This is a genomic window from Paenibacillus baimaensis (assembly GCF_025567575.1).
This window is the reverse complement of record NZ_JAOQIO010000094.1, coordinates 1-57,671: the sequence shown is the minus strand read 5'-3', so window position 1 is coordinate 57,671 and position 57,671 is coordinate 1. Positions and strand designations below refer to the sequence as shown.

General features: G+C 39.5%; 60 protein-coding genes and 1 tRNA gene (1 of these 61 running past the window's edge). 18 read left to right on the top strand and 43 right to left on the bottom strand.

Translation table 11 applies throughout. The features are described from left to right. From OB236_RS23900 to OB236_RS23875, 6 genes are all read right to left on the bottom strand, one after another. A protein-coding gene (locus OB236_RS23900; RefSeq protein ID WP_262686235.1) for an SDR family NAD(P)-dependent oxidoreductase crosses the window boundary here: on the bottom strand, positions 1-754 show its 5' portion. It extends 14 nt beyond the left edge of the window; 754 of the gene's 768 nt are visible here — the first part of the coding sequence; the start codon lies at positions 752-754; its stop codon lies beyond the left edge, outside the window. 40 nt (positions 755-794) lie between these two features. Then, on the bottom strand, positions 795-2,648 hold the full coding sequence (locus OB236_RS23895; protein ID WP_317259373.1) for a cache domain-containing sensor histidine kinase: 1,854 nt from the start codon (positions 2,646-2,648) through the stop codon (positions 795-797). Next, positions 2,645-3,682, bottom strand: coding sequence for a response regulator transcription factor (locus tag OB236_RS23890; protein ID WP_076235962.1), 1,038 nt, complete (start codon positions 3,680-3,682; stop codon positions 2,645-2,647). The genes OB236_RS23895 and OB236_RS23890 overlap by 4 nt, the downstream gene beginning before the upstream one ends. A gap of 151 nt (positions 3,683-3,833) precedes the next feature. Then, entirely contained in the window at positions 3,834-5,402 is a 1,569-nt protein-coding gene (locus OB236_RS23885) for an extracellular solute-binding protein (protein ID WP_262686234.1), read from the bottom strand. A 166-nt stretch (positions 5,403-5,568) separates the two neighbouring features. Continuing rightward, entirely contained in the window at positions 5,569-6,447 is an 879-nt protein-coding gene (locus OB236_RS23880; protein ID WP_076235960.1) for a carbohydrate ABC transporter permease, read from the bottom strand. A gap of 22 nt (positions 6,448-6,469) precedes the next feature. Next, on the bottom strand, positions 6,470-7,426 hold the full coding sequence (locus tag OB236_RS23875) for an ABC transporter permease (RefSeq protein WP_076235959.1): 957 nt from the start codon (positions 7,424-7,426) through the stop codon (positions 6,470-6,472). 254 nt (positions 7,427-7,680) lie between these two features. Here OB236_RS23875 and OB236_RS23870 point away from each other — a divergent pair, with 254 nt between their 5' ends. The 3 genes from OB236_RS23870 (at position 7,681) to OB236_RS23860 (ending at position 10,317) form a co-directional block, all read left to right on the top strand. Then, positions 7,681-8,316: a DUF1054 domain-containing protein gene (locus OB236_RS23870; protein WP_262686233.1), complete on the top strand. Its 636-nt coding sequence runs from the start codon at positions 7,681-7,683 to the stop codon at positions 8,314-8,316. A gap of 111 nt (positions 8,317-8,427) precedes the next feature. Beyond that, positions 8,428-9,192, top strand: a complete 765-nt coding sequence (locus OB236_RS23865; RefSeq protein ID WP_262686232.1) for a hypothetical protein — start codon at positions 8,428-8,430, stop codon at positions 9,190-9,192. A gap of 201 nt (positions 9,193-9,393) precedes the next feature. Beyond that, positions 9,394-10,317: an S-layer homology domain-containing protein gene (locus OB236_RS23860; protein ID WP_262686231.1), complete on the top strand. Its 924-nt coding sequence runs from the start codon at positions 9,394-9,396 to the stop codon at positions 10,315-10,317. Positions 10,318-10,417: 100 nt separating this feature from the next. Here OB236_RS23860 and OB236_RS23855 read toward each other — a convergent pair whose 3' ends face one another. Next, positions 10,418-11,596, bottom strand: coding sequence for an MFS transporter (locus OB236_RS23855; protein ID WP_262686230.1), 1,179 nt, complete (start codon positions 11,594-11,596; stop codon positions 10,418-10,420). Positions 11,597-11,873: 277 nt separating this feature from the next. Here OB236_RS23855 and OB236_RS23850 point away from each other — a divergent pair, with 277 nt between their 5' ends. Further along, positions 11,874-13,343: an aminotransferase class I/II-fold pyridoxal phosphate-dependent enzyme gene (locus tag OB236_RS23850; protein WP_456299784.1), complete on the top strand. Its 1,470-nt coding sequence runs from the start codon at positions 11,874-11,876 to the stop codon at positions 13,341-13,343. Positions 13,344-13,460: 117 nt separating this feature from the next. On the opposite strand, the gene OB236_RS23845 is transcribed toward OB236_RS23850, so the two are convergent. Continuing rightward, positions 13,461-14,285, bottom strand: a complete 825-nt coding sequence (locus OB236_RS23845) for a Cof-type HAD-IIB family hydrolase (protein WP_262686228.1) — start codon at positions 14,283-14,285, stop codon at positions 13,461-13,463. 117 nt (positions 14,286-14,402) lie between these two features. On the opposite strand from OB236_RS23845, the gene OB236_RS23840 reads away from it, so the two are divergent. Continuing rightward, the gene (locus tag OB236_RS23840) at positions 14,403-14,822 is read left to right on the top strand and encodes a DUF1885 family protein (protein ID WP_076235953.1); all 420 of its coding nucleotides are present in this window, start codon (positions 14,403-14,405) and stop codon (positions 14,820-14,822) included. Positions 14,823-14,944: 122 nt separating this feature from the next. Here the strand turns inward: OB236_RS23840 and OB236_RS23835 are convergent, their stop codons facing one another. Together OB236_RS23835 and OB236_RS23830 are read right to left on the bottom strand one after the other, a co-directional pair. Then, the gene (locus tag OB236_RS23835; protein WP_076235952.1) at positions 14,945-15,241 is read right to left on the bottom strand and encodes a DUF1292 domain-containing protein; all 297 of its coding nucleotides are present in this window, start codon (positions 15,239-15,241) and stop codon (positions 14,945-14,947) included. A gap of 96 nt (positions 15,242-15,337) precedes the next feature. Next, the gene (locus OB236_RS23830; RefSeq protein WP_076235951.1) at positions 15,338-15,955 is read right to left on the bottom strand and encodes a stalk domain-containing protein; all 618 of its coding nucleotides are present in this window, start codon (positions 15,953-15,955) and stop codon (positions 15,338-15,340) included. A gap of 402 nt (positions 15,956-16,357) precedes the next feature. Here OB236_RS23830 and OB236_RS23825 point away from each other — a divergent pair, with 402 nt between their 5' ends. After that, entirely contained in the window at positions 16,358-17,101 is a 744-nt protein-coding gene (locus OB236_RS23825; RefSeq protein WP_262686227.1) for an MBL fold metallo-hydrolase, read from the top strand. Positions 17,102-17,293: 192 nt separating this feature from the next. Beyond that, the gene (locus tag OB236_RS23820; protein ID WP_262686226.1) at positions 17,294-18,910 is read left to right on the top strand and encodes an ATP-binding protein; all 1,617 of its coding nucleotides are present in this window, start codon (positions 17,294-17,296) and stop codon (positions 18,908-18,910) included. 53 nt (positions 18,911-18,963) lie between these two features. On the opposite strand, the gene OB236_RS23815 is transcribed toward OB236_RS23820, so the two are convergent. From OB236_RS23815 to OB236_RS23800, 4 genes are all read right to left on the bottom strand, one after another. Further along, complete coding sequence (locus tag OB236_RS23815) at positions 18,964-20,442, bottom strand: copper amine oxidase N-terminal domain-containing protein (protein ID WP_262686225.1); 1,479 nt, start codon at positions 20,440-20,442, stop codon at positions 18,964-18,966. Positions 20,443-20,537: 95 nt separating this feature from the next. Continuing rightward, positions 20,538-21,449, bottom strand: coding sequence for a sugar phosphate isomerase/epimerase family protein (locus tag OB236_RS23810; RefSeq protein ID WP_262686224.1), 912 nt, complete (start codon positions 21,447-21,449; stop codon positions 20,538-20,540). Between the two features lie 22 nt (positions 21,450-21,471). Then, positions 21,472-21,792: a YfhH family protein gene (locus OB236_RS23805; RefSeq protein ID WP_262686223.1), complete on the bottom strand. Its 321-nt coding sequence runs from the start codon at positions 21,790-21,792 to the stop codon at positions 21,472-21,474. Continuing rightward, positions 21,776-22,807: a phosphotransferase gene (locus OB236_RS23800; protein WP_262686222.1), complete on the bottom strand. Its 1,032-nt coding sequence runs from the start codon at positions 22,805-22,807 to the stop codon at positions 21,776-21,778. The genes OB236_RS23805 and OB236_RS23800 overlap by 17 nt, the downstream gene beginning before the upstream one ends. A 100-nt stretch (positions 22,808-22,907) precedes the next feature. Between OB236_RS23800 and OB236_RS23795 the strand changes: the two genes are divergently transcribed. Next, on the top strand, positions 22,908-23,135 hold the full coding sequence (locus OB236_RS23795) for a hypothetical protein (protein WP_076235946.1): 228 nt from the start codon (positions 22,908-22,910) through the stop codon (positions 23,133-23,135). 18 nt (positions 23,136-23,153) lie between these two features. Here OB236_RS23795 and OB236_RS23790 read toward each other — a convergent pair whose 3' ends face one another. Next, positions 23,154-24,089 carry a hypothetical protein gene (locus tag OB236_RS23790; protein WP_262686221.1) on the bottom strand — a complete coding sequence of 312 codons (936 nt, stop codon included), beginning with the start codon at positions 24,087-24,089 and terminating at the stop codon, positions 23,154-23,156. A 198-nt stretch (positions 24,090-24,287) separates the two neighbouring features. Here OB236_RS23790 and OB236_RS23785 point away from each other — a divergent pair. Then, positions 24,288-24,360: transfer RNA gene (locus OB236_RS23785), tRNA-Val, on the top strand. Between the two features lie 20 nt (positions 24,361-24,380). Here the strand turns inward: OB236_RS23785 and OB236_RS23780 are convergent. From OB236_RS23780 to OB236_RS23755, 6 genes are all read right to left on the bottom strand, one after another. Beyond that, positions 24,381-24,761, bottom strand: coding sequence for a hypothetical protein (locus tag OB236_RS23780; RefSeq protein WP_262686220.1), 381 nt, complete (start codon positions 24,759-24,761; stop codon positions 24,381-24,383). A gap of 8 nt (positions 24,762-24,769) precedes the next feature. Beyond that, positions 24,770-25,885 carry a tyrosine-type recombinase/integrase gene (locus tag OB236_RS23775; RefSeq protein WP_262686219.1) on the bottom strand — a complete coding sequence of 372 codons (1,116 nt, stop codon included), beginning with the start codon at positions 25,883-25,885 and terminating at the stop codon, positions 24,770-24,772. Between the two features lie 3 nt (positions 25,886-25,888). Beyond that, on the bottom strand, positions 25,889-26,089 hold the full coding sequence (locus OB236_RS23770) for a helix-turn-helix domain-containing protein (protein ID WP_262686218.1): 201 nt from the start codon (positions 26,087-26,089) through the stop codon (positions 25,889-25,891). Further along, positions 26,090-26,545 carry a hypothetical protein gene (locus OB236_RS23765; protein ID WP_262686217.1) on the bottom strand — a complete coding sequence of 152 codons (456 nt, stop codon included), beginning with the start codon at positions 26,543-26,545 and terminating at the stop codon, positions 26,090-26,092. A 37-nt stretch (positions 26,546-26,582) separates the two neighbouring features. Beyond that, a complete protein-coding gene (locus tag OB236_RS23760) occupies positions 26,583-27,671 on the bottom strand; it encodes a replication initiation factor domain-containing protein (RefSeq protein ID WP_262686216.1) in 1,089 nt (362 codons plus the stop codon). 178 nt (positions 27,672-27,849) lie between these two features. Continuing rightward, complete coding sequence (locus OB236_RS23755) at positions 27,850-28,041, bottom strand: hypothetical protein (RefSeq protein WP_262686215.1); 192 nt, start codon at positions 28,039-28,041, stop codon at positions 27,850-27,852. 189 nt (positions 28,042-28,230) lie between these two features. On the opposite strand from OB236_RS23755, the gene OB236_RS23750 reads away from it, so the two are divergent. Further along, positions 28,231-28,701: a helix-turn-helix domain-containing protein gene (locus OB236_RS23750; protein WP_262686214.1), complete on the top strand. Its 471-nt coding sequence runs from the start codon at positions 28,231-28,233 to the stop codon at positions 28,699-28,701. A gap of 76 nt (positions 28,702-28,777) precedes the next feature. Here OB236_RS23750 and OB236_RS23745 read toward each other — a convergent pair whose 3' ends face one another. Continuing rightward, positions 28,778-31,996 carry a KAP family P-loop NTPase fold protein gene (locus tag OB236_RS23745; RefSeq protein ID WP_262686212.1) on the bottom strand — a complete coding sequence of 1,073 codons (3,219 nt, stop codon included), beginning with the start codon at positions 31,994-31,996 and terminating at the stop codon, positions 28,778-28,780. Positions 31,997-32,136: 140 nt separating this feature from the next. Here OB236_RS23745 and OB236_RS23740 point away from each other — a divergent pair, with 140 nt between their 5' ends. Continuing rightward, positions 32,137-32,847: a nuclease-related domain-containing protein gene (locus OB236_RS23740; RefSeq protein WP_317259384.1), complete on the top strand. Its 711-nt coding sequence runs from the start codon at positions 32,137-32,139 to the stop codon at positions 32,845-32,847. A 348-nt stretch (positions 32,848-33,195) separates the two neighbouring features. Here the strand turns inward: OB236_RS23740 and OB236_RS23735 are convergent, their stop codons facing one another. The 9 genes from OB236_RS23735 to OB236_RS23695 all read right to left on the bottom strand — a co-directional run bounded on the left by OB236_RS23735 (position 33,196) and on the right by OB236_RS23695 (position 39,973). After that, complete coding sequence (locus OB236_RS23735) at positions 33,196-33,429, bottom strand: hypothetical protein (RefSeq protein ID WP_262686211.1); 234 nt, start codon at positions 33,427-33,429, stop codon at positions 33,196-33,198. Between the two features lie 5 nt (positions 33,430-33,434). After that, positions 33,435-33,953: a sigma factor-like helix-turn-helix DNA-binding protein gene (locus OB236_RS23730; RefSeq protein WP_262686210.1), complete on the bottom strand. Its 519-nt coding sequence runs from the start codon at positions 33,951-33,953 to the stop codon at positions 33,435-33,437. A gap of 671 nt (positions 33,954-34,624) precedes the next feature. Further along, on the bottom strand, positions 34,625-35,386 hold the full coding sequence (locus OB236_RS23725; RefSeq protein ID WP_262686209.1) for a hypothetical protein: 762 nt from the start codon (positions 35,384-35,386) through the stop codon (positions 34,625-34,627). 317 nt (positions 35,387-35,703) lie between these two features. After that, positions 35,704-36,099, bottom strand: a complete 396-nt coding sequence (locus OB236_RS23720; protein WP_262686208.1) for a hypothetical protein — start codon at positions 36,097-36,099, stop codon at positions 35,704-35,706. A gap of 183 nt (positions 36,100-36,282) precedes the next feature. Continuing rightward, complete coding sequence (locus OB236_RS23715; RefSeq protein ID WP_262686207.1) at positions 36,283-36,942, bottom strand: hypothetical protein; 660 nt, start codon at positions 36,940-36,942, stop codon at positions 36,283-36,285. A gap of 283 nt (positions 36,943-37,225) precedes the next feature. Beyond that, a complete protein-coding gene (locus tag OB236_RS23710) occupies positions 37,226-37,834 on the bottom strand; it encodes a hypothetical protein (RefSeq protein WP_262686206.1) in 609 nt (202 codons plus the stop codon). Positions 37,835-37,892: 58 nt separating this feature from the next. Then, positions 37,893-38,207, bottom strand: a complete 315-nt coding sequence (locus tag OB236_RS23705) for a hypothetical protein (protein ID WP_262686205.1) — start codon at positions 38,205-38,207, stop codon at positions 37,893-37,895. Between the two features lie 510 nt (positions 38,208-38,717). Continuing rightward, positions 38,718-38,912, bottom strand: a complete 195-nt coding sequence (locus OB236_RS23700) for a hypothetical protein (protein ID WP_262686204.1) — start codon at positions 38,910-38,912, stop codon at positions 38,718-38,720. A gap of 23 nt (positions 38,913-38,935) precedes the next feature. Continuing rightward, positions 38,936-39,973 carry a RelA/SpoT domain-containing protein gene (locus OB236_RS23695; RefSeq protein WP_262686203.1) on the bottom strand — a complete coding sequence of 346 codons (1,038 nt, stop codon included), beginning with the start codon at positions 39,971-39,973 and terminating at the stop codon, positions 38,936-38,938. Positions 39,974-40,181: 208 nt separating this feature from the next. Between OB236_RS23695 and OB236_RS23690 the strand changes: the two genes are divergently transcribed. Together OB236_RS23690 and OB236_RS23685 are read left to right on the top strand one after the other, a co-directional pair. Continuing rightward, complete coding sequence (locus OB236_RS23690) at positions 40,182-40,505, top strand: hypothetical protein (RefSeq protein ID WP_262686202.1); 324 nt, start codon at positions 40,182-40,184, stop codon at positions 40,503-40,505. 41 nt (positions 40,506-40,546) lie between these two features. Beyond that, a complete protein-coding gene (locus OB236_RS23685) occupies positions 40,547-40,993 on the top strand; it encodes a hypothetical protein (protein WP_262686201.1) in 447 nt (148 codons plus the stop codon). Positions 40,994-41,614: 621 nt separating this feature from the next. On the opposite strand, the gene OB236_RS23680 is transcribed toward OB236_RS23685, so the two are convergent. From OB236_RS23680 to OB236_RS23670, 3 genes are all read right to left on the bottom strand, one after another. Then, the gene (locus OB236_RS23680) at positions 41,615-42,088 is read right to left on the bottom strand and encodes a ribonuclease H family protein (RefSeq protein WP_262686200.1); all 474 of its coding nucleotides are present in this window, start codon (positions 42,086-42,088) and stop codon (positions 41,615-41,617) included. Between the two features lie 269 nt (positions 42,089-42,357). Next, the gene (locus tag OB236_RS23675; RefSeq protein WP_262686199.1) at positions 42,358-44,037 is read right to left on the bottom strand and encodes a discoidin domain-containing protein; all 1,680 of its coding nucleotides are present in this window, start codon (positions 44,035-44,037) and stop codon (positions 42,358-42,360) included. Positions 44,038-44,227: 190 nt separating this feature from the next. Next, positions 44,228-45,286, bottom strand: coding sequence for a fibronectin type III domain-containing protein (locus tag OB236_RS23670; RefSeq protein WP_262686198.1), 1,059 nt, complete (start codon positions 45,284-45,286; stop codon positions 44,228-44,230). A gap of 278 nt (positions 45,287-45,564) precedes the next feature. Between OB236_RS23670 and OB236_RS23665 the strand changes: the two genes are divergently transcribed. The 3 genes from OB236_RS23665 to OB236_RS23655 all read left to right on the top strand — a co-directional run bounded on the left by OB236_RS23665 (position 45,565) and on the right by OB236_RS23655 (position 47,131). Continuing rightward, entirely contained in the window at positions 45,565-46,128 is a 564-nt protein-coding gene (locus OB236_RS23665) for a DUF3862 domain-containing protein (protein ID WP_262686197.1), read from the top strand. A gap of 34 nt (positions 46,129-46,162) precedes the next feature. Beyond that, positions 46,163-46,351, top strand: coding sequence for a hypothetical protein (locus OB236_RS23660; RefSeq protein ID WP_262686196.1), 189 nt, complete (start codon positions 46,163-46,165; stop codon positions 46,349-46,351). Between the two features lie 63 nt (positions 46,352-46,414). Further along, on the top strand, positions 46,415-47,131 hold the full coding sequence (locus OB236_RS23655) for a hypothetical protein (protein ID WP_262686195.1): 717 nt from the start codon (positions 46,415-46,417) through the stop codon (positions 47,129-47,131). 113 nt (positions 47,132-47,244) lie between these two features. Here OB236_RS23655 and OB236_RS23650 read toward each other — a convergent pair whose 3' ends face one another. From OB236_RS23650 to OB236_RS39845, 7 genes are all read right to left on the bottom strand, one after another. Next, positions 47,245-47,517 carry a YolD-like family protein gene (locus tag OB236_RS23650; protein WP_262686194.1) on the bottom strand — a complete coding sequence of 91 codons (273 nt, stop codon included), beginning with the start codon at positions 47,515-47,517 and terminating at the stop codon, positions 47,245-47,247. A 5-nt stretch (positions 47,518-47,522) separates the two neighbouring features. Further along, positions 47,523-47,918 carry a hypothetical protein gene (locus OB236_RS23645; RefSeq protein WP_262686193.1) on the bottom strand — a complete coding sequence of 132 codons (396 nt, stop codon included), beginning with the start codon at positions 47,916-47,918 and terminating at the stop codon, positions 47,523-47,525. Continuing rightward, on the bottom strand, positions 47,915-48,124 hold the full coding sequence (locus OB236_RS23640; protein WP_262686192.1) for a hypothetical protein: 210 nt from the start codon (positions 48,122-48,124) through the stop codon (positions 47,915-47,917). The genes OB236_RS23645 and OB236_RS23640 overlap by 4 nt, the downstream gene beginning before the upstream one ends. Before the next feature lie 137 nt (positions 48,125-48,261). After that, positions 48,262-49,041: a discoidin domain-containing protein gene (locus OB236_RS23635; protein WP_262686191.1), complete on the bottom strand. Its 780-nt coding sequence runs from the start codon at positions 49,039-49,041 to the stop codon at positions 48,262-48,264. Positions 49,042-49,104: 63 nt separating this feature from the next. Then, positions 49,105-50,244, bottom strand: coding sequence for a hypothetical protein (locus OB236_RS23630; protein WP_262686190.1), 1,140 nt, complete (start codon positions 50,242-50,244; stop codon positions 49,105-49,107). Between the two features lie 223 nt (positions 50,245-50,467). Next, entirely contained in the window at positions 50,468-52,384 is a 1,917-nt protein-coding gene (locus OB236_RS23625; protein ID WP_262686188.1) for a fibronectin type III domain-containing protein, read from the bottom strand. Between the two features lie 242 nt (positions 52,385-52,626). Further along, entirely contained in the window at positions 52,627-53,637 is a 1,011-nt protein-coding gene (locus tag OB236_RS39845; protein WP_317259372.1) for a fibronectin type III domain-containing protein, read from the bottom strand. 357 nt (positions 53,638-53,994) lie between these two features. On the opposite strand from OB236_RS39845, the gene OB236_RS23615 reads away from it, so the two are divergent. Then, entirely contained in the window at positions 53,995-56,739 is a 2,745-nt protein-coding gene (locus OB236_RS23615; RefSeq protein WP_262686186.1) for an Ig-like domain-containing protein, read from the top strand. 208 nt (positions 56,740-56,947) lie between these two features. On the opposite strand, the gene OB236_RS23610 is transcribed toward OB236_RS23615, so the two are convergent. Further along, the gene (locus OB236_RS23610) at positions 56,948-57,169 is read right to left on the bottom strand and encodes a hypothetical protein (protein WP_262686185.1); all 222 of its coding nucleotides are present in this window, start codon (positions 57,167-57,169) and stop codon (positions 56,948-56,950) included. 124 nt (positions 57,170-57,293) lie between these two features. Here OB236_RS23610 and OB236_RS23605 point away from each other — a divergent pair, with 124 nt between their 5' ends. After that, positions 57,294-57,425, top strand: coding sequence for a YjcZ family sporulation protein (locus OB236_RS23605; RefSeq protein ID WP_262686184.1), 132 nt, complete (start codon positions 57,294-57,296; stop codon positions 57,423-57,425). A gap of 97 nt (positions 57,426-57,522) precedes the next feature. Here the strand turns inward: OB236_RS23605 and OB236_RS23600 are convergent. Further along, positions 57,523-57,671: IS3 family transposase (locus OB236_RS23600; protein WP_262686604.1), on the bottom strand; the 149-nt coding region annotated here is incomplete at its 5' end.

Here is a 57,671-nt window from a genome sequence, read left to right as displayed (position 1 = left end):
TCCCGCCGTTGACTTCAATCGTCTCACCCGTCAAATAGGCACCCAGCTCCGAGGTCAAATACAAGACAGCACCTGCTACATCCTCTGGAGTTCCCTCTCGCTTTAACGGGATGCCGCCAATTGTAGCCTGACGTGCTGCATCGGTCGTAAATGTCGAATGAAACGCGGTTTGCCCAATGAAGCCTGGGGATACGATATTTACAGTAACTCCATCACCTGCGACCTCTTTAGCCAAGCCCTTGGAGTAGGCCGATATAGCCGCTTTACTCGCTGCATATATACTTGCTCCGGGTCCGCCTCCGTTATGTCCTGCAACTGAAGCCATGTTCACGATTCGCCCTGCACCTTTGGCTTTCATGCCCGGAATGACGCGTTTGCACATAAATACAGTGCTTTTCAGATTGACATTCATGATCTTGTCATACATCTCTTCCGTCATATCAACATTCGGTACACGCTGCACCATGTGACCTGCATTGTTAACCAGAATATCAATCGTTCCGCCGAATGCACTTTCCACACCGCTTACCAAGCTTTCGATCTGTGCAGCGTCAGTCACGTCTGCTTGAAACAGCTCAGCCTGTCCGCCCGCTTGGCGAATAATCGCTACCGTTTCTTCGCCCTGCTCTTTATTGTTCAAATAGCTAACGCCAACCTTGGCTCCGTTTGCTGCCAATAAAACAGCGGTTGCGCGTCCAATCCCTGCATTAGATCCGGTAACCAAAGCGATTTTCCCATTTAATTGTGTGTTCATTATGTGTTTCCTCCTAAGATTAGTAACGGTTCATCCCGTATTATATTTTGATAGGTTTAGGTATATCAGGCATGGATAAAATAATTCGGCTTCCTTGTTCCCGTTCACTTTCAATCTGCATTCCATACTGCTCACCAAATACCATTTGAATCCGTCGATGCACATTCATTAGCCCGATGCCGCCGCGGCGATAATAACCTGATTCCGTCTGCTGCTCCGCTAATCGGTTCAGCTTTAATTGCTCTTGCAGCTCCCGAAGTCTTTCGGGCGGGATGCCAATCCCATTATCCTCAACAATAACTTGAAATAGCCCCTGCTGCTTTCGGGCATCAATCGATATTCGGTGATGAGCCTCAATCCCATTTGGAAAAGCATGCTGGAAGCAGTTTTCGATAACCGGCTGAAGGGTTAAGCGAACCATTTTTTCCAACAGCAGCGAAGGTGGGATGATCACATCAATTTCAAACTCACGATCAATCCGGTGCTGCAGAATGATCAAGTAATTGCGCACATGATTCAATTCGTTAGCTACCGTGATCTCTTCCAGATTCGTCTGGATCGAATACCTCAGCATAAACGCCATAGCTTCGACCATTTCGGTAATCTCATGCGAATCCTGAACAATGGCATAGCAATTAATCGTTTCTAATGTGTTGTATAAAAAATGCGGGTTGATCTGCAGCTGCAGAGTTTGAAATTCGGCTCGATGCCGCTCAATTTCCGTCTCCTGTATCTGCAGAGCATCCTTCTGCTGCTGCAGCTCAGCTGCATACACTTTGTTGATCATTTCGGACAAGCGAGTAACCATCAGATTGTAGCTATGAACGAGGCCTCCAATTTCATCTGTCCGCTCGATCTCGTCAATGTGCTGAAAATTTCCTTTTTCCGTTTCACGCATGCTGTCCTTAAGCTCTCGAATCGGTGCCAGCAGCGATCGCCCAAACCGCCAAGCTAGCCACAATGCCACAATCAGGGTCAGCAAACCAACTACGATTGTTGTTGTTCGTATTGTCGAAATCGGTTTGCGCAGTTCACTAACCGGTACAGAGGCAAGAAGCCGCCAGTTCGAATAATCGGATTTACGCGCCACAAACATCCGGTTTTTGCCCAAGTATTCCGCTTGAAACACCTTGTTATTGCTATCTGTCAAATGAGCGGCAATATCCTTGAATACCTGCTCATCAGGCTGTGCGAAGGGCGGATGATAAATTGACTTTCCCGTCTCATCCACAATAAAAAAATACCCTTCCTTCCCGATGTTGACCCGATCCCAAATCTTGGCCAGCTCCTGCAGCTTGAACTCAATCGCCACAATTCCTTTAAAATCCGTGTAAGCAGCCCCACGCACTTGACGTGCCATCGTAACTACCGTACCTTGGTCACTCGGGCGAAAGCTCGTGTTCAAAAGAACGATTGAGCCATCCTCAGGTATAGCTTTCATCAGCCAATCATATCTTTCAGGGCTAAGTCCAGCTTCACTGAACAGAAAATTCTGATTATCGTACACAACGGATCTGCCCTGCCGTCCAACGATATAAATGACATTCAGTTGTTTGTAAATTGTTTGAATCGACTGCACGGACCGGGAGGCAAAATTTTTAATTTCGTTCGAATAATAATAATATTCGTAGGAATCATTCGGTCCGATCTCGAAAAAATTTCTTACATCCGTATTGGATGAAAAGGTGTTGCTCAAGAGCTCGTACGTTTGCAAATAAATATCCGTTTGATAAGCAACATTCTCAATCATTTGCTCCATATACTGCTCAACCTGCGTATCCAAAGCTCGGGAAGCCTGAAAATACGACACAAACCCGACAGAAGCCAGCGATATGACAATGACAATCGCAAAATAAAAATAAACTTGTCCGGAAAGCGTGCGCATTTTCATCATTCGATTCCCAGCTTGTTCCTGAATTCAGATGGCAATAAGCCTGTATGCTTTTTAAAGGTTTTGGTGAAATGCGGATGGTCGGCATAGCCCACTTCTCCGGAAATGTCCGTGATCCGGTAATGCGGCTGGGCTAACAGCTTCTTAGCCTTCTCCATCCGCCTGCGCGTACGGTATTGCACAAAGGTTTCCTGAGTCGATTGCTTAAAGAGCTGACTGAAGTAGGAAGCATTAAGCCCGATACGACCCGCAACCTCCTCCAGCGATACCTCTTCAGCTAAATGCGTCTCAATATATTGCTTGGCTTCTTCAACAGGGTCCTTCAGCTTGCCTCTACGCTTTACTTTCAATTCTGCAAATAACTGCTCAAGACTTGCTGCAAACCGAGACCATACCTCATCTTCATTCTTGACGCCAGTCAAATCCAGCTTTTCTATGAAGGAAAATACATCTCTGCCAAGCAACCGCTTATACAACAGTGCCGAAAATTCGCCCAGCACATCAATCCATTGATTCAGGCGCAGCCGCTGAACTTGAAGCTCCAATTGAACCTTATTCAGCGTACTGCATAATCCTTTATGATCCAGAGACCATATCGCATCCTCCATAGCACCAACCCATTCCTCAAGCCTTTGCACGGAGACGAAGGTTTGCGATTGCTGCAGCGTATGCAGATGTGTCAGCTTGATCAAAGCGGCTTCGACTGTTTTCTTGCTAATCGGCTTTAATACATATTCCTTTACACCATAGGACAAGCACTTTTGAGCATATTCAAAATCACTGTACCCGGACACAACCACAATGTGAATGCTGGGGTCCAATTCTGACACGTGTCTGCATAGCTCAAGCCCGTCCAGCTTTGGCATCCGAATATCCGTAAACAGGAAATCAGGACGCTCCTCACGAATCTGCTGCAGCGCATCCTCGCCATTTTCCGCTAATCGTAAGCTTGATACAGGCTGACCTGATTGTTGAATCAGCTTTTGCAATCCTTTACGGATCATCGGCTCGTCATCCGCAATCATTATGCTGTACATGAGGTCGCCTCCTTTGCTGAATTAAACATCTATGCTTGTAGTATACACGATGCCAGATGTGAAATCCTTTCATACACAAGCCTTCTAAGCCATGACCTGAATAAAACGCACTCCCCATGTCATCAGACATGAGGAGCTCAATGTAAAACAATTATCGACGCGGCATGCTGATCGTCACACTTGGATCTTGTTTATTAAATTTCTCAGTCGCTTCTTTGATGACGTCATTTCCGCCTTTGGACTTATACTCTTCAATAACCTTAGGCCAGTCGGAAATCGGCTCTTTACCATAAACCATTTTGACCATGTGCTGCAAAATGAGCGGTGCGGCATAGTCGGATTCCGGTGAAATGTCCGGATTTTTGATCAATGCGTCAAGGCGCGGTTCGAATTGAACACCATCACGGCCTTCTTTGGCAAGCATGTTATCGTACGTACTCATCAGTTTCTTACCATCTTCTGTCAAGCTGAGTGTACCTTTGTTGTAGGTAGTGTCTTGAACCATCCAAAGGAATGCCTGACGGTAACGCTCTTCGTCTACAGCCTGAGGCTCAGTAGGAGCTTTGTATTCAATTTTGCCATCAACTGTCTTGAACGTCTCGCCCTCTACTCCGAAGGTGAAGAATTTCTCTGCTTCGTCAGACAGCATCCAATCGAAGAACTTGATGATTGCTTCCGGATTTTTTACATTTTTGTTAATAAACCAAGCCCGGGTAACGGAGTTATACAGGTACGCTCCACCTTTGCCGTCAGGTCCTGTAGGTGCCGCAATCAGCTCCACCTTGGCAGTTGGCACGTTCGCTTTGAGCTGTTGTTCCCATTGCAGTACTTCATTCGCATTCATCGACCAAATGCCGGATTTACCTGCAAGAATCGAGTTTTTGTACACTGTAGGGTTGATTGTTGCGAATTCTTTGTTGATCAAGCCCTCATCGAACATCGTTTTATACGTTTGCAGCGCTTTCGTCATATTCTCCACATTGAAAAATTTAGGTACAATCTGATCTCCCTGCTTCATAAACATCGACATGTAAGGGTATGCATCAAAAGCACCGAAGAATGAATCCGCATATTTGAAATTTTCGCGGCCTTGGTAAGGGTTCTCTACGCCCATTTCTTTAAACTTGCGCATGACTGTCAAATATTCATCTACCGTCTTCGGAATTGGCAGCCCCGCTTTATCCAGCAGATCCTTACGTATCGCTACAGCTCGCCGGGAAGGATTGGATAGGAACTCAGGAATTGCATAAATTTTACCTTTGTAGGTTTCTTTTTGCCATGCATCCTTAGGAATTTTCTTCAACAGATTTTGTCCGTATTTTTGCAGCAAATCGTCAAGTGGCATGAACACACCAGCTTGCACGGAGCCCGCCATTTCTTTACCGGATACCCCACCGGAGCCGCCCACAACGTCAGGGATATCATTGGTGGCAAACATTTGCACCATCTTTTGTTCATATTCCTTATGAGGCACCAAAACGATATTCAGATCGGTATTGGTCAAATCCTCCAGTCTTTTTACCCATTTGTCTTCGTTAATGTTCGGTGATTTTTCTACGTGGTTAAATGCAAGTGTTCGCATCGAGATAGAGAACTTGGCTTTTTCTGCAGGCTTGCTGCCTCCAGCGGCATTATTTGCTTCAGGTGGTTTCGAAGAACATGCAGTCAAAGTCGTGACTGCCATTACGGAGGCCAAACTAACCTTCATCCATTTTTTCATGTATTACCCCTCTTTTCTGATAACTGATCATATTTAATGATGATGTTGTGTAGCGCTTTCATGATAGCTTCATTGTAGATTTACCTAACCATTGCCACAATGGACTTTCATTGGGTACAGTAGGCTTTTTTTTAGAATATATGAAATGAATGGGGTGATACGATTATTAGGATTTCACCGAACCGATCATCATACCCTTAACAAAATGCTTTTGCAGGAACGGATAAATCAGCACAATTGGAATGGTAGCAATAATAATCGTCGCCATCTTGATGCCTTCCGGATTCATATGGGCAAGTGAGCTGAACTGGGTAGCCGAAGGATCGATATTGATATCATCCGACATAATCAGCTGACGCAATTTCACCTGAAGCGGCCATAAGTTCGGATTGTTCAAATAGTATAGGGCATTCATGTACGTATTCCAATGACCTACCGCGTAAAATATCCCCAGTGATGCCATAACCGGCTTGGACAACGGCAGTACGATACTCCAGATCATCCGTGTTTCGCTGCAGCCATCAATACGGCCGGAGTCAATAATTTCCGGAGGAATTTGCATAAAGAAAGCCCGCATTACGAAGAAGTTAAAGGCGCTTATGGCTCCTGGTAAAATCAAGGCCCACAAAGAATTAGTCAGATTCAAACCCTTCATTAATATAAAGTTAGGGATCAATGGAGCGCTGAATACCATCGTGATCAAGACGAAAAATACGATATATTTACGACCCATATACTCCTGTCTGGAAACCGGATAAGCGAGCGAGGCTGTCGCCAACAGGTTGATAATCGTACCCACAACTGTAATGTACACGGTAATCCCGAACGATCTCCATAATGAAGCATCACTGAATACATATTGATAATTAATCATAGTAAATTCGACGGGCCAAAACACGACTTTACCGTTTATTATAGCCTCTGATGAACTGAGTGATTCCGCCAGAACGTTCAAAAAAGGTAGAAACATCAGCAACCCGAGAATAGTCAAAAAGACGATGTTGAATCCATTAAATACTTGCTGACCTGTACTTACTTTTCTCATACCGCTTCCTCCTTTCCCTGGTTTAGTACAAGCTTTCGCCCGTTGTTTTTTTACTGAATACATTTCCGATCACGATTAAGACGAGACCAACAATCGATTTGAACAAACCAATAGCTGTGGTGTAGCTGTACTGCTGTGACTGCAAGCCTGATTTATAAATATACGTATCGAGAATTTCACCATTATGACTATTAAGCGGATTGAGGAATACATACACACGCTCGAATCCAAAATCAAGAAATTTACCGATATGCAGAAGGAATAAAATCATAATCGTCGGCAGCAGCGAAGGAAGTGTAATCGAAATCGTTTGACGCCAGCGGCTCGCTCCATCCACCTCAGCAGCTTCATACAAATCAGGATTAATACCTGCCAGTGCCGCCAAATAGATAATCGTGCCATAGCCCGAATCCCGCCAAATCCCTGAACCGATCAATACGGAGCGGATATAAGAATCTTCACCTAGAAAATAGATAGGCTGGAATCCCAGATAGCTGATCAATTGATTAAGAATCCCTGTAGATGGTGAGAGAATCCCGATTGCGATTCCACTGACGATTACCCATGACAAGAAGTGTGGCATATAAACGAGTGTTTGCAAAAATCTTTTGTATACGACAACACGTAATTCATTTAAGAGCAATGCCAGAATAATAGGAGCGGGAAAACCAAGTACCAAATCATAAAGACCAATCAACAGTGTGTTGTTTAAAATAATCAGGAAATCATAATGGGCAAACATTCTTTTAAAATGCTCCAGACCTACCCATTCACTTCCCATGATCCCTCCGAACAAATTGTACTCTTGAAACGCGATGATCGAGCCGAACAACGGAATGTACTTGAAAATAAAGAAATAAATAATGCCTGGCAGTGAAATCAGATAAAGCGCTTTATATTTCCACATAAAGCTGAATAGGCTTCTTTGGGTTGTTGCGCGATAGCTGACCTGCTCTGCTGATTGAACCTTGCTAGCCATATGGCCGCCCCCTTTTGTCATGAATCTGTACATGCTTGATTGATATACCCTTATCCTACTTGCATTGCAGACATTGAACAATGGAATCCCTTTTATCCCACTTGTGTTTTTTTTAGGTTTGTCACAAAGACTTGCGCTGCTTATATGGTTCGGCCTATGATCCTATGATATAGTAAGGCTATCTATCAAACCGAAGCTGACTTACGGAAACTTATGTATTCAGTTTTCTCCAACAAATTAAAGGAGGTTCCCCTATGACATTTACCGGATTTACACAAAATGATTTTGATGTATTCTCTATACCTGGCCTCGAAGGTCGGATGGAAGGGATTCAAACCCGGATTCAGCCTAAATTTAAAGCACTCGGAGAGCCTCTTCGTGACGAACTATCCCTACTTACCGGAAATCCTATGTATTTGCATATAGCGAAGCATGCCCGCCGCAAGGTTAACGCACCTGTTGATACGTGGATGGCAATCGGTCATGATAAACGCGGCTACAAGCAGCACCCGCATTTTCAGGTTGGACTGTTTGACGACCGGGTATTTATTTGGCTTGCACTGATCTACGAGCTCCCTAACAAAAAGGCGATAGCCGAAAGCTATCTGAGCCATTTAAAGAAAATACGTCGCATCATTCCCAAGGAATACGTGTTATCCGCTGATCATATGAAGAAAGACAACATTTCGTTCAAGAGTCTCAAAGAGCAGGAATTGCAAACCGCGTTCGAGAGATTTCGCGATATTAAGAAGGAAGAGCTGCTCATCGGACACAACATCGCTTATGACAATCCTATCCTTGCCGATGGTCAAGCACTGGCCGAATTCATCAAACAAACCTTCGAGACCTTAATGCCCCTGTACCATATGGCCCGTCAAGCGTCGTCCTGAAATTAATCTTAAATTAAGCTTAGCTTCAAGTTAGCTTAAGACTGCTTGTGTAAGTTTGAGATAGATAGAACCAAACCCATTTGATTTTCCACTGGAAAGGTGGCTTCGTACATGATGAACCGTTTTCAACCCAAACAAGTCATTGTCACGAGCTTAACATTAGCTCTGCTGCTTGGTGGAACTGCTCTCTATACAACGAAACAGCGAGCTTATGCCGAAACACTGGACCAAGCTGTTAAACCATACACTTCCTCTGAGCATAAAAATGAACATAAAAAAGCCAATTCTGGCAAAGTAACAAAGGAACATACCGCGCAGCGTGATTTTGTAAAAGGCAAAATGCCAATTCTTGACGAGGCTTCTACCATTCTGGGTATAGATAAAGCAGCGCTTAGCGCTTCACTGAAGGACAAAAACCTTGTCGAGATTGCCAAGGATAAAGGTATTTCTGAAGCGGATTTAATTGCTAAGCTGCAGACAGAACGTGCCCAAAAGATCGACGAAGCGGTTCTAGCAGGCAAAATTAAAGCCGAGAATGCGGATAAGCTCAAAGCGAATATGGCTGATCATTTGAAATTTATGGTCAATCATAACGGCGAATTCAATAAGCACAGTGCTGGCAAAGCTGATAAAAAACAGCATAAGAGCGCGCTGCCTGCTCCTGATAAATTGGCTGCTATTTTGGGAATAACTGCGGATGAGCTTAATTCGGAAACGAAAGCTGGCAAATCCTTAACCGAAATCGCGGAATCCAAAGGAATATCCAAGGAACAGCTGATCCATCAGATAACAGAACAGATTACACCCTGGGTTGAGAAAAAGGTTGACCATAAGCGGGGCCAAACTCCCATAAAACAGCAGCCAGCAGTTAATTAACGGATTACTTTGATTACTCATACCTAAGCTTTATCAAGCATTACAAATAGGCCCCGATACCCACGGTAATATAGTGGGAATTGAGGCTTGTTTTGTTATATCCTGTCCTGAATTTGTCCTAAATAATTGTTATTTTTCACACTTACGTCACATGATTCGTTTATAATGAACAATAAGGTCTGATTATGGAGGTGTCTCGTTTTGAAATTATTCAACCCCAACCGTTTTCGTATCCCCCTGCTTATACTCGGCACCTCTCTCATTGCCGGTGTTCTGTGGGTACAGGATGAACTCCGTTCAACCAGCACCCTGCAAGCGGCCTCACTCCCTCCGGCAGCCAGTGTCCCAGCTAATAATGGACTGCTCGTTTATGAGCAGAATTGTATAGCCTGTCATGCCGTTGAAGGCAAAGGTCTTGACCGTTACCCACCGCTTGTCAGTGATCGGGTAAAGAAGAAATACGGCACATACGATCAGGCTTACGAATTCATTAGCCACAGCATGCCGCAAAACTCGCCGGGATCGCTCAGCGAGGAGGATTACAAGAATGTAACCCGATACGTCCTCTCTCTTAATGGAATCCCAACCGAATTCAATGATATTAGCAGCCACTGGGCCAACAAAGAAATCAAAGAGCTGCTGGACAAGCAGTTCATCGATGGCTATGTAAATAAGGAAAACGGAACTCTTTCTTTTAAACCGGAGCAAAATATTACCCGAGCCGAATTTGTGCGTTATTTGGTAAAAGCGAAGCAAATGTTTTTATCGAACAGTACGACATCCGAATTCACAGACATCAACACCGACAAGGAAAACAGACCCTATATTATTACAGCAGTTGAATATGGATTAATTGACGGCTATGCAGACCATACCTTTCGTCCTGACAACCAAATTTCACGTGCTGAAATCGCAGCCATCCTGTCACGGAGTGAAATGCTTAAAGGCGAACCGGGCAAGGGCTTCAAAGATGTAGCCGACAGCTATTGGGCCAAGGACAATATTCTTGCGGTTCAGCAGGCAAAGCTGTTTGATGGTTATGAGGATGGTACCTTCCGCCCTCTTAAAGAAATGAAGCGCGGCGAGGCCGTTGCCGTCATATACAGGCTGCTCAATCCCTCCTGAGTCTTAATCGCTATGTATGGCAAAGAACCGCCGGGGCTTATTTGTTCTCAAGCCCGGCGGTTCTTGTTAATTACGGTTATATGTAATTGTTCAGACGTTATTATAGCTGACGCAGTTCACCTGCTGCTTGGCTGCGATCGAGCACCATAAAACGATAAAGCAGATAAAGTGCCGCCAACGAAAGAACCGCACCCATATAAAAGGGAAGCTGATGACTGTATTGGTAAATCCCTGCGCCGAGCAGTGGTCCTGTAATGCGTCCAAGGCTATCCATGGATGAGCTGAGTCCTGAAGCTACACCTTGTCCAGCTTTTGTTCTTTGAGAAATCAAGGAAGTCACACAAGGGCGTATCAGGGCATTGCCTGCTGCGAATACGGATAAGTAGATCGACGCTGTGACCAAGCTTGAGGAAAACAAAATCAGTACGAAGCCGATAGCGGACAGTACCAACCCAATGCCAATGACTCTGGCTTCATCACCTCGCTTAATGAACCTGCGTACGACGCCCCCTTGAATCAAGGCACCTACAACACCACTCACAGCAAACATAATGCCCAGTTGGAGGGAGGTCGCACCAATTTGATCCTTTTCAAACAGCAGTAACGTAGCTTCCAAGCCTGCCAAGGTAAAAGAAACAAAAAACGACAGCACATACAAATATTTAACCGTGCCTATGAATGCTGTCCACCGGGAAACCTTGGCCCCCTGTGGCTTGTGACGCTTCTCTTTAGTTAAAGATTCTGGCAGCATCACCAGGGCAAACAAGAATGTTACGAAGGCAAGTCCGGATGCTGTATAGAAGGGAATTTGATAGCCCCACTGGCTAAGAATGCCTCCAACTGCAGGACCGAATATAAACCCGAGACCGATTGACATCCCGACAAGTCCCATACCCTTTGTCCTGTTGTCCTCTGTTGTAATATCCGCAACATAGGCCACAGCGCAAGTCGTAGCTGCCCCGGAGAATAACCCACCCAATATTCTGGAAACATACATCAGGGTCAAATTATCACCAGCAATACCAAATATAAAAAAGCTGACGCTAAAACCGATGGTTCCAAGAATAATTAATGGCCGTCGACCTATTCTGTCAGACAAGCTTCCCCAAATAGGCGCCATCAAAAACGAAGCCAATGAGTAAATGGACAACAGCATTCCCAAGTGAAAGCTGCTAGCTCCCGACCCCTCTATCGCATCAGGTAACACAGGGATAATGATGCCGAAGCCGATAAATATCGTCATCAGCAGTACCATGATAATGGCCAGCTGTTTGTTCATGATCGTGTTATATGCCTCCTACAAACTTTCGACAAATAATGACATCGAAAGCATTTGCTTATTAGATTGTAGACCTATCGTATCACAACTTATTTATACAGGGAAACCTTCGCCCCTGAAGATTAACAAATTGGACAAAACATTCAAAGAAATTACGAATTTTTCTTGCAAAAGTTAACAAACTATTAACACAAATGGCTTGCATCCTTGGCTGATTATAGTTTAGTATCTAAAAGAGTTTGTATTAATGCTAACACCGTGAAAGGTAGGGATGACTGTGGACCACAAGCGTACTCCTCTATTCTCTGCGTTGAAAGAACACGCAGAACGCAATCCAATTCAATTTCATATTCCAGGCCATAAGAAAGGAGTTGGAATGGATCCGGAATATCGCGCATTTATCGGTGATAACGCCCTATCTATCGACCTTATAAATATAGCTCCTCTGGATGACCTGCACCAACCGACAGGTGTGATCGAAGAAGCTCAGCATTTGGCCGCGGATGCTTTTGGTGCGGATCACACATTCTTCTCTGTTCAAGGAACCAGCGGCGCGATCATGACGATGATTTTGACCGTTTGCTCACAGGGTGATAAAATTATCGTTCCCCGAAATGTGCATAAATCTGTCATGTCGGCCATTATTTTTGCAGGAGCCAAGCCGGTCTTTGTTTCACCGGTCCGTGATAAGAACCTCGGGATTGATCATGGCATTACGACACGCTCTGTCAAACGCGCTCTGGAAAGACATCCGGATGCCAAAGCTGTTCTGGTTATCAATCCGACTTATTATGGGGTTTGTGCCGATCTTAAGGAAATCGTTGACCTCGTGCATAGCTATAATATACCTGTGCTGGTTGATGAAGCTCATGGCGTGCTGATCCATTTTAGCAGCAAGCTGCCCATATCTGCTATGGAAGCCGGCGCTGATATGGCGGCAACCAGCGTTCATAAGCTTGGCGGCTCCATGACACAAAGCTCCGTATTAAATATTAAGGAAGGGCGCATCAATCCGAGCCGCGTCAAAACGATCCTTAGTATGCTGACCACAACGTCCACTTCCTACATCCTGCTTGCTTCTCTGGATACCGCGCGCCGCCATTTGGCATTAAACGGAGAGGAATTGGCTGACAAAGCGATTGAACTGGCCCAATTTGCTCGTCATGGCATCAATGAAATTCCCGGTCTAAGCTGCTTTGGTGAAGATATTCTTGGTACTGAAGCTACCTTCAATTATGATCCAACCAAGATCAATATTCATGTCCGCCACTTGGGCATCACCGGATACGATGCAGAAAACTGGCTGCGTGATCATTACAATATTGAGGTTGAGCTCAGCGATATGTATAACATCCTGTGCCTGATTACTCCAGGGGATACTCACGAGAACATCGATACGCTACTCAATGCCCTGCGTGAGCTTTCCAGCCAAAATTATAACATCCGTCCAGCCACAGATTTAATTATTAAGGTTCCGAGTATTCCACAGCTCACATTGACACCTCGCGATGCCTTTTATGGCGATACCGAAGTGGTCCCTTTCAAGGAATCGGCTGACCGAATCATTGCCGAATTTATTTATGTGTATCCTCCAGGAATTCCGATTCTACTGCCCGGTGAGGTCATTTCACAGGATTTGATCGATTATATTGTCGAGCATGTTGAAGTCGGTCTCCCTGTTAAAGGACCTGAGGATCGCAGTATTCAGAATGTAAAAGTTATCGTCGAAACGAACGCAATCTTCTAATTTTCTCCATCTAGTAGAAGTCTCGTGAGTAAAGTCCGCTATTTTCCATGCTGTAAGAGCAAGTCGAAACCGACTTGTTCTTTGTGCTTTTCCCCGTAGTCAGTATCAAGTATCCTCTTATTTGCTAACAACTTCCCGATCTAGCCAAGCTATTACATCAGCCACTGCATGTTCTTCATGATGGCAGCAGGATCGATCAGAAGCGCTCAGCAGTATTTCATGAGCATTAGCTACAGCAACCCCGACACCAGCCCTTCGGATCATTTCAAGGTCATTCAAATTATCGCCCATTGCAATACATTTGGACATCTCAATGCCCATTAGCTGTACCAAGTGCTCCAAAGCATGTCCTTTCGTTGCACCCGACGGCAGCAGTTCCAAATATTTTTCATCAGAACGTACCCAAATGACATCTTTATCCTCGGTTTCTGCGGTGAAACGTTCAACCTCGTCCAATCGCTCAGGTGTCCAGGCCAACAGTACCTTAAACCATGGATCCTTCAATGACTCGAAGCTTTCAAGTACGGGTCTCGTGAATTTTTCCATACGACGATGGTAATCGGTTGTCTCATTTTCACGAATGAAATATGGCTCGCTGCCGCAATATATTTCCACACCCACCTCGGGAAACCGTTCCATGACCCGACTCAGAACCGCCCCAGCTGAAGGTACCAACGTACGTTGCCAAATATCGACCCCTTTAGCAAAATCATGGATTACAGCACCGTTATATAAGACCGCTGGCGCATTAAGCGGCAGTTGATCGGCAAACCGTTGTACCGATGACGTTATGCGTCCAGTCGCCAAAGTGAACAAGCCGCCTTGCTCCACAAACATTTCTATGGCTTGTTGATTTTCAGGACTGATGATTTTACCTCTGTTTAATAATGTGCCGTCCATATCTGTGACCAGCAAGTAACCATCAAATCGTTGCTTATTCATTGTGTACGCTCCTCTGTCTATCCATATTGTCAAAACGCTTTCTAAAATGCTATGATGTTCATGGTATCCGATCAGATGTAACCCTTCTCAGTCCAATTATAGGCAGGTGTATCGATCATGGCTCAAAGCGCGTATATTAAATTCGTAGAAGGCTCTACCATTCCTTCCCTTTCCTTAGAACAATTAAAAGAACAACTTATGCATTACAAGGAACAACTTAACCTCACTGGCCAGCAATTAGGCTGGGAATATGGCGATGCCGGTTTCCCTTACACCATAGAAACAAAGCCAGAGGCTGCAGATCAGTGGTTTTACCTGAAAGGTAAAGATCCTTTATATCATTACATAGTGATGGGGACTGGTTCCACTCAGGATGGTGACACTAGCAGGCATTTTGTACAGATCGTATTACCTGATGGATCAACCCACGGCGACAAGGCCAAGGGCAACGAATTCTGCAAGTATTTGGGCAGACTGTGGAAAGCCGAGCTTCACTTGTTCAATGGACGTATTATGTATTTCAATCCTCGTAAATAACAGCGGTGCTGCAGACCCTTCCCTTTTAAAGCGGAAAGGTCTATTTGCCTTTTACAGCCACTATACCCCCTGGCCGCGCGAAAAACCCCTCTTGTCGTCGCAAGAAGGGCTCTCGTTATCAACTATTCAGCTGCTTGTTCCTCAATGATCTGATTGTAGATTTTAACTACACGTTCCCATTCTTCTTCATCCTCAATGCTTTCTAGGTAAGCATCTTCTTCTTCTTCTTCAATTCTGAAAATAACACCGTCCGCTTCCGGATCATTACGGTCCAGTAACACAGCATAAGGCTGATTTTCTGCCTCAAATGTGTATACCATCACCATTTCGTGCTCTACGCCATCTTTATCCGTAACTACAAAAATATCTTCTTCGTCATGATCGTGATTGCAATTCTCATCATGTATATGTTCGCTCATGGGTAAACCTCATTTCATTAGAAATTAGTTATCCCACGTATAGTAACATGTTCATGCATACAGGTCAATTACCATCATAGCATCCTACACAATCATTTATTCAGATACAATCACTTTCTGGGAAATCACGGTATAGTCGCTACTTTCATCCAGTTTAATGGAGAATTTAATGACATATTCACCCGCTTCGTTAAAAGGAACACTAAACGACCATGGATACCAAAAGTTTTCCTTCGACCCGTTAACGACCTTTTCATGAGCTGGTGCCGCTTGATCCCCGCTTGGAGAATCTATCGATATTTTGAAGGAATAGAATGGTGTTTTCAAGCTGTCAACCTGCGCGAATACTGCAAAATCAATTTTTTTGCCTTTGGGTACTTTACCAAAAGGAGATTTGATCGAATAATCTTCATTTACCTTTTCAGCAACAAACATATGAACATTCGGCTTGTAGATCGATACGGTATTTTTGGCATTATCCCACCGTACGAGCGACTGAAGAGATTCCGAAAGCTCACGCACCGGAAACACCGCATTACCTTTAATCAAAAAGGCAGGCGCCTCACCGTCTTTAAATTGTTTTTCCACATTATTAACGACCATCTTCACTTTACTAAATCCCTCGTAATCGCCCCAGATCGAATTTGCAAAAACACCTGCATTTCCAAGCAAGGAGAGCGATAGTACCAGCGTTAGCATTCGTGGCACTTTCATTGTGTAACCTCCATCGTGACTTGTACTTGTTTTATATAAGGTTATACTCGGAAAGCTATCAAGAGTTGCGCTGCTTTGTTAAAAAAATCAAAAAAAGATTTTGGAATACGATCTATATATGGTACAAAACTCGACGCAAGCAACGAATTAAATACAAAATATGCCATGATTTTGGAAGTTAAATCGAAACTCCTAACCTGCTATAAGTTTGCTTTCAGTGTAACCATACTATGAAAACGCTATGCAATACCAAATCATGTTCGTCCTAATTTATAAAAAATAAGAAAATTAAGGGTAAAATATTGTTAAAGTGTGTAAAAATTCTCTTGAAATCTAACTCCAAACCGTGATAGATTAAGAAAGATATGTAAGCGTTATGCACCCATGAGTGGAGGATCGTTCGTGAGCCTGCAAATCCAGATGATTGGCACGGGAAGTGCCTTTTCAAAAAAGTTTTATAACAATAATGCGTTAGTGACGTGCAACGGCTTCACCTTACTAGTGGATTGCGGCTATACAGCACCGAGAGCCTTACATGAGCTTGGTATCGAGATTAATCATATTAATGGTTTACTAATCACCCATATCCATGCTGACCACGTAGGTGGTATGGAGGAGTTTGCTTTTCGTTTAAAATATACATACAAGTACAGAATGAAGCTATTCGTTCCAGCTGATTTGGTCGATTCTTTATGGAATCAGTCATTACGCGGCGGTTTGGAGAACAAGTCCGAAGGTTTTTTTGGACTCGAGGACTATTTTGAGCTTATCATTATGGAGGAAGCTGTTTCTACTGTTATTCATTCGGGCTTTACCCTGGAGTTGATCCGATCCGAACATATTCGCGACAAGCCCAGCTATTCCTTATTGATTAATGAAAAGGTCTTTTACAGCTCTGATACGAAATTCAATTATCCGCTTCTGGTTGGACTCCACGAGGAACAGCGCTGTCAGTACATTTTGCATGATTGTCAGTTGTCCAGTCCAGGTATTGTGCATGCCAGCCTCAATGAGCTGCTGACTTTACCAGATACGATTCAAGGCTCGGTTATGCTTATGCATTATGATGATTATATTGAAGAATTTATAGGGAAAACAGGAAAAATGACAATTATGAAGCAGCATTCAACCTACTCTTTCCCCTAAAAACCTGGCCTCTGAGGTCAGGTTTTTCCCTTAAAATATGGTATTAGCTCAGTAGACAGCATTCACCACAATTCGACCTGACTTTTTGTTATATGTGCATGAAAGCGTTTGTATCAAAGAATCCTTTCAGTTTATGGCTTGTCGGGTTCTTATCCATTCAATCATATCCACATTAAGAAGGAGTAAAAAGGCATGGGCTATAATTGGATACTATTCGGCTATACCGTCGTGATCTGTGGTTCTTCCATTTATTTCGAAAGATCCTTACATCCGGCTCTACTTGTCCTGATAGCAATTTTATACATCATCGCTCATTTCACAGAGAAACGGCTTGTGATTTCAGTTTTTCTTCAAATCGTACTGCTGATTGCTTTTCACTCCGTCAGTCAAATGGCCTGGTGCTTGCCTCTTTACTTTGCGCAAATCGGCAAACATTTTCATAAAATTCGAACACCTGGCTCAGCGGTACTTGTCAGCCTTCTGTACACCTTAACCTTTGCTCTGATATCTTACTCTTATATGAAGCTTACCCTTTATAATGTCTCTGCATTTTTATTCAGTTCGATTAGCTGCCTTACCTTTGCTTTTCTGTTTTATCAATACATATATGTTCTTCGAAACCAGACCCAGCAACTGGATAGTGAAAAGAAGCATCTGACTACCCACGACGCGCTCACTGGCCTATATAACTATGAGGAATGTCATCGTCAGCTAGGCAAGCTGGTTCAGCAAGGGGCACCTATTGCGCTAGTATTGATCGACTGCAAGGATTTGAAATCACTGAATACGGCCAATGGCTTTCATGGTGTAAACCGAATTTTGAAACAGGCTGCTCAATTACTGCGCATTATGTTTCCGGAAGCATTGCTTATTTCCCGCTATGGTGGCGACGAATTTGCTATCGTGTTGGAATCGAATCATATAGGGCAGCTGACCCATAATATCGAGCAACAGCTTACCGTTGACTTTCCGAAGCTAACTGGCATAGAAATGAACTTTGGAATGGCTTTTTATCCTAACGATGGCGAGTATAAGGATGATTTGATCTTTATTGCGGAACGCAATCTGTATATGATGAAGAGGGAATCCTGGCTGAAACGTGAGGAGCATATGCTTCGCTCAGAGAAGCTCAGAGTGGTAGGGGAATTGGCCTCCGGCATGGCTCATGAGATTCGTAATCCACTGACAACCATTAAAGGCTTTCTTCAGCTTTCCAGAGCAGATAATTTCAATGTTCGTCCATGGTACGATCTGATTATGGATGAAATTACACGCATGAGCATGCTGACTGCGGAATTTCTCCAGTTCTCCAAACCACATGCGACCCAATTTAAAGTACATGCCATAGATGATTGTATACAAAGAGTCCTCTCTCTATTGGATTCGGAAGCAGCACGACTGGGGCATGAAATTCAGTTCGAGCATGCCGGGCAACCCTTGTACCTCATGATGGATCAGGACAAGATGCTGCAGCTTCTGTTGAATTTAATCAAAAATGCCTTTGAAGCGATGGAAGAGCAGGGCTTTGTACGTGTTCATCTGTCCAATCATAATCAGTCAGCAGTCATTGAAATATCAGATACAGGCAGTGGCATACCTCAGTCCGAGCTGGAAAAAATCTTTTTACCTTTCTATACGACCAAAGATTCGGGTACGGGTCTCGGGTTATCTATTTGCCATAAGATTGTACAGGATCATCAAGGCACAATGGAGGTTGAAAGTGAAAGCGGTAAAGGCACCAAGCTGACCATTACCATCCCTCTTGCTTCTCATGATGCATACAGTACGGAAACTTCACCTTCCCATTAAAAAAAGATCCTACAAGGCTAAGTTAGCCCTCTAAGATCTTTTTTTATTATATGCTAAGTCGATTCCATAAGCAGGCTGCTGCCTGATTCATCCCAGCGTGCGGTCACATCGAACAAGGCTTTCAGATCATCGATCGCTACTACGAACTCAGCACCCATACGCCTGACTCGCTGGTTCAGCTTGATTGTGATTCCATTGACAGCCGCTTGCTGTTCATCCAACCTCAATTGAACATCCCTCTGCTTGTAATGCGCTTTAATTCGTCTGCCTCCATCGTTATCCGTAGTTCGCTGCTCTTTTAGACCTTGAACGGTCTCATCACTGAATAAGCGCAGTGGCACATACAGATTACCTTCTTTATCCTCATAACGCTTGACTGGCGCCAAGGGCATCCCATTCATAACCATATTCATAAGGGGCCATTTGTCCATTCCATCTCTTTTCAACATCGCAGTTAGTCCTCTGCTGGAAAAAGAAGGAGGTATCGCAAGTAGTTTTTTTGAAACGGGCTCATAGGTAAACCAATTCATATAAAATGGTGTGTAGACGAGCTGATTGCTTTGTGGATCCAGCGCCCAAATCTGAATAAATCCGTTAAAGGAAGCCGTGGAATCGGTATCCCTTAGTGCATTCATATCCAGATTAACCTCTACAAGCTCTTTGCCAATTGTATTGATAGTCGTTGTCCAGTTGATCGGCTGTCCGTCTTTAAAGCTAACTACGTGAATCCCATATTGGATGAGCTGGTAGTTTTGAGTGGCAGCAGAGGTAAACACTAAACGGTTGGTAGCGTCCTCCCTATCTTCCACTGCTTGCCATTGCTTGATCTCGGGAAGTCGGATCGGCTCCTTCCTGGACAAACCAGCCAATTGCTCCCAGTATTGTCTCAGAACAGGCAGTGACTGCGCAGAAGGAATATACTCATTTTCGTGACGCAGCATATTCACAATATTCGCCGACTTCGAGGACAACGGATTCCCCCCCACGCCGAACAGCAATACATAATCCTCAGCCATAATCTCGCCAGGATCCCACTTATGTACATAAGGAAGGGTACTGCCTGACCATCGAATAGGAAAACCACCAAGCTGCCTAACCTTGGCCCAGACTGAAGACTCTGTAAGCTGTCCTGGAGAAGCACTTTCCTTTTTTTGCAGCCAATAATAGGTAAAATGATGACCATATTCATGGGTCAGGGTACGTACCACCGGAGTAGCCTCGACTTCAAACAACCTAATCACTTGGGTATCCGCATTGTAACTGCCAACTCTTGAGCCGCTCTTCCCCTCACTTGGACCCGGGTCCAAAATGACTTGCTTCAGAGCCGACAATTCTTCACCATGCTCGCATTTGAGTAAACTCTCATACAGCTCCTTTAATTTCTGCTCATTCCATACGGTGCTGTAGCTTACAAATTGGATTCCTTCAGGACTCTTATAAGCTGCAGATTCCAGCCTTTGTGCAACAGCCTGATCCGTAAAGATGACAAAGATCGCAAGTAAAATACCACAAACGGTTAGGCTTAGTCTCATCGGTTGTCCCCACCTCATGATTGATAACACTATCACCAATTATTGATTCTCTCGTAATTATTAGCTGTTTAATTAACGATATGCTCGGATAGCTGTTACTTACCGCTAGATTGCACGGCGAGCTTCCAAGCCTCTTCACCTAATCTCTTCAATACAAGCGCCTGCTCCCATCGATCCGAGATCTCTGTACGTCCACTCGATGCGTAGGTTGGATTCGTGATCGCATAATCTGGAGGACCAAGCTCCGGGACGAATGGCAACAGGTCGCCAGGCTGTGCATCCTTTAACCAATATCCGATCCCTCGCTGCCACCAGTCCATATAATGCCTCACCATCGGATGTTCTCCATTCGGTCCTATATCGACTTGGACCTGCTCTCCATTGGACACGCGCGCGTGAATACTGGAGGTACGTTCCAACAGGCTCTCAAACAGCTCTGACACCCTGTTTAAGACGTTCTCGTCGTTACCGGTAACTTCACCTGCCACTATGTAATGGGACAAATCAATGGTCAAACGCAAATCAGGAATCGCCTTTACGTACTCCACTGTTCGATGTAAATCCTGAGTTACACGACCGCGATGGGTTTCAACAAAATAAGGCATATGCGCAGAGCAACCTTCTCGCACCAATCCTTCCAGCAATTTGATCGCAGGCTGACCGATTACGAAGGAATCCATCACCTGGGAATTCACATACTGCACTCCGAATTGCTTGGCAGCCTTCAATAATTGTGTAATATCTTCAGGTCTGCCAGGAAACGAATGAATGCCGAAGCTGAAACGATAATCATCAAGCAATCGGCGCCATAAATCCGCATCCGGACCTTCAGGCAGACGCCCCATAATACCAGTAAATCCGGCTTCTGCAATCTTTTCGAATTTCTCTTCTATTGTCCATTCTCGTTCACCATTACCTAATCCGATCATAGCCCACCAGGACTGTTGAATATCCAAGCGCGGCGGGTTCATACTCTGATCACCGGCGAATCGTGTAGCTTTACTCATATTTACACCTCCTTCGTGTATTTTAATCTCCAACCTGCTCATTCATCGCAATTTTCAGCATCGATATGGGAAAACTCGCCTCTTCAGCATTGCCCACAAGCGTCCCCCAGCCCATGATCCCATTGACATACTGCAGCCGGAAACGATCATCCGGTTCACCTTCAATTTCATACAACCCGGGGGAATAATCAGCAGGCTCCAGTGTATAAGCTTTGGCTGTGTAATATTTACGCTCTAACAGTTCCTTCTGGCTGGGAAACTCAGCGCGGGACATAGCATCTACAATTTCATGAAGCTCCTCTTCAAGTTCTAATGCATTCATTTGACTAAATAATTTCTTCATCAGCATACTCCCCACTCCCGTATAAGATCCAGCATTCCATGAGGCGATGCTTATACAATTCAAGCCATTCCTGAACCTTGGCAAAACCGATCAAGTAAGTCTGTGGTTCATCACGGGGATCAATCCCGGCCCAATGTCTTCCAAGGAAATGGATACACAAGACGACGCTTCTGAGCAAAATAAGCTGCGGCAATGCAGCAATCTCATCCGCATTCAAGCTTCCAGATTGTCCATACCCTTTTATAAAGGCTTCAATAAGCTCCCAGCGATCTCCCTGATATCGAATGATCTCATTGAGAAAAACAGCCGCATCCATTACCCGCAAGTCCATCGTTACAAACTCAAAATCCAATATGCCCGTTACCCCATCGTCATCGGCAAGTACATTGCCAGCCACAAGATCCGAGTGCACCAACTGAACTGGCAAACGACTCCACACAGGAATCGCCTGTTCAATCCGCTGTATTTCTTTGCTCAGCTGCTCAGCTTCCACCGATGCTTCACCCGATTCCATATCCCTCAGCCAAGCATTCAGCCTTTCCCGATTGACCAAAGGATGGATTTCATACAGCTCATAATACCGTTCATATGCAGCTTCAAGAGGTACAACCAATTGCGCCATTTCACCAACCAGCTCTCCCATTGCGCAGCCAATCGACTGAACATGCACGACCTCGGATAAATCAGCCCTTGAACCCTCAATATACTCGAACAGCACCGCAAGCTGATTAGCTTGTGTTCGCACGTAGGTATCCCCAGATAAAGCCACGATTGGCGAGGGTATCCGATAAGAGAGCTTGCTCTGTTGAAGCGCTTGCAGTACAGCGTGCTCATAACGAACCTTGTCCAGATCCGCGTGGTTCTCGTAAATGCGCAGCACATATTTTCGATTCCTATACAGGATAAAGCGGGTTGTATTGTTCACTCCGCTCTCCCCTGTCTCGACCGTCCAAACCCCATTGTTAAAATATTGCTGAACGATCGCATCCATGTTGCTAACTTGTGAATTTATCATAAAGGCTCCTAATATTGACCAAAAATTTAAAATTATTCAGCCTATTTTAATGAAAATGAGGTATAATTAGGACAGATTGTAAGGGAAGGGAGAACCGTTTATGAAAACTGAAATTTTGTTTCATGACCACAAGATTCCCGTTCGTTTTATCTCCAGCGATCAGAAGGCGATACCCTCATTAATCCAAGCACTTGAACACCGCTGCACACAACCAGAAGAACCCTCACTAGCATTGTTAAATCGTATTGATTTGATTGAAGTCGTAGGAAACAATGCTATCTTATACACCTCTATCGAAGAGGAAAGTATTCTACTGCCGCTCAGCTAATGAGCGGTTTTTCTTTTGTTATTTCCTTGGCACTCCAGATAATCCAGCTGCCACATACTGCTTCTCCACACCGGTTAACCATACCCATGATTTGAACAGCTGACCCTCTGGCTTCACCTGCTCATACAACCCCTTAAATCCCACAACAGCCGCTTCTATACCAGTTTGACCGAACGAACGAAATAAAAACTGTGTACGCTCCTCGTCGCTTTGTAAAGCATACAGGCTATCGAGAAGTCCTGCATTGGATTCATCCAAACGAATCATATCGGACCATACGACCAGTCTGCCGTCAGGCTTCAATAGAGATAACAGCAGCCGGTTATAATCGGCCACAAGGCTATTGCGTAAATACATCAAGGCCTCCATGATCTGCCCGACCTCTTGGCTGCTATATTGGTCGGCATATCCGGATAGCTGTGTCAAAGCATGAATATAAAATAATTGAGTATGAACGGATGAGGAAACAACCAATGAAAAGCTTTTTTTCAAATGCGGAAGGGCCTCGTATCTTCTTGCTTCAAAAGAACAATTCTTCACATAAGCAGCAATTTCTGCGGCAGGAGCATGATTAATCAGCATATCCTCCCAAGTCTCGTAGAAATGAATTTGATCCAGACATGTATAATCCACATTGGTTAGCGATTTAATTTTACCAGAGTAAGTACCCACGCTTAGCTCCAGCACTTCTTCTATTGAGTTAGCTTCTGTGTCCAGCACCGTTACCTGCGCAAATCGATTCGCCAATTCCGGCAGATCGAGATCACCATGATTACCAGCACCCAGAACAGCAGCTCTATCTTTATTGGAAATAGAATTCACGGCATGCTCCAATAATTCGCGGACATGATGCCGATGTGTACCCCATTCACGTCCACCCCAATCAACGGCGCTATCTCCATTATTCGTCAATACACCTTGGATTGGCTGAAAAGGCCGATGAAAATCCTTCATAAATTATCCCCTCAATCTGCTCGTTGTCGTATGAAAATATTATAGCATAATTGCAACTTGCAGTTGTAGGTTATCTTGTTCACCATAGGAATCAAGGCAGGTAAATAAGGATATAAATCACCGCATAGGGACAATTTTTAAAAAAGGAGTTGACAATTCTTTATATCGTTGGTATATTACTACTTGTCGCTAAAACATGACTTGTTAGCTCAGCTGGGAGAGCACTATCTTGACAGGGTAGGGGTCAGTGGTTCGAGCCCACTACAGGTCATACACGAAAACCCTTGATAATCAAGGGTTTTTCTTCTTGAATTTTATCAAATCATTATGAAATACTTCTAAGTAAACCTCATCGGTCACCGATTGGTCACCCCACCTTATTTGACTATCTTCACTTGCCAGATTACCGAAGGATATTCGTCCAATTCTTTTGTTATCTAAATATTTTATTTTTGCTTTATCATGATATCCATATCGATTTATAATGAAACCCACTACTATACATTCACGACCTAAGTTTTTTAAAGATTTACTATTTAATAAGCTTGGCTGTACTACCTTATATATTCTTCCAACAACTAAATCTGTGATCCTAAAACAATACTCTGTGTTCTTGGAGTATCTTACCGCCACTCTATAGCCACCTATTAGAGAACCTACCCATAATCCCATTTATTCACCTACTCAAATAATAATTTACCGAATTCAGCTGCTGCTTCTTTTTGCATGCTAGGCATTAAGTGACTGTATGTGTCCAGTGTAATTCGAATGTCTGCATGGCCTAATCTTTCTGCAACTATCTTAGGGTTAACACCTTGCTTCAATAGAAGTGTCGCATGAGTATGTCTTAAATCATGAAACCTTATTTTTGTTAATTTTGCATGACTGATAAGTCTATAATATGAGCGCATTAAATTTCTTGGAATTACTGGTGTACCAACTGCTGTACAAACAATAAGATCGTTATCCGTGTACAAAGGGCTATTTTGCTTCTTCTCTAACTCTATGAGCCGTTTATGCTTTTGAAGAATTTGCAGGGTTTCTAGAGGCAAATGTACCTTTCTCATGCCTGCTTTGGTCTTTGTCCCTGTCTTAAGTGTTTTTCCATCATGACTTAATGTTTGTATGATACTAATCGAAGAATTTTCTATATCTAGATCTTTCCATCTAAGCCCTAAAACTTCTGCTTGTCTCATTCCAGTAGTAGCTGCTAGGATAAATGCTACATATAGCCTATCATCTTTGGCAGCGATCAGAAATTCTTTGACTTCCTCAATAGTCCAAACACTCATTTCCTTTTTATAAGCTTTGGGACGGTCAACTAGGGAGGCAACATTTTTTGAAATCAACCCCCAACGTTCTGCTTTGTTTAAAGAATCTTTGATAAGAGAATGTATTTTTTGGATATTTTCTTGAACAAGACTTCCCTTAAGCACGAGATCATTATAAAATTTTTGAATAATCATAGGAGTAAGTTTTGATAATTCTACATTACCCAAGTATGGGTTGATATGCTTATCAACTAACCATCTGTAGTTGCTATATGTAGAAGGCATAATATTAATTTGTTTATCATGAAGCCATTGATTCAAATAATCACTAAATAGAATTTTAGACGGTTCTACGTAGGTTCCTTTATTAACCTCGTTTAGAGTTTCTGCCAGTGCTGTATTTGCCTCCTTCTTAGTCTTAAATCCTCTTTTCTTTTTCTGAATTCTTTTTCCTGTTAACAGATCCTTGCCAAGATCAATAACAAAATACCATGTGTTGCCTTCCTTTTTTACAGATCCAGACATCTTTTATTCCTCCTGGAGCGGCAAATTACCTATAAGCCATTTTTCAAATACTGATTTTGCTACCTTTATTCGTTTTCCTGCACGAACTACATGAAACTGTCCAGAATTAACTAATTCATAAGCTTGCCTTCTACCGATACCAAGAATATTTTGAATATGTGTAACATCTAAAACAATGGGAAGCATTTCTAGAGTAGAAATCATTTATTCAATCTCCTTTTTTTTATCCATTAATGATTTCCAAAAAGCCTCTTCTTCTTCGTCTATTTCTTCAACTTGATCAAGAATATTTTTAAATTCAGAATGTTTATGAAGATTACTACTAGAAAAAAATTCTATAAATTCTTTAACAATATGAATGTTGGGTTTATCCATTTTATATGACGAATTGTGTTTTATTTTCTTGCCGATTGTATCAATTATAGAAATTATTCTCTTCTCAAAACTATAGGGATCATCTTCAAATTCAAATTTAAAATCCATAGAATCTACAAGTCCATTAACGACCTTTAATGAAGTATCATTATTACCAAATCTATTTTCATTAGCACCATCCTGAATAACAACGGTGATTCTGTTTCCATCAAAATCATTAAAATCAATTACTTTTAAGGGAATATCTTTCTCGAAAACTTGTTCGAATAAATTTTTTTTAGCCATTTGTAGTCTCCTTTTTGAATATGAGTTTTAATTTCAGTTAGTCATTATCTGTAGATGTGGTAACAGGATGCAAAAATCTGATTCTCCTCCTATTTTTTTCAACCTCAAAGGTCGTGTTCTTTTTGAGTAAATTCACTTCAAACCATGACTTAATTACATCAGATGTATTCGTAATGGAATCATGGTCACTTATTGATGCGACGGACATCATTAACCCCGCGGCTTGATCAAGAAGCTGTTTTAGATTCCCTTGTTTAACTGATTCCCGAATCAATGGGGTTGGTTCATGAGATAGGTCTGCCTTCTGAATATGTTTCCATTTTCTTTTTATTTTCCATCTAGAGACATTATCGCTGCTGGGTTGTCTAATCGTTAACCAATCAACTGTGAGGTACACCCATAATTCATCAACCTTTGCAAATAACTGCTCAATATTATCAATTGTGAATTCCTTTAAAACTTCACGTCTTAATTGGAACTCAACCCTCCAAACTTCGTTTTCAGAATTCCAGCCATTCTCATTCCACACATCAGTAAACCATGTTTTACCTGATTTTTTAATTTCTAGAGATTTATTGTAGATTCTAGCCAACATCGGGTTTCCTCTACCGACGGTGAAACCACTAAATTTACGTCCGTTAGTGTATTCTTCATTCACAAAATGTTCTGTTTTACTTTTAGCTCTGGTAACAACACCCTTAACATCATTTTGAATAAATTGAACCCGATCTGTATCAGCACATATGTCGGCCCGTGAAAGTCTATTACTTATTGGTATTACACCAAAACATTTAAACCACTTCATAAAATGGTCATATGCCTTTTTATGACCATATGACCAAATATAACTTGACATAAATCTTACGAATACTGGTGAATTTGATTTCATTTCATTTTCTGCAAATGCAATTGAAAAATCCTTACAAGATAACTTGTACGCATAAAACCTTTGTCCATTTCTATGCACCGTTAGAAGCATGCCTTCTAAGGGAATTGATTGTTCTATCCCCGTCAGTTGAGCAAACTCTTTTAGTTTTTTGAATTCAAGAATAAATGATTCAAAGGAAGAGTTATAGTTTTCAAAATCTAAACCAAACTCTAAAGTGTCAAAACCCTTTACTAGCAATACTTTCGTCCCCCTACTGTTGTATTTTCCACCCAGCATGTTATATGGTTGCTGGGCGACGATACTATCGCCTCAGCCTTGACATGGAGCCTCTACAAATCATGCAGGACAGGCTTTACGGCCATGCCACGGAGTGGCCTGTCCGCCAAATCAGCCTTGCATGACTTGCCCCTCCATATCAAGGCCGAGCCGGTGCGTCGCTCTGCTCCTTACCGGTTTCGGCTGCGCTTTCCAAGCTACGCCGAAGTAAGGCCACTTTCAATGATATTTTCCTTTCAATATTATTTTGAATTGCACGAGACTTAGATAAAGCTTGTAGATAGTTTTCAAGTTCATTAATCAAATTTAATACATTAATTAACTCATCCATATTAGATTCCACCTCCAAATCAACAAATTGCGTTAGTTATTCTTTTAAACAAAAATAACCTTTTTGGTTATTTAGTGTCTTTATTATACTAACGATTTCCGTTAGTTTCAAGTTTGTTTTTTTAATTTTTTTATTTCCGTTAAAAATGTTAAAATTATAACAACTCTATGAAACGGGTGGTTATTAATTATGGATATTGACATTCTATTTAAAGAGACAGAGTTTAATGTAGGAAAGCGCATTAAAAAACTAAGAAAAAAGTCGAAATTTACTCAGATTGAATTAGGGGAAAAGATTGGAGTATCGTCCCAGGTTATTTCGAATTGGGAGAGGGAGTATAGTGATCCATCCCCTGATGACTTTACAAAATTAGCTGAAGTGTTTAATGTTACAACTGATTATTTATTACTGGGATTAAAAGAAGACGAATTAAAAGATATACGTTTCGTTGAGCGAGTTAATACTCCATTAATAGATAAATTAATAAACTTTTCTAATAAATATGGAACTGATTTACTTACTCAGATTTTAGATAATGAAATAGAATTAGAACTGCTTTTTAATAACAAACAATTAGTCCTTAAATATAAAGAAAAAAGGATAACAAATGCTGAGAAGTTAAAATTACAAAGTATGGTTAAGCTATTGTTGGACAAATAATTTCCACAATAAATTATTTAATTTCTAAAAAGTCCCGAGATATCATCTCGGGACTTAAATAATATTATTATGTTTTTCAGGAAGCGATCTTTGCTTTAAGAGCATTTAATAAAAGCTCATTCTCCTCTTTTTCAAATCTTATATCTTCAATCAAAGCAATTATTTTTGAACTTTTCTTTTTGGGGATGTTCTCAGACTCTAGTTTGCCAAGTATTGTTATAGCAAACAATTGCTCTTCGATGTTTTCTTCTACCAATAGTGGTAACACCCTATCAATTAGAATTCCGATATCATTTTTGTTAAATAATATAAGGTTAGAAAAACTAGTTTCTATTAAGGATTTAAATCTTTCATCTTTTTGACTAGAGGTTTCACCAGTAAGTTTCAGCAAGCTCTCTTTAATAAATTTATTACCTTCGCTAATTTGTTCTATAATAAAATCTACTGCACTTTGCAATTTTGTATAATCATCAGACAATCGCAGAATTGTTTCTACCACCATAGCTATATTTTCTTGATTTTTGCTATGACCAATGATTTTAAGTAAGACTTTTTGCTGTTCTTGATTAGTAATTGATGAAATTTTCTGTTCAAAAAAATTATTAACTATGTTATTATTTAGTGCCTCGATAATTGTATTCTCAACAATAGTAATTTGTGAATTATCAAATAGAGATTTGAAAAGAATATCAACAATTTGATTTGCTTGAGATTCATTAACGCCTATTAGTTTTCCATCTTTGGATTCAACTTTTCTGATTATATTACTTAGTGAGTTTACAATTATTTCTTTTTGATCTAACTCATTCGTACTTTTATATTGATTTATTAGCTGTTCAACGAAAGGATAATCAAAAAGATCATGTGCTAGAATAATCTTATCTAGCGAGATGATAGCTTGCAAACAGAATTCTTGTACGCCACAGGTCAAAAATCTAAGAATATAATCCATGCTACTGTGGTTTATCGATGAAATATTATTATAGTATACTTCCATAAACTTTATTGAGGTTTCAATTGCAGTGATCAAATCTTGATTTCTGTAACCTAAAGAGAAATAATTATTATATAAATATTCAATTTTATTGTTATAAATAGTGTAATTTTTTTCTAAAGTCTCTTGTTTTATGTTTAAATAATCCAAGCTTTCGTGAAGTACATTTTTAAGTAATGGAATATCTACACTGTCTTGTATAATAGCTGATAACATTGCTAAATAATTATTTTTGTTACTTTCACTCAAAGCCTCACTAGCGTTAACATGATGTAAAAATTTAATACTTGAAGATTGCGTAGATTCATTAAAATCCACTAGAGTAAGAGTCGAAATTACTTTATTAAAAAAGTCATTATTTATAAGTACATTTATTTGTCCTTTTTCCTTGAGGATCTGGAAGTATTCTTCAAAATTTGAAATATCCTTAGTGATAAACTGTGTAAAAGGTTCTTTTATTAGTGAAAGTGACTCTAAATCATCAATGTAATAACTTACATAGCTCTTAATTAAATTTGAAGTTGTATCTTTAGTTATTTCCTCTGCAATAAAATCCCTTAGAAAGAGAACATTTTTTTCTGAAAGTTTTTTTGAAAAGGTTATAAGATTATCACGATTTAATTTTTGTAGAATCTTTTTTATTCGAGTATCATTAATAATTCCGCTAATGCGTTGATAATGTTTTTCAAATAGGAGTTCATATTCATTCTCATTTGTAATAGTTAGTATTAGGTTAATTATATTGTATCCTCTTGTTTCGATAAGATTATACTTATTTACAGATATCTCCAATTCCTCAATAATTACTGAAAATAATTTATCTGGTGTAAATGAATTCGTATTTAATATTTTTTTTATTTCGGACCAATTTTGCGAAAAAATTAGTTCCTTTAAATTATCAGGCATATCTCTGTTAAAGTCTTGAATTCTCAAGAATAATTCTATGTTTTTTTCTTCGATCGTGATAGTTTTTTTAAAATATAAAAATTGTTCTTCAGTTAAAATAATGTTACTTGATCCATAGGAGTTAATCAAGATATAGTTTAAATTTTCAAACTTATATTGTTCCGAAATAATATGTTTATTGATTTCAGTTAAAATCGCGGGATTATTGTTTATTGAATCATAAAGTGAAGGCCATTCCTCTTTTAGGATAAGCAATTTGGCTAAGAAGCGAATATTACTTGTAACAGATCCGCTTGGTATTAATCCATTTTCTTCTTGCCTCTTTGCAACTTCCCTCTCAATCGTGAGATTGTTAAGGAATTGAATTATTCTTCTAGGGTTTCTAGAAAACTCATGTGAGATAATATCAGCAATCTCAGCTGAAAAACCCAAGTTATTTTCAGCAATCAAATTACTTGTATACTCAAAAAGATCTTTACTATTGAACTTTTTTATCCTTAGAAAAACATTAAAGATTTTTCTTAGAAACTCTTCTCCTTCATAATTTTTATCGAAATTAAGATGCCTTTTTAAGGCTTCATCATCAACCGGTATTATAAATATACAATTTTCTTTCTCAAGAAAGTTTTTCACCGTTAATAAGAGTTCTGTTGCAGTTGCTTTATCACAGCGATCAATGTTATCAATTATAATCACTAATTTTTTTGTTTTCCTTTTGCTGGTCAACGTTGCAATCCACTTTTTAATTATGTTGTCGTTATTTTTGGTAGACTCGTTAACTATTTCATCGAAAATCTCTTCAAACTGTTCAGGTGAGAAAAACTTTGGTTTACTTATAGTAGTTTTATATTGTATAAAAAGTTCTTTTAGTAAAGCTAGTATTGCTGAGCTGACAGCACTTATCATTGTAAAAGTTAGTTTCAGATCTGATGACTGCCCTGTAAACCATATTAACAAAAAAAGAAATGGTGAAAAAATTATGTAGTTTAGTAATCCTGTTTTATTAACACCTAGTTTATAACTTGATTCTTCTGATATATCATGATAAATTCTTAAATCTGTTTCTTTAAATTCTAATTCTAATTTATCAACTAGTTGAATTATAAAACTTCTTCGAAAAGCGTCGTTAGAGTATTTCCAAGCATCATATGTCATTGTGATAATACCATCTTCATTTTCTAATCTTTTCGTTAAAGTATCGATTATAGAGGATTTTCCTGATCCCCAAGTACCGAATAATCCAATTGTAACTGGATTAGAATCTTCCTTATTCGAAATTAATCCATGCAATGTGTCCGAATAAACTCTAGTACCTAGTAAGTCCTTGTTATCAAGATTTATTGTTTCATCCTTTAATAAAGTGATTTCTTCTGTATTAAAATTTACAATCGACAAGGTTAAACCTCTTTTCTTATAATAATTCATAATCTACATATATTTTACATTTAATACTTACGATAATCTATGTTTTTTTAGTTTCAATTATTTAAACCATTGTTTTAAAGGGCAAGAGTTTAAATAAATAGGTATGCCGAATTAATGGGGGTAATCATCTGTTTAAGAAAATATTAGAGTTATTCAAGACATCGTCTAAAAATAATAAATCTCATGCAAAACAAAGCAAGCCAAAAAAGAGGATTGAGTCTACTCGTATTGGTGGGCTAGGTGAACACAAAATAAACATCCAACTAGACCAGCTTCCAAAGGATTGTAAATACTTAAGTGATATTTTAATTATAAATCCCAAATCCAAAACCGGTTATTCTCAAACCGATCACGTAGTTATTACGCCATATGGTTTATTCATCATCGAAACCAAAAACTACAATGGTGAAATAAAAGGTAATAAAAATGATAAGTATTGGTCTGTGAGCAATCGTTTTAAAATGTATAATCCATTTATGCAGAACTACGGGCATATAAAAGCATTAGAGCAAGTTTTAAGTGAGTTCAAACCCTTAACATTTATTTCAATGATCTCATTTACAATGCGTTGCAGATTTAGCGTAGACCCTGAACTAAGAAAAATTCATTCTAATGATCTAATTGTGTATGATGTAGAACTTTCAGAATTCATTCAGAGGAAACTATTGAGATTCAAAGCGGAATCACCAGAATCAACACTTGGAGAGAGCCAAATAAATAGAATTTATGAAATCATTGAAAATGCCAATATTACCGATCCTATGATTAGAAATGAACACAATAAAAAAGCTTCCGAAAATAAGAAAGCCTCTACTAAATAAGAATGGTTTATGGTCACATTTTTGGTCACACACTTGCGTTTCTTATCGGATATTAACGGTTATGAAAAGAATTATAGCGGCTAAGAAAGCTTATTGAATTGAGCTCACAGGACATATCAGGAAATCAATAAACCTCTGCCAATTAATCTTGACAGGGTAGGGGTCAGTGGTTCGAGCCCACTACAGGTCATACCGAAAAACCCTTGATACATAAGGGTTTTTCTTCTTTTTCAGGGTTAATATTTAATCGTAAATCCCCCCTAAAATGTGCGTGATACGAATTTGATACGAATTGGATTTGAAAATAGTTACTGCTAGTCACTATTACATATAAAAGAAAGGCAACGACTAAGCCCCGTTGCCTTCTTTTTGTATAAAATTAAGTTGTGTTCCCTCAAGCCAATCTCTAAAAACCAATTTACTAATATATAATTCCCTACCCGCTTTAGCTACATGGAACGGGGCATTTCCCAAAAATTCATAAGTCTTTTTCTGGCTCATCTTCATGATTTGCTCAATGTGCTTTGGTCTCAAAGTCATCGGATATCCGTCCCAATGACAATGATTTACTGTTGCTTCCAAAGACTTCACCTCCTCAAGAATAGATTACTTTCCAGTTCTTTTCGCACTTTACTATCAGCCCGCTCTACATACTTCTGAACGCTGCTCTTAGCTAGCTTGAGCCTAAACGCGATCTCGTCATACGACATCTTGTCTGCTTTCGCCATGGTATAGCATTGCTGCTCTCTACTTGACAGCCGGTGAAGAGCTTCTTTTAATGCAAAGCGCATATCCTCCGTGATCTCGAAGGAATTAGCCTGGTCTTCTGGGTCCGGCTGTGCAAAGTTCTCCATGATATGTGGTTCCAAGAAAATCGTATTCTGATACGCAGATCTTCGTTCTATTCCTCTACGATTCCTCGGCGTACGAGCTGTACGCATCCATTCAATCGCATAACTCACATCAGAGATCATGTTGGAGAGAAGTCCTAGTTCAATAGGATCTTTTGTTCTTGCTCTCGCTAACTCCAACTGCCGATGTGTACCGTGATATGAAGCCTTTAAATCCGCAATACTAGTTGACCAGGCTTGTGTAATTTGTTCCATTCCCCTCACTCCTCATGATATAATGGAAGTGAGAATATTCGTTCGCCCCCGGTGACTTCCCCAAGACGCCCGGGGGCGATTTCTGTTACAGGGTGACTCCGGTTTGCTCCAGATAGTTCATTATATGACAAATATGAATTTTGCGGACTATGTGGAAATCATGAAATATTTTGACAATTATAATGAAGAAAGAATAATTGAAATAAAGCAAAATATTAATAATAACATTTCAGCGGTGATATACTCTCTTTTGTCATATGAAGAACAAATGCAACTAGTTATGAATTTAAAAAATCTTCTACTCTAGTTAGATTTACAATGGTTTGATTTTGCCCAGAGTTTATTTGAATTTTATCATCCAAAGAATAACGGCGTGAAATTAGAAGTTGAAAAGAATGATAATTTTCCTGTTCCATTTATTCCATTGTTTTTTGAAGCAGCTAAAAAGAAGGAAATACTTGTAAATTGGAAATAGTTTATTATGAGAAATGAGCGCGATTTAAATCTTACTGAAATTGAAGAAATTGCAGATGATATAAAAGATTTTTACAATCTCAGGAAAAATAAAATTCTGTCTAGACGCAGCAAATCCGAATAAGGCCTGGAAAGTTTGATATGCTTTAAGAAAGACAAAAAGCCGCGGCAGATGCTGCGGCTTTTGCATATATTTCTCAATCCTCTTTAATATCTCCGTACTTTTCCATTAAAATTTGTTTGCTTTCGTTATATGTGTTTTCCTCAATAATCCCATTCTTATGAAGTTGACTTAGCGAGTAATATAATCTCTGATGATAGGTGACGCCTAATGATTCCTCATCATAATCATCGTCAATCTCATCAACTATATTAAAAAACTTTTGTTTTAGCATTGTGTAAAAATTATTTTCAATAAGTGATTCTATTTCAGAAATTGTAAAACCTATAATAATCGTATTTCTAGCTAATAGGAGTTTTCTTCGTTTTCCTTCCGCATATTGCCAGGGGCTCCCATTCCTCCCCCTGCTGAATGATTTGTAAGAACTAAAAACCCCAACCTTACAACGCTTTGATCTAAGCAATTCATCTAAATCTACAACTTCACGAACAGATATTGATTCTGCATGATTTTTCGATTCCCCAACCATTCTTAAACCAAGGTAGTTATAAATAAATGGGGGAACCAGCGTATCAAAAAAATCAATTATATGATCAAATTGGTTATCTCCTTGCGTAATATTCGATTTAACCTCAGCAATATTTGAAAATCTTTGGTACACATAAGTCATCAGATTCTCTAATGTTAACCCTTTCTGTTGCCTTGTCCCTTGAGTTAATGCTATTTTAGTTGCCTCAACTAATGAAAGAAAATGCTGGCGCTCTGGTTCAGTTATTGGTTTCCAAATAAAATGATCTGGAGCATTATTTATAAATTGATTATATGATATTGTATCCATGAAACCCTCTTTAATGTAACTGGGATGGGATCTTTTTTACGAAAACTATTCTAATATCATCTTTAATTAAATTGCTTTGACATTCAGGACAAGAGGAATGCGTGTTTAAGAAACGATGCAATTCTAAAGGTGTATTATGCTCAAATCCATGCACTAATTCCTTATCAGGATTATCACAAAATACAATGTATTTAATTCCCAATGATGATTCATATGCAAGTTGCATTAGTAACTCATTCACTATTTTTAATGGTATATCAGATTTTCTCGAAATAAAATGTGGAGATACTGTATCGTCCGGTCTTAAAATGGTTAGTTCATAATCCAGTTTCTTCAGAAGATCCAGAGGTAGACTTAATCGCTTGTTTATATTTATTAAGCGTTCGAAGAACATTGTCTACTACCTCCTTTTCAGTAACTGCTGTATTATATTTTTTCAAAGAATAATAATGGCTATATTTATTTACTATATATGGATGTTTCCTAATGATTCCATTATTGTATCTATGTTCAAGAATTATCCCCAGTGATACAATATCACCATGCTCCCACATTAATTCAACAATCTTTCTTGATTCAGCGTGGCTAAACGCCTTGCCTCTAGAATTAGCTTTGAATTCTAAAACACCTTTATCGGAATGTTGAAGAAAAATTTCAAAATTAGTGGTTTTTAATACAGGTCCGTGTACAATAACCAATTCACTTTCATACATAATTAATAATTCCTTTTTTAAACGTAATTGAAAGTCCTCTCTTTGAAAAGACTTCTCAATTTCAGTAAAGGAATTTACAAAGGTTATTAAATGATTTTCTTCAAATAATTCAATACGTTCTTCAATTATTGGATTATTATGATAAAAATATTCCTTAGTGATTTTAAAAAGTGCATTAAGAATCTAGTCGGGCTCTTGATAATCAAAACGAACCACTTGGTTTTTAAAGCTATGCATTATAATATATGTTAATTTGTCAATATCTCTTTCTTTAACCTCACCCATTATTGAAACTAATTTAACCGTCGGATGCATTAGTAAAACAAAATGCTTAAATTCAAAATCCATAATAATATAAGATAAATATATATCTTTTTGAAGCTCAAACTCACCTGTATCCGAGTTTTTCTCATGTACTTGAGACGGTGCAGCAAGCGTAAAAACAAGTTGTTGAGAGGATAGGCAACAGATATCAACAATTTTAATTTCATCTAAACTATCTTTATTTATGTCATATATAGGTGTTATTTTCTTTTTTACATTCTCAAATAATAATTCTATTGAATTAGAAATAAACACTTGATTAGATGTGGGCTCATATACAAATAAGTGATTATTCCCTTCAAGGTTTACATGCGAAAGCCAATTTGTGAAAACATTCATGGGAATAATATTAAGCATTAAAGCATCTATTACATTTCTTTGGTAGGCTTCATTCGTTCGCCCAGAATTTATACCATAACTTAATTTCATTTTATCTAGATGAGAACTCCCTGCCTGCTTCAAAAAAAGTTCTATATTATACTTTTGATTATCTGTCAAGTCAGAATAATAATCAACCATAGTTTTCCCCCACTATGTTACAAAATAGTATCAAATCAATTGAAAATCATTGAATAAACACATGATATAGTAAAATCACTGCATAAACTGTCGTATATTTTCGAATGAAATATGCTTTATTAATAAACATTACATTATCGGACGAGAGCCGCAGCATCTGCTGCGGCTCTCGTCACTCAATTCATTAATATTCCATTTGGCAAACGGTAAATTAATACCAAATACCAGACGAGCCGCAGTAACTTCAAAATACGCCAAATCTTGTGTTTTTATTATGGTATGATTATAAATCTACGGATTTTGTTTCTTTAGAAAAGATACTTACTATTAAACTAAAAACAACAAGTAAAGCCATGAAAATAATGTACACAGCGTTTAAAAATGCAACTACAGAAATCCCCAAACCAACAAATGGTATGGATTGTATCCATTGCATTATTTCATATAACCAAAGAGTGAAAAAATTTACAGCTGGTTTAAAATCATACATTGAATAAATGTAGTATAAGAGTCCAGCTAAAACGATTATGTATCTATAATTAGCAAATTTATACGCTACATAATCTCCATCTTTTTCAGCTTGCGATTTTGCTTGAGTAGCTCCCAATATGCCATTTAAAAATAAAAACGTGCCGCCCACTGTAGCATTTAATAATGACGATACACCATGGTTCACGCCAACTACCGTAAGGGCTGCAAATGATGCCAAAAAATAATATGGAACGCACATTAATAGAAATAAAACAACCCATCTAAATTTTTCATTAAATATAAGTAAGGAAAATGCTACTGGAAACATCGCAATTTTCCAAAGCAAATTAATTATCATAAAAACAGCAGCTATTGACCATAAAACCTCAAACCAATCCCAACTCATAATTTCTAACCCCATCAATTTCCCCATCGGTTGAGGGATTGGCTATTTATTATCAAATGTTGTTTTACATTATTCAAATATCTTTCAATTCAATAGAATCCCCACACTCTTTACAAGTGAATGTCACATCAAGAAGCTCAGTGTATATATCCACTTGTTCGATAATATTCTGTTCGACGAAATCCCTTATATTTTCTTTGGATTCCGTTGTTAATTTAGCAATAAAATCATCCTCGATCTTCGGCTCACTAGAATCTACATAAGATATTGTTGCGTAAAACTTATTCTCTTTCCTTAATGTAGAAGTTACATCTGATTGATTATCCTCAGTCGGATTTAATACCACAGCATGTCCACAGTTACTGCAGCTAATAATTACACTGATCACAAAGAATTCCTCCTTGGCCTCTAACGCATTTTATATTCACTGAAAGATTCAATTCTTCTCTTTAGTACTATGGTAGAGCCAATAGAGAAACATACTGATCAAAAAAATAATCTGGACGCCTCCAATAGCAATCGGCAGAAGGACTTCCCATAAAAGAAAATCCCATCTATTCCAAAAATTAATCGGTGATGTTTTTTCATAATTCATAACAAGTACACCAAGCATAATGGAGCCAGTAACCCATAGCAGCCACACGATCGTTCTCACATAGCCCTTAGATTTATTGAAATAATATATAAGATAAGCCATTAATAGAAACAGAGCGACAAGAAATCCCGGTATTTCTCTATAGCCGGTCCCGTGGAAAGGTGAAGTACCTAAATGCTCTCCCCACAAAATAATAGCAATAATGATAAGGAAACAACCTAAATACCCTTTATACTTCAGAGTGCCAACTCCTTATCTGCTAAATGTGGATCCGCAGAACCCGACTGTGACCGCTCTTCCTTCTTATCGAACTTTAAACTCACAGGTTTCACGCATGTAATACTCTCCCGCGATCTTAACAGTCTCAGGAGTTACTTTCTCTATGATACCTCGATAGGCCAGCATTTCACCCTGCATCCATACGGATACGGGTACCGTGTAGTTCTGAGCCGTTTGAAGGTGGAAATCACAGGTAAGTGGTTGGTTGGGTTTGAACATGGTTGCCTCCAATAAAAACTCGATTATTCGCTTTTATTCTTATTTATATTTCTAAGCGCTTTAGCTTGAACCGTTATAAATGAATCAGGACCCACACTAAATACAATGTCTGAACCTGTGGCATTATTTTGATTAAGATGTTTGAAAGGGAAAAGTTTCCCTTGAACAATTTTCTCAAAAGAGATTGAATCTGATGAGTTATTTATTTTTTCTCGTAGAGTTTGAATTTCGTCTAATAAAACTAGTTTTTCCTCATCATCTAGTTTTTTATTTTGATTTATCTTTATTTCCAGGTCTTTGATTGATTGATTCTTATCTTCTAACTCATTTTGATAGGATACATGTATTCCATCAATATTATCTTTTAAAAAATTAAGATATGTCCCCATTTCGTCAGCGCTTCCTGCGAATCTATTAAATATTTGAATATACGGGTTTAAAATCGGATTATCTTTATCATATGGATATCGGATATTATGATCAATTTCACTCCATCCTTCTTCAAAGATAGTCCTCACTTGAATTTCAGCAATTGTTTCTTCTTTAAAATGTTTTGATTTAATCGTATAGTGAACAGAACGGTATCCGTAAGGATGGGGTTTAACTACGCACTTCTTGTATTCGGCAGGTATATTTTTAATATTGAAATCCCCCTCCCTATAATATAAAGTGGGGTTTTTTTCATGCAAGTTCCAATGTTTCATTATGTAATTATCAATATCGATCCAGTCACTTTTAAACAAATGAATCGCCCTTACACCTACTAAGTCTGTGATTTCTTTCTGGTAATTCTTAAGGTCAATAATTCTTTTAGGCTTCTCTATTCTTTTACGGATAATCTTCTCTACTAAGTGCTCAGAATCTTTGACTCTATATTTTATTGAGTGAACCTTGGGATCTTTCCGTAATTTCTCAGAAATTGATTTCCCCATTGACTCGTACTGATCTTTTTTAGCTTCAAAGTCATTAAATATCTCAAGCAATTCTTCGCAGACAAGTCCTGTTTTATTAAATTCCTCGATAGTAATCCTATATTTAGTTAAAAACTTTTCTATTTCCATAAACTCATTCCTTTCCAATAGGTGCTAGTACCATAGACCCATTATTCGACATAAGGAAACATTTTCCTTCTAAATATAGAATTAAGATTTACTATGTTATTTTATAAAAATTATATTTTTATGGTAAAAAGTCCCGGTTTTTAGTATAGTCTATATTACATAGTTCGATTAAATTTTCCATATATAGGAAAAGAAAGAGGTAAATTAAATGGCTTTTATTGCATTTCTAAGTTTCTTGGGATTTGTAGGTTGTTTAGTAGGCGCAATTGTTTCAGTAGCTCAAAAAAATGGAAAACATAAAAAGTATTTCATTCTATCAGGAGCAGTGTTCGTATTATTCATCATATCTGTAGTTACTTCCTCCGGAACGTCTACAACCACAACGGAAGCTACTGATGACTCTAAGACTGCAGTCGTTACTGCGTCGGCACCTGCTCCAAGCAAAGCTGAAGTGGATGCCCAAAAGAAAGCTCAGGTCGATGAAAAGCCAGAACTGAAGCGGCAGCAAAAGCTGAAGCTGAGGCTAAACTGAAAGCGGAACAAGAGAAAAATAAGATACCAGGAACAATAGGGATGAATCCTGAGGAATTTCAAAAAGGCTTTAATGCTTTCGCTACAGAAAATAAATCAAGTTTAAAGATTAATAATTTGAAAGTTGTTGAAGGCTCCGTTCAAAATACATTTGAGTATTGGTTTACCAAGAAAATTGGCATGATAGGCACGATAAACAAAATAGACGGTAGCCTAAGGAGTGTAATGATAGTAGGGCAGGGAGACGGTACTATGGAATCAACTGCCGATTTATTTACTATCTATGTTTTTCTGATCGCAGTTACGAATCCCTCCTTAGTTCCTGATGACAGAGGAACTATAATGACCGAGTTAGGGTTCTTCGACAAAAATAATGATATCAATAATATGAATAAATCAACGATACGGAATGGAATAAAATATAGCGCTTCATATAGTAAAGAATTAGGCTTGTTGTTTTCAGCTGGAGATGCTAGTGAAAAAAAGTGATTCAGGAAGTTTTGCAACGCTGGATGAAAAAAATTCACTCTTAAGAACACACTTCAACTTTCGAGCAAGATTTATAGCGTGAATTTCAACTAAATTAAGCCCCAACGAGATCCTTTCTCTTCGGGCTTTACTGTGAGTTCATTTATTTGAAACGAGTTTATTGATTATTCTTTTTATTCCGTTGCCACTTCATAACAGGTATGGCCGCACTAAGTACTGCAGAAATCCATAGTGATTCGCCTTCACCTAAAAACCACTGGGGCAGAGGCATGGAGATGCTGGAGGCTTGCCGAGAGGCAGCCACTTGAAGGTACGCGGGACCTATATCGGGATGGTTTTGTAAAGATTGAATGAGTCTGAGTTCAGATATCCGTGCATATTCCGCCTCGGCTTGCTCGAGGTTAAGCACGATTTCTTCCCATTCCAGATCAAGCCCCGCTATGATAAGTATATCTTGATCCCGGACCGCAACCCACTGCTCACCATGCTCATTTTCATAATACCAAGAATGCGACTTGCTCTCTCCTATCGCCCATGCTGGAGGATTCTTTCCTCGATGCTTTGTAATGCAACTTTAAAATGATTGCTCATTTACATTCCCGCTTTCAAGTAATTTCGGAATCACCGACTTAGAACCACTTTTCTTGCGGCGTTATGGGCTGCTTTATAGTAAATATTTTTGATTCTTTCCTCATCCATATAGCCGATTTCAAGTTCAAAAGGCATAGAAGCGACAAATTGGTCCCTCAGTATTTTCAATTCCTGAATTGCCTCTCGGATCTCTTGATTACCACCACCGTTTATCAAGGTTTCGATTACATTTAGATCTGAATAGATATGGACTTTCTTGGGACGCCTTAGACGGGTACGATAGGAATCAAGGAGCTTGGGGATGGTTTCGAGTGCGAAGGAAAGAGCCTTAATCTCTGCATATACATTGGTGTTCAAATAGGGAATGGTCTTAGCTCGGGATCTTAGAGTAAACTGATGGTCGCCAACCATGGTGAAGGCCAGTCCGACTCTGGGGTTATCGGGCAATACGGAGCAATCGCAGAATACAGAAATGATTTCATTGTTGTGAAGGTAACGCTTCATTTGGTCTTTTCGTTCTGGGGTTAGCGTGGAATAAGGGTTTACTGGAGGGTATGGTTTCTTGCGTATGAGCTTCACCTGCCTTGGGGTTGTTTCAAGTTTACTTCTATGAAATATGGTTCGACACTAACAGACATTATTCCTTTATTTGGATTGTTGTTTTAAAACATAAAAGCCCCCGATCCCGGAGGATGAGGGCTATGCTGCGTCTTATGGAGCCGGCGCCATGTATTCCTTACAAAAGTGCTACAGTCTATAACACTTTATAAAATCTATTGTTGTTCCATCATCTCAATTTCACCTACAGCAATATATGAGCCTCCTGTTGAGGCAGAAATATTTAATCTATAATATTGAAATGATTGTGGATTTGATACAATAAATTCTCTCTTTTCCCCTACTGCCCAATTTATTTGATTAGTTTTCGTATCAAGCACCGTCCAATTTGTGCCATTGCTCGAACCTTCAAAAGTCCAATTCTTTGGCGTATAATTACCACCATCGTAGCCTGTGGATGAAGATCTAGCAACAGTATATTTAGCAATAGTTTTTGCTTGAGCTAATTTAACACCGACCCATGCAGGCGATGTAGTAAACCAAGCATCTGCACTATTTTGATTAAAAGCTCTATATGCTCCGTAAGTAGTTGAGTCAGATTGACTACTGAATAGAACAGTATAATTGGTGGTTGGTATAATATTTCCTGAATATGACAGCACACTTGTCTGAGAGCTAGGAACATTTGAAAGAGTAGATACATTATTTGCATTATCTAATGTCTTTAAAGCAAAGTAATATGTTGTACTAGGGCTTAAGCCGTTGATAACGATTGATTGAGAGGTACCTGCAATTGCCGGTGTTGGTTCCCCTGTTACTTGAACTGCACTTGCCCAGTTAGCTTCAGTGATTGGAGAAGTACTATAACGTATATCATAATATGTTGCTGTTCCCACTGATCCGTCATTTCCAGGAGCCGTCCAGCTTAAAGCGATTGAAGAGGAAGTTGGGTTTCCAGATGATAAATTAGTCACGGCTGCCGGTGCAGTTGTATCCTGATTGCCAGGACCTTCAGCGATTTCTCCTACCTTCCATGATTGTCCTCCATTAATGATGACAGTAGCGTTTCCCTTTGTTCCGTCCACCCATCCACTCGCAATTAATGAGGATGATTCCGAGTCAACTTCAATTTTTCCAGAATAGACACGATCAGCACAATTATTATTGGAACCGCCAAAAGTTATGTGATATAAACTAGTCTCATTACCGGCAAGCTGAAATGATGTAGCTGGGACGATTGTAGATTCGATTCCGTCATAAGATGAACCTGCCGTCGACAGAGAAGCCCCATTCTTTTTGTAAAGAAATAATTTTAAATCTGCCACACTATTTTTCAAATTAGTAATGTTTAGAGATAAGTCTACAGATTGTGAGACTGAGCAAAAAGAGTTCATTGGGATAGAAAACTCTTTATAGTTTTGACTGACTTCAATTGGTGGAGTACTTGGAGTAGTTTGTTCAATTCCGAAAACATCAAATTCATAAATAAAAGTAATTCCCGCTGTTGGTCTAACTATTAATTTCTTAACATTTTTAATTTCATCAAATGCTGTTTTTGTTAATAAACCTGGTTTTGTAGCAATTAATGTATTCGAAGAATCATAAAAATCGAAATTCACAGTATTATCTCCGTTATATTGTAAAGCATTGATTGTTACCAGATTCACAAAATCATATTGCATCCATTCAGGACCTAAATCTGGTCTACCAATTTGTACACAATGAGAAGTTAAACGATCAGTAATGCAATCATATGGCCTTATTTTCGCATTGTATTGATAATAATCAACGGGCTTGCCGTCGAGAAGTCCACTTGGGTATGCAAAGGTAGTGGAGATTGGTAACATCAAAAATAAAATCACTGAAAACAATAAAACTGACAAGTACTTCTTCAAACAAATCTCTCCCTTATCTTCCAATTTAATATGTATAAGACAAATAGTAGATTACAATATATTCCATGGAATGTCTAAACTTATATTTACTTTTATTGTAATTAAAGGTTTGTAAACGGTAACGGTTTTGTAAAGTCATGGAAACGAAAAAAAAGCCCTCAATCCCGAAGGATGAGGGCTTTGCTGTATTTTATGGAGTAGGTGTATACTCATTAACTTCATATAGCTCGATCTTATTAAATGCGATATTATCCTTGCGTGTTAGGAAGCTAGCTTTGTTGAACGATTTATTGATCGTATAGACTTCAGCTCCGGTTCCTGCAGCGCGTGCAGCATACCAGGTGGTAAAGCTGTTTACTTCAGTCATGGATAGATCATATTCTTTTTCAAGACCGCTAACGAGGGTGATAACGAGTAGGGCTCGGTTGTTGCCTGCAGGTGGTGTCACTGTTCCTTGTGGCGTAGCTGATGCTTCGTTTGAATTCCCACTCTCTCCGCTTGAGTTCAGTGCTGTGACTACGTAGTAGTATTTAGTTCCGTTTGTAACTGTGGTGTCCGTGTAAGGCGATCCGTAAACGTTACTGGCGATTGTGGTGTAAGGACCACCTGCTGTTGTAGAGCGTTTGATGTTATAGCCGGTTGCACCATTTACAGCAGGCCATGTAAGTGTGACTTGGGCGTTGCCGGTAGTAGCTGTTAACACCGGAGTAATCGGACTTGAATTACCTACCGCATATCCGAATAATCTTATATAAGTTCCACCGCTTGCTTTATAGTTGACTATTTTGATTGTATGTGTCCCTGGGGAAAGGCCAGTGACTGAATAATAAAAGTTATCACTTATATCTGCTGGACCTGCTGCGTCATAGGTGCCATGTACAATACCATCTACAAGAATTTGAACAATACCATTGTCTGTGTCACGCCTAAAAATAACATCTACAGCCGTTGAATTTATCTGAAATTGCGCTGAGTCACCTAAGTTGCTGGTGTACATGATTGTCCCGGGTGATAGATCATACCAACTCCCTGTGTAAGTTATACTTGGGTCACTGTATGAAATTTTAGTAAATCCGCTGGTGTATGCAAAACTGGGTATTGAAAATAAAAGCGACATAAATAGTAATAACGGCACTAACCATCCAACCACTTTAACTTTGACTCTAGGAATTGCCAATGAATTTTCTTGATGTACCCTTAGATCAGACATATCTTTTTCATTACCTCTAAGTACCGAATGTTCTTCCAAAACAAATCTCTCCCTTATCTTCCAATTTATTATGTATAAGACAAATAGTAGATTACAAGATATTCCAGAGGATGTCCAAACAAATAAAACTATATATTGTAAATATAAGTCGATATTTGCATAATTCTTATAGGGAGGGGATAGGAGCCTTCGCTATAAGGAGATATTTCAATACTGAATGTAGTGGTACTATATTCCTATATTTGGTATAGTTGGATTTGACATAATTCGAGCAAATCCCCCGACCGATGGGAAATGAAAAAAGGCGATGAAATGTATTGAAATATTACAAAATGATATTAGCAATAGTTATATCTTCAAGCTTACTAGCTGGTTGTGGTCAAACGAAAGCGGAAAAAGAAGCAGCGGCGAAAGCTGAGATGGAATTCAGAGTTACAGCCGAAGCAGAAGCTAAGGTTAAGCTAGCTGCAGAAACAGAGGCTAAAGCAAAGGCTGATGAAGAAGCAAAGAAACAAGCAGAAGCCAAGAAAATAGCGGATGATGCGGCGAAAGCTAAAGCAGATCAGGATGCAAAGGATAAAGCTACGGCTAACGCTGCAGCTAAAGCAGCTGCAGAAGAAGCGAAGAAAAAAGAAGCAAATAAAACCATAACTAAAGCGGAATTCGATCAATTGAAAACAGGAATGACATACGACGAGGCTACTGATATCATTGGCGGTCCAGGCGAGGTTTTATCAGAGTCAGGGACAAAAGGTGGGAGTGGTCTTGATATACATACCGTAATGTATATGTATAAAGGTGAGGGCTCATTAGGGGCCAATGCCAATTTGATGTTCCAAAATGAAAAATTGATTAACAAGGCTCAATTGGGATTGAAATAAGGATTCAAGATTTATAAGGGGAGTGTCCGACTGAATGAAGCCACTAACAAATAATCTTGAGCTGCATACAGCTGCAGCCAATCGAAAAGAAATTGCAGTACTCATTCGAAAAGAAAGAATTGGCAAAGGAGTAATCACAGATATCACCGAAGCCTCAGTGAAAATCGGGGATGAGTGGTTCATGCGTGAAAACTGTTCTTTCTGGTTAGAGACATCCAAATGATAATTTTCTAAATGTACTGATAAGGTACTTTTACGTTAGCAAAAATTAGGGAGAATTGTTATAATGGCATTTTTTACAGATCCAGCGATGATAAAGATCATGATACCGTTACTAGCGACGTTTATAATTATTCCAATTATCAGAAAAACGTACTCACTAATTGAAGTTTCTAGTGAATTCGAAAACTTTATTAGAATGACTAATGCAAGTCGGTTTAATAAACCATTTTTTTTAACACTAGCAGTAGGATTAGTCGTTTTTATAATTTCAATATTTATATATCTATCATTTAAATTAGAGTTTGTAATATTTTATTGTTCATTTGTTATCATAGTAACCGTTGCTATTTTCTTACCAAACTTCAATAAGAACGATTTTCTAAAAGATGAAAGAATTCTAGCTTGTCTTCTGATTATTATATTCTTTGGGGTAAATCCTTTCCTATTGTTCATGACCGAAGATTTTTCAGATATTTTAAGGCTTATTTCTAGAATATCAATTGGTTCAATTATATACAGTATTTTATTAATATTGCTTTTCAATTTATTTAGGAGCATTTTGAGAAGAAAACAGAGAAAAAAGAACTATAAGCTGATATTTATTCTTAAAAATAACGTTATTATTGAAGGCACTGTTATATCAATAACAAAGCAGGGAGATTACATAATAAATATAAACCGAATTGAAAATGAAGAACCCTCGATTTTATATAATAAATCTACCGCTGAAGTATATTTAAACAAATCAGAAATTCAAAGAATAATATTTCACAAACCATAACTTATGACTTAAAAATACTGAGAGCTACAAATATTTTCCCATTTTCCAAGATTAGTTTATACTAACTACTCTTTTACAATTAGAGCAAATGAATTAAACAAAAGCCCTGAGGATCAGCTCCCAGGGCATTCTACTTTCCAGTTATCGAGGAACGGAACTTTTGTTAAATTGCCATATTTTTGAATATGTACCATCCTTGTCCGGGCATCCATGTTTGTGATCAGTCCACGCACTTGCTCGGTAACTGCCCATATAGTTAACAGCACTTCTTGGTTTTCTCGTTGAGCTTCTACCAGCTTCTCTCCAAGCTCCTCCAATTCAAACTCATCCCGGGTTGGCCTTTTCGGTATTGCATTCTTACTCACCGATTTTGCTAATTTGGACATGTGCTTCACTCCTTCATTTTCGTCAATAATCCCACCACGTACTCACCCAACATGACACTAATCTTTGATCTCACCACATCCCTCATGATGGCAAAGGGATACTCATAGCCGCGGCAAATATATTTATAGTGCAGATCATCATCCATGCGGTTTTCTTCGAAGACCTTGATTTGTCTGGACCTGAGCTCATTTTTATTTTTGACCATTTCGGCATGAATTCGATTCATGAGGATCTGTGTTGCAGCAATGTAATACCTGCGCAACATGTTGGTGGATAGTTCGAATTCCTTGCCGTTCTTCTCTATCATGGTAAGCATCATGGGCAGCAGAAGCGAGTTGAGTATCATTTCCTGTTCTTCTTCGGTGGGTTTTTGCACATGTTTTGTCACTGGAGTACTCACGCAATCACTCTCCCTGCTGCCGGTTGTACCGCGAGTATGTTGTAGATCCTGAATACCCGCAGCGCTTTCCTTTGCAGGCAATAGGCATTCACATTACCTGATTTGACGGACCTGACTTCGATCAGCCGCTGAGTGATTTGTCCTTCCGCACCTACGTAAATGATCTCAATAGTTTTGCCGATGTGCTTTATGATTTCCTTTCCCAAAGCAAACACCTCCAAATTATACGAACATACATTCTTATTATATCCATAATAAGCGAACGTATATTCTTATTTCAAGAAGTATTTTTTACAAAACAAAAAAAGCCCTCGATCCCGAAGGAAGAGGGCTTAGCTTTGTCTTATGGAACTGGCGTATACTCATTAACTTCATATAACTCGATCTTGCTGAATGCGAGGTAATCCTTGCGCGTCAGGAAGTTAGCTTTGTTAAAGTCTTTGTTAATCGTATAGACTTCTGCTCCCGTTCCCAATGCGCGTGTACTATACCAGATAACGAAGTTATTAAAATCTGCCCTAGATAAGTCGTATTCTTTTTCAACACCGCTGACAAGAGTGATAACAAGTAGAACCCTATTAATGGGCGGAGGTGGATCGATGTTACCTAATAATTCTAATTCCCCAATGATCATCCAACCATCCCCATGGTTTTCTGTAACATTGATTCTATAATACTGGTATTGATTTGTATTTGAAATTGTGTAGGTTCTTTTTTCGAAGTTGTCGAAAATAGGTTCATTAGTCACTTTATTTAGTATAGTCCAATTTTCATTATCACTGCTACATTCAAAAGTCCATGCTTTAGGAGATGAAGTAGGAAAGTTAGCTCCAGTAATACTGTATTCCTTAACGACTTTCTCATTTCCTTTTCCAAAATCATATTTTAGCCATCCTGTTTTCCCTTCTGCTTCCCAAGCGTCAACAAAATAATGAGTGTTTAGATTATCGAATGCTCGGGCGGGTCCTCTATCTCGATGCTGTGAACTTGCACTCGCATTTGCCGGATCAGTTGCGAGATCCTGTAGCGCTGGATCATCCGCAAAACTAGAAGAAGCAAAACTTAAAATGAAGATTAAAAATATGAATATTGTTATTGCTGTTTTTTTACTATAAAAATGCATATCTAACCTCCATGGGAATTTGTCTTGTTCCAATTGCTGTAGAAGACAAAGTGTCTTAATTCACTAATTTGCTTCATATTCATTCACTTCAAAAGTTTCTATCTTATCAAAAGCAATGTTATCTGTTCTACTTAAAAAGCTAGCTTTATTAAATAATTTATTAATAGCGAAAACTTCTGGACCGATTCCTGCCGCACGTGAAGTGTACCATGTAATGAAATTATTAACCTCGCCTATCGGCAGGTCGTATTCTTTTTCAAGCCCGCTTACTAATGTGATGACAAGCAGTGCACGATTTCCGCTACCAGTTGGTGGCGTTACTGATCCTTGTGGCGTAGCTGAAGCTTCATTTGAATTCCCACTTTCTCCACCTGCATTAACTGCTGTGACCACGTAGTAATATGTTGTACCGTTAGTGACTGTGGTATCTGTGTAAGGTGATCCGTAGACGTTTGTAGCAACAGTTGTGTATGGACCTCCAGCAGTTGTTGCTCGTTTGATATTATAGCTGGTTGCACCGGTTGATGCTGTCCAATTTAAAGAAACTTTGGCGTTGCCAGCTGTCGCTTTTAGAGTAGTTGGTGCTCCAAGAACAGTGTCGATCGTAAAATCTTTGATAATTCCCTCTTGCCCAGTTGGAATATTGGTCGGGACAGAATTCATTGGTTTAATTTGAATAGACAATAAGTTAACTCCACCGCCAGAAAGAGTACGAGAAAACCTTAACTTACTATCTTTTGTTAAAGAAAATTGCCCCAAATTATACCAGCTGTTGGTTATTTTTTGATTTTGATTGACAATAGTTCCATCATCAACTCTAAAACCTATATTATTCGTATCGTAAGTAGTACCATACACATAAATAAAGTATGAGCCTGTGGGATAATCGGATGGAAGTGTTAATTCCAAATAATTATTGGGTTGATACGTGCTATAATCATAAATTCCGACGCTACGAGTCGTTGCATAGTTAGTATTCGGTGCACCTGCCCCAGATGAGATATTAGTCGCAGTACTTATTAACCATTTCCATCCATTATGTGTGGTATCTCCATCATTGATGTTGCCTACACTAGCTGTTCCATCCCTTAAATCGGCCTGATACTTTGTAAATGTTGCTGCTTCAGCCTGTGGCATAGAAACCAACAGAAAAACGAAAACTGAGAAAATAAATAAACTTACTTTCTTAAATAAAGACTTCAACTAAATCTCTCCCTTATTTTCCAAATTATTATGTATAAGACAAATAGTAGACTACAATATTTCCATGGATTGTCTAAACTTATAATACCAATTATTGTAATTAAAGGTTATCAGAGGATACGACTTTCTAAAGTCAAGAAATCAAAAAAGCCCTCGATCCGAAGGATGAGGGCAGACTTTGTTTATGGAACTGGTGTATACTCAGTAACCTCAAAAGCTAAAATTACAAATTAGGTGCATAATTGGTGTTGAGCAGCATTTGCTTAACAATAAAGATAAGGTCATCATTGTTTACATACTCGTCGCCAGCTTGATCAGCCGTATATATGGCTGGATTGGCGTTTGAAGCGAGTTGACCATAATAGTATCCGTCAATCGCTAAATCCAAAAGCGTATACTCTCCGTTTCTATTCACGTCCTGGTTCTCAACGGTGACTGTATCCTCTCCGCATGAAGGGTCTCCTAAGTCAAATTCGTGATCAATATCTGCAATTCGACACTTGAGTGCGTCTACTTTACCAACCCCTACTGCTTTAGCCCGAAGCTTAAGCTTAACAAATGTTTTCTCACCCGTAATTCCATAGTTCACGCCTTGACTCGCAATGATAAATCGAAGGGTGCCGTTTTGATCTGTCGATTGATTGTAGATTTGAAAGCCCGTGACCGCCTCAAATCCCAAATAATCAAACTTTGTATTATCATACTTCACCGTAAAGTCTTCTGCATATATATTCGTTACATCTTTCAGTTCAACATTGGCTGTAAACTCTTGACCCACTTTAACCTTTTCCTCAGCAATTACGATATTCAAGGCTGGCTCTAATGGAGCCTGCGGTTTTAATGAAACTTCATTGGAATTGACACTCGATCCACCTGCATTGGAAGCGGACACTACATAATAGTAGGTTGTACCGTTGACCACTGAAGTGTCCGTATAGGTCGAGTATACATTCGAATATACGCTGCTCGTTATTGTTGTGTACGGGCCAGTTGGAGTTGTCGAGCGTTTAACATCATAGCTTGTAGCCCCTAAGGAAGCTGTCCATGTCAAGATGTTCTGTAGGTTACCAGCTAGCCCTGATAAAGCCGGTGCCGTAGGTGCAGGTGGCAAGGGTGCTTGTGGAGTAGTTGAAACTTCATTTGAATTGGAACTTTCGCCATAAGCATTTATTGCTGTGACCACGTAATAATAGGTTGTACCGTTGGTAACGGCTGAATCGTTGTATGATGATCCTGCAACGCTACTGGCGATTGTGGTGTAAGGGCCACCTGCTGTTGTAGAACGTTTGACGTTATAGCTAGTTACTTCTGTTGATATTGTCCAATTTAGGATAACATTCCCATCTGCTGGTACGGCTGAAAGGCCATTTGGTGCATTCGGCGGTGTTGTATCAGGTAAAGGATCGGTCTTGAATGAAAGTGTCTTTCCGATAGATTCACCAAATGAATTCAAAGCCGTTATGCGAAACGTATAATTCGTATCAGCCGCTAATCCGTTTATCGTTGCTGTTCTACCTGAAACTCCAACAAATGATGATTCTGTTGAGGTATGCACCAAACCCGGATTATATATTTTAACTGTTGTCAAATCAACATCCGTTGGATTGGTCCAAGACACTACAGCAGACTCAAATGTTTTACTCACTAATTGAAAATTTGACGGATCGATTGGAACTTTCGCGTTGTTGATTTTCACCTCATAAATATTTGCAGGAACTCCCGAATAGTTGTATAAATCAATCCTCTTTACACCAACAATTTTTGGAAAAGTTTTTTGTTCAGATTTATTTCCAGCAACATTTTGAGTGAACATAGGATCTTGACTACCACCGGATATACCTGCTCCAGCAGCGTTATACATAGTCATAATCAAATTAGTTGGATTATTTGAATTCCCGAATTTCATAAAAGCTGAATCGATATCTATAGGACTCGGAAAAGTAATAGTAATATATCTGTAAGTTGGCGCAGGCACGCCAATTACCGAAAAAGTTTCTAAATCCCCATCTCTAATATTTAATACCGTTGTACCACTCCCTGCTGTGTTATTTACAAGGGTCGCCGTGTCTATGTCTGCCGCAAATACGGACCCCTGAAATGCAAAAAAAACAAGAACGAACATAAACCATATTTTTTTCAAATTCCAACCTCCTTTCAGGGTATTACATTGAGCTACAGATAAATACTTCTTCAAACAAATCTCTCCCTTATTTTCCAATTTATTATGTATAAGACAAATAGTAGATTACAAGATATTCCATGGATTGTCTAAACTTATATTACCTTTTATTGTAATTAAAGGTTTGTAAACGGTAACGATTTTGTAAAGTCTTGGGAACGAAAAAAGCCCTCGATCCCGAAGGATGAGGGCTTTGCTGTATTTTATGGAGCAGGTGTATACTCATTAACTTCATACAGCTCAATCTTATTAAATGCGATATTATCCTTGCGTGTTAGGAAGCTGGCTTTGTTGAACGATTTATTGATTGTGTATACCTCAGCTCCAGTCCCAGCAGCGCGAGCAGCATACCATGTGGTGAAGCTGTTTACTTCGGTCATGGATAGATCATATTCTTTTTCAAGGCCACTAACAAGGGTGATAACAAGTAGTGCCCTGTTGCCTGTAGGTGGTGTTACTGTTCCTTGAGGCGTAGCTGATGCTTCGTTTGAATTGCCGCTCTCTCCGCCTGAATTAACTGCTGTGACCACGTAGTAATAGGTTGTACCGTTAGTGACAGTTGTATCGGTGTAAGGTGAACCGTAGACGTTGGTAGCAACTGTTGTGTATGGTCCTCCAGCTGTTGTGGAGCGTTTGATGTTATAGCCGGTTGCGCCTGTAACGGCGGTCCAGCTAAGGGTGACTTGGGCATTGCCGGCTGTAGCAGTTAGTCCTAGAGGCATGGAAGGGATTTGAACAGCATTGGAAACATACCACTCATATATGTTTCCTTTTACGGTTCCTTCAGCAATTAAATTAAAAGCTACTTTTTTTACGTTTGGTACATTTATTGAATGATATGAAGAATCATTTGCAGCAATTGTATATGTAGATAATCTTGTGTTACTAATCCCATCATAAAAAGCAAGAGTTACATCTGTTGAAGCAAAGAATCTTACACTTCTTATTGTACTCGGTACGCTATTTAAATCAAAATAATACCAAAACGCATTACTATATGCAGGATTTGCTGTAGAATCATTACCATCAACTTCATATCCAGTTGAGATTAAATTAGGATAAGTCACTGAATTGGGTATATCAGGTACTGGTGAGTTTCCATAGTAGCTACCGACCAGCAGATTCCCTGGAATAGGTGCAGCGAAAACAGACGAAATAGGAACCATTAAAAATACAATTACCGCAAACAATAAACCTGACAAATACTTCATCAAACAAGTCTCTCCCTTATCTTCCAATTTATAATGTATAAGACAATAGTAGTTTACAATATATTCCATGGATTGTCTAAACTTATAATCCCATTTATTGTAATTATAGGTTTGAAAACGGTAACGTTTTTGTAAAGTCTTATAATTGAAAGAAGCTCTCAATCCCGAAGGGAGATGAGGGCTTTTTATATGTGCTTATGAGATTTATTGCCTTGTAACGAGGCAAATAATTCGGTTTCAAAGGATTGACCCCATGTAAAAAATTGGCTAGTATATAGCTTGTCCATCTTATTCTGTCGGGAGGGCAGTTAACCATTGTAAGTGCTAATATTTTCAACAACACATTGGAGGTTTGCAATCGTGAAAGGTCTACTTAAAAAGTCTTTATCGACAGTAGTTATTTTTACTTTATTAATTATATCCGTTTTACCGGGACTAGCTTTTGCTGCTCCGATATTAGTATCATCTGTATCTATTACCAACCCTGCCGCGACTGTTGCAATGGGTGGAACACTGCAGATGGGTGCTACTGTTTCGCCTCCTAATGCAACAAATCCAACATTGACATGGTCAATAATGCCTGCGACTGGCAATGCTTCGATATCAAGTTCGGGATTATTGACACCTGTACTGCCTGGACTTGTCGTAGTTAAAGCAGAAGCTAATGACGGCTCTAACAAGGGAACTTCAGTTATTGTTACGATAACGGCAACAAATACACTCGTTACTGGAATTACTGTAACTTCCGCAGGTAACGCTATTTCGTTGAATACTGGTGCAACTCTACAATTGACAGCAACAGTAGCTCCAGTAGGCGCAACTAACCGTGCAGTGGTTTGGACTTCTTCCAGTACTGCTTTAGCTACTGTTAGTAGCTCAGGATTGGTAAAAGCTTTAACAACAGGAATAGTTACAATCACTGCAACTGCAGCTGACGGTTCTGGTATCCTTGGGACTATACCTTTAAGTATTATGCAAGGTCCAGTACCCAGTACTTCGATCACAATCACTAGTCCAGTTAGTACTGTTGTGCTTGGACAAACGTTACAAATGACTGGTGTAGTCGGACCAGCAAATGCAACTAACAAAAATGTAAACTGGTACACGCAAGCGGGAACAGGGACAGCTTCAATTAGTAACACAGGACTTTTAACTGGTGATTCTCTTGGTACGGTTAAGGTTTATGGTCAACCTGATGATGCCGCTACTAGCGCTCAATTTGTTACTATTACTGTGATACCAGCTCCAATTTTAGTTTCTTCAATTTTAGTAGCTAGCTTAAGTGTAACTAATAGCGTGTATGTTGGTTCTTCCGTTCAAATGTTGTCTCACGCGTTGCCAGCTGACGCTTCTAATGATAGTGTTACTTGGACAGTCGCTCCAGGAACTGGAACAGCAACAATCAACTCCACAACTGGTTCTTTAACTGGTGTTACAACTGGTACTGTTACAGTTACAGCAACAGCTAATGACGGTAGTGGTGTGCATAATTCATTTGTTATGACTGTTGAATCAGTCAATGTTCCTGTTACAGGGCTTGAAATTTCTTCTTCAGCTGTGAGTTTGATGGCTGGTAATACGTTACAAATAACTTCTGCAATTTTACCTATAAACGCTACTAACAAGAATGTAGTATGGTCTGTGATTAACATGACTGGATCAGCTACGATCAGCAATACTGGTTTACTTACGGGTGTGACTGCTGGAACTATCGAAATTAAAGCATTAGCAGCAGATGGTTCTAACACAACTTCATCCATTATCGGATTCTCAATTACTCCTGGATCTAATGCTCCAGTACCAGCTACTGGTATTGTGGTAACATCTGCTTCTGCTTCAGTCGAGACAGGTAAGACTTTACAACTCGGCACAGTTTTAACTCCAACTAATGCTACTAATCAAAGTGTAGCTTGGTCAGTGTACGGTAACACTGGTACTGCCACAATTGACAGTGCCGGCCTATTAACTGCAGGACTTACAGGAGATGTTACTGTAACAGCAGCTACTTACGCTGGGTCTGCAATTAAAGGTACAAAAGTTATTACTATCACTAGAGTTTTAACTACTCCGGTAACAGGGATTACGGTAGATAGTGATGGTAGCGTTACTGCTATGTTCATCAACAGGACATTAACTTTCAACGCAACCGTAACTCCAAGTGAAGCTTCTAACAAAGACGTTACTTGGTCAGTTATAAACGGGACTGGAACTGCTACTATTACGGATGCAGGAGTCCTTACATCTACAGCAGGTGGAACAGTAACTGTAGTGGCTACTGCTAAAGATGGTTCAGGGGTAACAGGAAGTAAAGCTATTACTATTATGTATACACAAAGTCGTAGCAGTGGATCAAGTGGCAGTGGTGTGGGTCCAGTAGTGACAACTCCTACAACTCCTACAACTCCTACAGTACCAGTACAAGATCCTAATACTCCAGTAGCAGCACCTCCTGTGGCTAATGGTCTTATCTATCCTAAGTCTGATATTGCGGCACTGGCAGAATCTATCAAAGCTACAATTGCTTCGTCCAAACCAACACAAACTTTCCGTGATATGATTAATCACTGGAGTGACAATTCAGTGAATGTGTTTACACAATTAGGCATTCTTGATGGTTATGATGACGGAACTTTCAAACCAGATGCCAGTATTACACGTGGTGAGTTCGCGACTATTATCGTCAAAGCCTTTAAGGTGAAAGCGGCAGAAACAAAAGCTCCAGCCTTAAAAGATGTGGATAACCACTGGTCGAAAGATGATGTGCAGAAACTAGTAGATAACGGTATTATTAACGGTTATGAGGATGGCAGCTTTAAGCCAAATGCCAACATTACTCGTGCTGAAGAAGTCGCTATTATTGCTAGAGTAGCTGACATTGAAAAAGCTAATAAAGTGTCTGATACTAAGTTCAATGATGTAGGTACTTCATGGAACCAAGTTCAAATTCAACAAGCTGCAGCGGCTGGAATTGTTTCTGGTCAATCAGAGGGTACATTTGCACCAAATAGTAGTTCAACTAGAGCTGAGTCCTTGGCTATTGTTTTGAGAACTATGCAATTAAACCCGGATATTAAAACTTTATTGCAAACTTTAGGAGCTAAGTAATAGCTATGTGGGAGTTAGAAAATTTCTAACTCCCTTTTATTTTTGCTAATTGGGAACAAAAGAGCTACCTATAGCTTATACATAAGTATCACGGATCAAATCGCCTTCCAAATGGTTTCGGGAGGCGGTTTTTTTGACTGACCGGAAGCCATTACTTTTAGGGTTCACGTCGCAATCCTGAAGGAAGAGGGCTTTAACATACCCAGCTCTAAACCTCTAAGTCTCGATCCACCCGACCATCCAGCACCGTATTCAGAAACGCCAGCTCCGAAGCAGTCAGCGTTTTGTCTATAATCTTCTGCATCCAGTCCCATAGTATTGATAAACGATTAATAGACGGTGCAATGACGCAACCGTCTTTTTGATGATCCGTTGCCAGGAAAGGAGGTAACATAGGAACAGTCGGAGGAACGATCCTACACCACAGCATATGAAAATCTTCCGAGTTGGGAACCTGTGGCTCCTACATTTAATCACCCATTTTGGCATCCGTCCAGTCACGCTTCCGCTGACATTCATAACATACTCTATGCAAGGCAGAAGGAGGGGTAAACATGGGTCTTGGAGTTGATGGAATTGGTGGAATTGGTGGAAGTTGCGGAGGCTATGGTTTAGGAACTAGTACAGCCGCCATTCTTGTACTATTCATTTTGTTGGTTATTATAAGCAGTGCTTTTGTTATTTAAATATTTGTTAACCACCTCTCGCTCAATTTGGGAGGTGGTTACAGCTACCCTTTCGTTGCCTATACACTTGGATTGTCAACAGAAAACTGGACAATATTTATGAGGGGATTTTTCTAAATTCATTGGGAGTAAGATACCCCAAGGTACCATGAATTCGGTGGCGGTTGAACCATTGGACGTAATCGCTGAGCTCAAGAGTTAGCTGCTCCGAGTTCAAGAAATGAGCATGGTTAGCAAATTCAGTCA

What these genes read in the sequence shown, in the direction of transcription:
- OB236_RS23770 (WP_262686218.1), bottom strand. Translation starts at nt 26,089, where the DNA reads ATGATTTCTACTCTAGAAATGCTTCCCATTGTTTTAGATGTTACACAT.
- OB236_RS23875 (WP_076235959.1), bottom strand. Translation starts at nt 7,426, where the DNA reads ATGGCTAGCAAGGTTCAATCAGCAGAGCAGGTCAGCTATCGCGCAACA.
- OB236_RS23695 (WP_262686203.1), bottom strand. Translation starts at nt 39,973, where the DNA reads ATGGAAATAGAAAAGTTTTTAACTAAATATAGGATTACTATCGAGGAA.
- OB236_RS23845 (WP_262686228.1), bottom strand. Translation starts at nt 14,285, where the DNA reads ATGAATAAGCAACGATTTGATGGTTACTTGCTGGTCACAGATATGGAC.
- OB236_RS23690 (WP_262686202.1), top strand. Translation starts at nt 40,182, where the DNA reads ATGGCTTTTATTGCATTTCTAAGTTTCTTGGGATTTGTAGGTTGTTTA.
- OB236_RS23655 (WP_262686195.1), top strand. Translation starts at nt 46,415, where the DNA reads ATGGCATTTTTTACAGATCCAGCGATGATAAAGATCATGATACCGTTA.
- OB236_RS23840 (WP_076235953.1), top strand. Translation starts at nt 14,403, where the DNA reads ATGGCTCAAAGCGCGTATATTAAATTCGTAGAAGGCTCTACCATTCCT.
- OB236_RS23725 (WP_262686209.1), bottom strand. Translation starts at nt 35,386, where the DNA reads ATGGATACAATATCATATAATCAATTTATAAATAATGCTCCAGATCAT.
- OB236_RS23815 (WP_262686225.1), bottom strand. Translation starts at nt 20,442, where the DNA reads ATGAGACTAAGCCTAACCGTTTGTGGTATTTTACTTGCGATCTTTGTC.
- OB236_RS23755 (WP_262686215.1), bottom strand. Translation starts at nt 28,041, where the DNA reads ATGGATGAGTTAATTAATGTATTAAATTTGATTAATGAACTTGAAAAC.
- OB236_RS23880 (WP_076235960.1), bottom strand. Translation starts at nt 6,447, where the DNA reads ATGAGAAAAGTAAGTACAGGTCAGCAAGTATTTAATGGATTCAACATC.
- OB236_RS23805 (WP_262686223.1), bottom strand. Translation starts at nt 21,792, where the DNA reads ATGAAGAAATTATTTAGTCAAATGAATGCATTAGAACTTGAAGAGGAG.
- OB236_RS23710 (WP_262686206.1), bottom strand. Translation starts at nt 37,834, where the DNA reads ATGGGGTTAGAAATTATGAGTTGGGATTGGTTTGAGGTTTTATGGTCA.
- OB236_RS23890 (WP_076235962.1), bottom strand. Translation starts at nt 3,682, where the DNA reads ATGTACAGCATAATGATTGCGGATGACGAGCCGATGATCCGTAAAGGA.
- OB236_RS23830 (WP_076235951.1), bottom strand. Translation starts at nt 15,955, where the DNA reads ATGAAAGTGCCACGAATGCTAACGCTGGTACTATCGCTCTCCTTGCTT.
- OB236_RS23605 (WP_262686184.1), top strand. Translation starts at nt 57,294, where the DNA reads ATGGGTCTTGGAGTTGATGGAATTGGTGGAATTGGTGGAAGTTGCGGA.
- OB236_RS23800 (WP_262686222.1), bottom strand. Translation starts at nt 22,807, where the DNA reads ATGATAAATTCACAAGTTAGCAACATGGATGCGATCGTTCAGCAATAT.
- OB236_RS23660 (WP_262686196.1), top strand. Translation starts at nt 46,163, where the DNA reads ATGAAGCCACTAACAAATAATCTTGAGCTGCATACAGCTGCAGCCAAT.
- OB236_RS23865 (WP_262686232.1), top strand. Translation starts at nt 8,428, where the DNA reads ATGATGAACCGTTTTCAACCCAAACAAGTCATTGTCACGAGCTTAACA.
- OB236_RS23885 (WP_262686234.1), bottom strand. Translation starts at nt 5,402, where the DNA reads ATGAAAAAATGGATGAAGGTTAGTTTGGCCTCCGTAATGGCAGTCACG.
- OB236_RS23635 (WP_262686191.1), bottom strand. Translation starts at nt 49,041, where the DNA reads ATGCATTTTTATAGTAAAAAAACAGCAATAACAATATTCATATTTTTA.
- OB236_RS23820 (WP_262686226.1), top strand. Translation starts at nt 17,294, where the DNA reads ATGGGCTATAATTGGATACTATTCGGCTATACCGTCGTGATCTGTGGT.
- OB236_RS23835 (WP_076235952.1), bottom strand. Translation starts at nt 15,241, where the DNA reads ATGAGCGAACATATACATGATGAGAATTGCAATCACGATCATGACGAA.
- OB236_RS23680 (WP_262686200.1), bottom strand. Translation starts at nt 42,088, where the DNA reads ATGAAGCGTTACCTTCACAACAATGAAATCATTTCTGTATTCTGCGAT.
- OB236_RS23810 (WP_262686224.1), bottom strand. Translation starts at nt 21,449, where the DNA reads ATGAGTAAAGCTACACGATTCGCCGGTGATCAGAGTATGAACCCGCCG.
- OB236_RS23610 (WP_262686185.1), bottom strand. Translation starts at nt 57,169, where the DNA reads ATGCTGTGGTGTAGGATCGTTCCTCCGACTGTTCCTATGTTACCTCCT.
- OB236_RS23650 (WP_262686194.1), bottom strand. Translation starts at nt 47,517, where the DNA reads ATGTCCAAATTAGCAAAATCGGTGAGTAAGAATGCAATACCGAAAAGG.
- OB236_RS23765 (WP_262686217.1), bottom strand. Translation starts at nt 26,545, where the DNA reads ATGGCTAAAAAAAATTTATTCGAACAAGTTTTCGAGAAAGATATTCCC.
- OB236_RS23715 (WP_262686207.1), bottom strand. Translation starts at nt 36,942, where the DNA reads ATGGTTGATTATTATTCTGACTTGACAGATAATCAAAAGTATAATATA.
- OB236_RS23895 (WP_317259373.1), bottom strand. Translation starts at nt 2,648, where the DNA reads ATGATGAAAATGCGCACGCTTTCCGGACAAGTTTATTTTTATTTTGCG.
- OB236_RS23730 (WP_262686210.1), bottom strand. Translation starts at nt 33,953, where the DNA reads ATGGAACAAATTACACAAGCCTGGTCAACTAGTATTGCGGATTTAAAG.
- OB236_RS23790 (WP_262686221.1), bottom strand. Translation starts at nt 24,089, where the DNA reads ATGAAGGATTTTCATCGGCCTTTTCAGCCAATCCAAGGTGTATTGACG.
- OB236_RS23685 (WP_262686201.1), top strand. Translation starts at nt 40,547, where the DNA reads ATGAATCCTGAGGAATTTCAAAAAGGCTTTAATGCTTTCGCTACAGAA.
- OB236_RS23750 (WP_262686214.1), top strand. Translation starts at nt 28,231, where the DNA reads ATGGATATTGACATTCTATTTAAAGAGACAGAGTTTAATGTAGGAAAG.
- OB236_RS23870 (WP_262686233.1), top strand. Translation starts at nt 7,681, where the DNA reads ATGACATTTACCGGATTTACACAAAATGATTTTGATGTATTCTCTATA.
- OB236_RS23780 (WP_262686220.1), bottom strand. Translation starts at nt 24,761, where the DNA reads ATGGGATTATGGGTAGGTTCTCTAATAGGTGGCTATAGAGTGGCGGTA.
- OB236_RS23720 (WP_262686208.1), bottom strand. Translation starts at nt 36,099, where the DNA reads ATGTATGAAAGTGAATTGGTTATTGTACACGGACCTGTATTAAAAACC.
- OB236_RS23775 (WP_262686219.1), bottom strand. Translation starts at nt 25,885, where the DNA reads ATGTCTGGATCTGTAAAAAAGGAAGGCAACACATGGTATTTTGTTATT.
- OB236_RS23795 (WP_076235946.1), top strand. Translation starts at nt 22,908, where the DNA reads ATGAAAACTGAAATTTTGTTTCATGACCACAAGATTCCCGTTCGTTTT.
- OB236_RS23700 (WP_262686204.1), bottom strand. Translation starts at nt 38,912, where the DNA reads ATGTTCAAACCCAACCAACCACTTACCTGTGATTTCCACCTTCAAACG.
- OB236_RS23855 (WP_262686230.1), bottom strand. Translation starts at nt 11,596, where the DNA reads ATGAACAAACAGCTGGCCATTATCATGGTACTGCTGATGACGATATTT.